This is a genomic window from Streptomyces sp. JHA26 (assembly GCF_002005565.1).
Classification (GTDB): Bacteria; Actinomycetota; Actinomycetes; order Streptomycetales; family Streptomycetaceae; genus Streptomyces.
Genome location: NZ_BDJC01000018.1, coordinates 1 through 57512 on the forward strand (window position 1 = coordinate 1; position 57512 = coordinate 57512).

General features: G+C 72.8%; 49 protein-coding genes (1 of these 49 running past the window's edge). 18 read left to right on the forward strand and 31 right to left on the reverse strand.

The features are described 5' to 3' along the window. Positions 1-240: 240 nt before the first annotated feature. Positions 241-1248 (reverse strand): stage II sporulation protein M, encoded by a 1008-nt coding sequence (locus JHAT_RS13640; protein ID WP_077798408.1) that lies wholly within the window; start codon positions 1246-1248, stop codon positions 241-243. Between the two features lie 124 nt (positions 1249-1372). On the opposite strand from JHAT_RS13640, the gene JHAT_RS13645 reads away from it, so the two are divergent. Next, a complete protein-coding gene (locus JHAT_RS13645; protein ID WP_077798411.1) occupies positions 1373-2302 on the forward strand; it encodes an RDD family protein in 930 nt (309 codons plus the stop codon). 54 nt (positions 2303-2356) lie between these two features. Here the strand turns inward: JHAT_RS13645 and JHAT_RS13650 are convergent, their stop codons facing one another. From JHAT_RS13650 to JHAT_RS13690, 9 genes are all read right to left on the reverse strand, one after another. After that, positions 2357-2995 carry a hypothetical protein gene (locus JHAT_RS13650; protein WP_077798413.1) on the reverse strand — a complete coding sequence of 213 codons (639 nt, stop codon included), beginning with the start codon at positions 2993-2995 and terminating at the stop codon, positions 2357-2359. Positions 2996-3105: 110 nt separating this feature from the next. Then, positions 3106-4563, reverse strand: a complete 1458-nt coding sequence (gene ahcY, locus JHAT_RS13655) for an adenosylhomocysteinase (RefSeq protein ID WP_077798414.1) — start codon at positions 4561-4563, stop codon at positions 3106-3108. Positions 4564-4894: 331 nt separating this feature from the next. Continuing rightward, positions 4895-5869 (reverse strand): cation diffusion facilitator family transporter, encoded by a 975-nt coding sequence (locus JHAT_RS13660; RefSeq protein WP_077798415.1) that lies wholly within the window; start codon positions 5867-5869, stop codon positions 4895-4897. 147 nt (positions 5870-6016) lie between these two features. Next, positions 6017-7168, reverse strand: a complete 1152-nt coding sequence (gene manA / locus JHAT_RS13665) for a mannose-6-phosphate isomerase, class I (protein WP_077798416.1) — start codon at positions 7166-7168, stop codon at positions 6017-6019. A 59-nt stretch (positions 7169-7227) separates the two neighbouring features. Continuing rightward, a complete protein-coding gene (locus JHAT_RS13670; RefSeq protein WP_077798417.1) occupies positions 7228-8355 on the reverse strand; it encodes an SIS domain-containing protein in 1128 nt (375 codons plus the stop codon). Positions 8356-8416: 61 nt separating this feature from the next. Then, positions 8417-8587 carry a Trm112 family protein gene (locus JHAT_RS13675; protein ID WP_077798419.1) on the reverse strand — a complete coding sequence of 57 codons (171 nt, stop codon included), beginning with the start codon at positions 8585-8587 and terminating at the stop codon, positions 8417-8419. A 176-nt stretch (positions 8588-8763) separates the two neighbouring features. Further along, entirely contained in the window at positions 8764-10128 is a 1365-nt protein-coding gene (locus JHAT_RS13680) for a phosphomannomutase/phosphoglucomutase (protein WP_077798422.1), read from the reverse strand. Between the two features lie 60 nt (positions 10129-10188). After that, positions 10189-11805: an L-lactate permease gene (locus JHAT_RS13685; protein WP_077798499.1), complete on the reverse strand. Its 1617-nt coding sequence runs from the start codon at positions 11803-11805 to the stop codon at positions 10189-10191. A gap of 157 nt (positions 11806-11962) precedes the next feature. Next, entirely contained in the window at positions 11963-12337 is a 375-nt protein-coding gene (locus tag JHAT_RS13690; protein ID WP_216353433.1) for a DUF3499 domain-containing protein, read from the reverse strand. A 343-nt stretch (positions 12338-12680) separates the two neighbouring features. Between JHAT_RS13690 and JHAT_RS13695 the strand changes: the two genes are divergently transcribed. Further along, entirely contained in the window at positions 12681-13133 is a 453-nt protein-coding gene (locus JHAT_RS13695; RefSeq protein WP_107481921.1) for a metallopeptidase family protein, read from the forward strand. 67 nt (positions 13134-13200) lie between these two features. Here the strand turns inward: JHAT_RS13695 and JHAT_RS13700 are convergent, their stop codons facing one another. The 3 genes from JHAT_RS13700 to JHAT_RS13710 all read right to left on the reverse strand — a co-directional run bounded on the left by JHAT_RS13700 (position 13201) and on the right by JHAT_RS13710 (position 19017). After that, positions 13201-14694 carry a DUF5719 family protein gene (locus JHAT_RS13700; protein ID WP_077798425.1) on the reverse strand — a complete coding sequence of 498 codons (1494 nt, stop codon included), beginning with the start codon at positions 14692-14694 and terminating at the stop codon, positions 13201-13203. Further along, positions 14691-18440, reverse strand: coding sequence for a glycosyltransferase family 2 protein (locus JHAT_RS13705; protein ID WP_077798426.1), 3750 nt, complete (start codon positions 18438-18440; stop codon positions 14691-14693). Before JHAT_RS13705 ends, JHAT_RS13700 begins: the two co-directional genes overlap by 4 nt. 313 nt (positions 18441-18753) lie before the next feature. Then, positions 18754-19017, reverse strand: coding sequence for a WhiB family transcriptional regulator (locus tag JHAT_RS13710; protein ID WP_003975777.1), 264 nt, complete (start codon positions 19015-19017; stop codon positions 18754-18756). Positions 19018-19728: 711 nt separating this feature from the next. Here JHAT_RS13710 and JHAT_RS13720 point away from each other — a divergent pair. From JHAT_RS13720 to JHAT_RS13735, 4 genes are all read left to right on the forward strand, one after another. After that, the gene (locus tag JHAT_RS13720; protein WP_077798427.1) at positions 19729-20244 is read left to right on the forward strand and encodes a cysteine dioxygenase family protein; all 516 of its coding nucleotides are present in this window, start codon (positions 19729-19731) and stop codon (positions 20242-20244) included. A gap of 102 nt (positions 20245-20346) precedes the next feature. Continuing rightward, positions 20347-21306 carry a 2-phospho-L-lactate transferase gene (cofD, locus tag JHAT_RS13725; protein WP_077798429.1) on the forward strand — a complete coding sequence of 320 codons (960 nt, stop codon included), beginning with the start codon at positions 20347-20349 and terminating at the stop codon, positions 21304-21306. After that, a complete protein-coding gene (locus tag JHAT_RS13730) occupies positions 21303-22610 on the forward strand; it encodes a coenzyme F420-0:L-glutamate ligase (protein WP_077798430.1) in 1308 nt (435 codons plus the stop codon). Before cofD ends, JHAT_RS13730 begins: the two co-directional genes overlap by 4 nt. An 81-nt stretch (positions 22611-22691) precedes the next feature. Beyond that, a complete protein-coding gene (locus JHAT_RS13735) occupies positions 22692-23696 on the forward strand; it encodes a DNA-3-methyladenine glycosylase (RefSeq protein WP_077798431.1) in 1005 nt (334 codons plus the stop codon). A gap of 148 nt (positions 23697-23844) precedes the next feature. On the opposite strand, the gene JHAT_RS13740 is transcribed toward JHAT_RS13735, so the two are convergent. Continuing rightward, positions 23845-24930, reverse strand: a complete 1086-nt coding sequence (locus JHAT_RS13740) for an NDP-sugar synthase (RefSeq protein ID WP_077798432.1) — start codon at positions 24928-24930, stop codon at positions 23845-23847. A gap of 104 nt (positions 24931-25034) precedes the next feature. After that, positions 25035-26507: an N-acetylmuramoyl-L-alanine amidase gene (locus JHAT_RS13745; protein ID WP_077798433.1), complete on the reverse strand. Its 1473-nt coding sequence runs from the start codon at positions 26505-26507 to the stop codon at positions 25035-25037. Between the two features lie 138 nt (positions 26508-26645). Here JHAT_RS13745 and JHAT_RS13750 point away from each other — a divergent pair, with 138 nt between their 5' ends. The 4 genes from JHAT_RS13750 to JHAT_RS13765 all read left to right on the forward strand — a co-directional run bounded on the left by JHAT_RS13750 (position 26646) and on the right by JHAT_RS13765 (position 32563). Next, positions 26646-27410 carry a TIGR03089 family protein gene (locus JHAT_RS13750; RefSeq protein WP_077798434.1) on the forward strand — a complete coding sequence of 255 codons (765 nt, stop codon included), beginning with the start codon at positions 26646-26648 and terminating at the stop codon, positions 27408-27410. A 183-nt stretch (positions 27411-27593) separates the two neighbouring features. Next, positions 27594-28811 carry an LCP family protein gene (locus JHAT_RS13755; RefSeq protein ID WP_077798435.1) on the forward strand — a complete coding sequence of 406 codons (1218 nt, stop codon included), beginning with the start codon at positions 27594-27596 and terminating at the stop codon, positions 28809-28811. Between the two features lie 253 nt (positions 28812-29064). Continuing rightward, on the forward strand, positions 29065-30825 hold the full coding sequence (locus JHAT_RS13760; RefSeq protein WP_077798436.1) for an LCP family protein: 1761 nt from the start codon (positions 29065-29067) through the stop codon (positions 30823-30825). A 91-nt stretch (positions 30826-30916) separates the two neighbouring features. Then, positions 30917-32563 (forward strand): LCP family protein, encoded by a 1647-nt coding sequence (locus tag JHAT_RS13765; RefSeq protein WP_253195487.1) that lies wholly within the window; start codon positions 30917-30919, stop codon positions 32561-32563. Between the two features lie 43 nt (positions 32564-32606). Here the strand turns inward: JHAT_RS13765 and JHAT_RS13770 are convergent, their stop codons facing one another. Beyond that, complete coding sequence (locus JHAT_RS13770; protein WP_077798437.1) at positions 32607-33644, reverse strand: glycosyltransferase family 2 protein; 1038 nt, start codon at positions 33642-33644, stop codon at positions 32607-32609. Between the two features lie 273 nt (positions 33645-33917). Between JHAT_RS13770 and JHAT_RS13775 the strand changes: the two genes are divergently transcribed. Then, the gene (locus JHAT_RS13775; protein ID WP_171990887.1) at positions 33918-35294 is read left to right on the forward strand and encodes an LCP family protein; all 1377 of its coding nucleotides are present in this window, start codon (positions 33918-33920) and stop codon (positions 35292-35294) included. Positions 35295-35306: 12 nt separating this feature from the next. Here JHAT_RS13775 and JHAT_RS13780 read toward each other — a convergent pair whose 3' ends face one another. After that, positions 35307-36593, reverse strand: a complete 1287-nt coding sequence (locus JHAT_RS13780) for an LCP family protein (protein ID WP_171990882.1) — start codon at positions 36591-36593, stop codon at positions 35307-35309. A 118-nt stretch (positions 36594-36711) separates the two neighbouring features. Here JHAT_RS13780 and JHAT_RS13785 point away from each other — a divergent pair, with 118 nt between their 5' ends. Next, positions 36712-37278 carry an acyl-CoA thioesterase gene (locus JHAT_RS13785; protein ID WP_171990883.1) on the forward strand — a complete coding sequence of 189 codons (567 nt, stop codon included), beginning with the start codon at positions 36712-36714 and terminating at the stop codon, positions 37276-37278. A 66-nt stretch (positions 37279-37344) separates the two neighbouring features. On the opposite strand, the gene JHAT_RS13790 is transcribed toward JHAT_RS13785, so the two are convergent. Beyond that, on the reverse strand, positions 37345-38502 hold the full coding sequence (locus JHAT_RS13790) for an acyl-CoA dehydrogenase (protein ID WP_077798441.1): 1158 nt from the start codon (positions 38500-38502) through the stop codon (positions 37345-37347). Positions 38503-38683: 181 nt separating this feature from the next. Between JHAT_RS13790 and JHAT_RS13795 the strand changes: the two genes are divergently transcribed. Then, positions 38684-40027 (forward strand): UDP-glucose/GDP-mannose dehydrogenase family protein, encoded by a 1344-nt coding sequence (locus JHAT_RS13795; protein ID WP_077798442.1) that lies wholly within the window; start codon positions 38684-38686, stop codon positions 40025-40027. Positions 40028-40136: 109 nt separating this feature from the next. On the opposite strand, the gene JHAT_RS13800 is transcribed toward JHAT_RS13795, so the two are convergent. Continuing rightward, positions 40137-40643, reverse strand: coding sequence for a CGNR zinc finger domain-containing protein (locus JHAT_RS13800; protein ID WP_077798443.1), 507 nt, complete (start codon positions 40641-40643; stop codon positions 40137-40139). A 92-nt stretch (positions 40644-40735) separates the two neighbouring features. Here JHAT_RS13800 and JHAT_RS13805 point away from each other — a divergent pair, with 92 nt between their 5' ends. Together JHAT_RS13805 and JHAT_RS13810 are read left to right on the forward strand one after the other, a co-directional pair. Next, the gene (locus JHAT_RS13805; protein WP_077798444.1) at positions 40736-41107 is read left to right on the forward strand and encodes a VOC family protein; all 372 of its coding nucleotides are present in this window, start codon (positions 40736-40738) and stop codon (positions 41105-41107) included. A gap of 28 nt (positions 41108-41135) precedes the next feature. After that, positions 41136-41528, forward strand: coding sequence for a VOC family protein (locus JHAT_RS13810; protein ID WP_077798445.1), 393 nt, complete (start codon positions 41136-41138; stop codon positions 41526-41528). A gap of 35 nt (positions 41529-41563) precedes the next feature. Here the strand turns inward: JHAT_RS13810 and JHAT_RS13815 are convergent, their stop codons facing one another. From JHAT_RS13815 to JHAT_RS13830, 4 genes are all read right to left on the reverse strand, one after another. After that, complete coding sequence (locus tag JHAT_RS13815; RefSeq protein ID WP_077798446.1) at positions 41564-42694, reverse strand: dipeptidase; 1131 nt, start codon at positions 42692-42694, stop codon at positions 41564-41566. 177 nt (positions 42695-42871) lie between these two features. Further along, positions 42872-44050, reverse strand: a complete 1179-nt coding sequence (locus JHAT_RS13820) for a dipeptidase (RefSeq protein WP_077798447.1) — start codon at positions 44048-44050, stop codon at positions 42872-42874. Between the two features lie 5 nt (positions 44051-44055). Next, positions 44056-44580, reverse strand: a complete 525-nt coding sequence (purE, locus tag JHAT_RS13825; protein ID WP_077798448.1) for a 5-(carboxyamino)imidazole ribonucleotide mutase — start codon at positions 44578-44580, stop codon at positions 44056-44058. After that, entirely contained in the window at positions 44577-45719 is a 1143-nt protein-coding gene (locus tag JHAT_RS13830) for a 5-(carboxyamino)imidazole ribonucleotide synthase (protein WP_077798449.1), read from the reverse strand. The genes purE and JHAT_RS13830 overlap by 4 nt, the downstream gene beginning before the upstream one ends. Before the next feature lie 165 nt (positions 45720-45884). Between JHAT_RS13830 and JHAT_RS13835 the strand changes: the two genes are divergently transcribed. Then, positions 45885-46466 (forward strand): GtrA family protein, encoded by a 582-nt coding sequence (locus tag JHAT_RS13835; protein WP_077798450.1) that lies wholly within the window; start codon positions 45885-45887, stop codon positions 46464-46466. Positions 46467-46496: 30 nt separating this feature from the next. Here JHAT_RS13835 and draK read toward each other — a convergent pair whose 3' ends face one another. Together draK and JHAT_RS13845 are read right to left on the reverse strand one after the other, a co-directional pair. Further along, complete coding sequence (draK, locus tag JHAT_RS13840; RefSeq protein WP_077798451.1) at positions 46497-47768, reverse strand: two-component system sensor histidine kinase DraK; 1272 nt, start codon at positions 47766-47768, stop codon at positions 46497-46499. Positions 47769-47803: 35 nt separating this feature from the next. Next, complete coding sequence (locus JHAT_RS13845; RefSeq protein ID WP_077798502.1) at positions 47804-48481, reverse strand: response regulator transcription factor; 678 nt, start codon at positions 48479-48481, stop codon at positions 47804-47806. Between the two features lie 548 nt (positions 48482-49029). Here JHAT_RS13845 and JHAT_RS13850 point away from each other — a divergent pair. Beyond that, on the forward strand, positions 49030-50526 hold the full coding sequence (locus JHAT_RS13850; protein ID WP_077798452.1) for an MFS transporter: 1497 nt from the start codon (positions 49030-49032) through the stop codon (positions 50524-50526). A gap of 490 nt (positions 50527-51016) precedes the next feature. On the opposite strand, the gene JHAT_RS13855 is transcribed toward JHAT_RS13850, so the two are convergent. Continuing rightward, a complete protein-coding gene (locus JHAT_RS13855; protein ID WP_077798453.1) occupies positions 51017-51583 on the reverse strand; it encodes an ATP-binding protein in 567 nt (188 codons plus the stop codon). 176 nt (positions 51584-51759) lie between these two features. Then, positions 51760-52137 (reverse strand): STAS domain-containing protein, encoded by a 378-nt coding sequence (locus JHAT_RS13860; protein ID WP_077798454.1) that lies wholly within the window; start codon positions 52135-52137, stop codon positions 51760-51762. A 239-nt stretch (positions 52138-52376) separates the two neighbouring features. Here JHAT_RS13860 and JHAT_RS13865 point away from each other — a divergent pair, with 239 nt between their 5' ends. Continuing rightward, a complete protein-coding gene (locus JHAT_RS13865) occupies positions 52377-53303 on the forward strand; it encodes an RNA polymerase sigma factor SigF (protein WP_171990884.1) in 927 nt (308 codons plus the stop codon). A 246-nt stretch (positions 53304-53549) separates the two neighbouring features. On the opposite strand, the gene hutI is transcribed toward JHAT_RS13865, so the two are convergent. The 4 genes in view from hutI to hutU are tightly spaced (at most 38 nt apart) and all read right to left on the reverse strand, a layout consistent with a single transcriptional unit that may run on beyond the window. After that, a complete protein-coding gene (gene hutI, locus JHAT_RS13870; protein ID WP_077798455.1) occupies positions 53550-54725 on the reverse strand; it encodes an imidazolonepropionase in 1176 nt (391 codons plus the stop codon). 38 nt (positions 54726-54763) lie between these two features. Then, positions 54764-56113: a formimidoylglutamate deiminase gene (locus JHAT_RS13875; RefSeq protein ID WP_077798456.1), complete on the reverse strand. Its 1350-nt coding sequence runs from the start codon at positions 56111-56113 to the stop codon at positions 54764-54766. Beyond that, positions 56110-57327 (reverse strand): allantoate amidohydrolase, encoded by a 1218-nt coding sequence (locus JHAT_RS13880; RefSeq protein ID WP_077798457.1) that lies wholly within the window; start codon positions 57325-57327, stop codon positions 56110-56112. Before JHAT_RS13880 ends, JHAT_RS13875 begins: the two co-directional genes overlap by 4 nt. Beyond that, positions 57324-57512 carry the 3' end of a urocanate hydratase gene (gene hutU, locus JHAT_RS13885; protein ID WP_077798458.1) on the reverse strand. 1485 nt of this gene lie beyond the right edge of the window, so the window shows 189 of its 1674 coding nt (coding positions 1486-1674); its start codon lies beyond the right edge, outside the window — the gene reads right to left on this strand; it ends in the stop codon at positions 57324-57326. The genes JHAT_RS13880 and hutU overlap by 4 nt, the downstream gene beginning before the upstream one ends.

A 57512-nucleotide genomic window follows, 5' to 3' on the forward strand; every position in this document is an offset into this window, starting at 1 on the left:
GATTCCGACTTTATCAGAAGTTCCGAGCCGGTCTGACCGGCCATTCATTTCCGATTCATCGGGAGGACGGCTTCTCCGAATACGGTGATTCAGGAGAGGGCCTAGTAGATGTTCACTGTTGTCCTGTGGGGTGAACCCACCTCCAGGCAACTGTTTGAATCTACCTCCCCGCTCGCTCCGTGTCAACGGCTCTTGCGGGAACGAAGAGGACACTAGCAGCTCCACGGGGGCCGATGCACATCAGGCGGCCGTCGGCACGGCGGCGCTGCGCTCGGCCGCGTCGACGTCTCCCGTGTCGCCGGCGCGTACGGCGCGGCCGCCCAGTACGTAGACGTAGGCCAGGAAGGCCAGCTCGGCCACCACGCCGATGGTGATGCGGGCCCAGGTGGGCAGGCCGGACGGGGTGACGAAGCCTTCGATGGCACCGGAGACGAACAGGACCAGGGCGAGGCCCACGGCCATCCCGATGGCGGCGCGGCCCTCTTCGGCGAGTGCGGTGCGCCGGGTGCGCGGACCCGGATCGATGAGGGTCCAGCCGAGCCGCAGGCCTGTGCCCGCGGCCACGAAGACGGCGGTCAGTTCCAGCAGACCGTGGGGCAGGACCAGGCCGAGGAAGGTGTCGAGGCGGCCGGCCGACGACATCAGACCGAACCCGATGCCGAGGTTCAGCATGTTCTGGAACAGGATCCAGATGACCGGCAGGCCCAGGAAGACACCCAGGATCAGGCAGAGCGCCGCGGCCCAGGCGTTGTTCGTCCAGACCTGCGCGGCGAAGGACGCCGCGGGGTGGCTGGAGTAGTACGTCTCGTACTGGCCGCCGGGGCGGGTGAGCTCGCGCAGTTCGCCGGGGGCCGCGATGGTGGACTGCACCTCGGGGTGCGAGCCGATCCACCAGCCCAGGAGTGCCGCCACGGCGGTCGATACGAGTGCGGTGGGGACCCACCAGTGGCGGGCCCGGTAGACGGCGGCCGGGAACTGCCGGGACAGGAAGCGCGTGACGTCGCGCCAGGAGGCTCGGCGGGTGCCCGTCACGGCACTGCGCGCGCGTGCCACCAGTTGGCTGAGCCGTCCGGTCAGTTGCGGGTCGGGCGCGCTCGACCGGACGAGGGAGAGGTGGGTGGCCGCGCGCTGGTAGAGGGCGACGAGTTCGTCGGTCTCGGCACCGGTGAGCCGACGCCGGCGCCGGAGCAGGGCGTCGAGGCGGTCCCACTCCGCCCGGTGGGCGGAGACGAAGACGTCGAGGTCCATCGGTGTGCCTGCTCCTCGGCTATCGTCGGCGGCTCGTCGTGGATCAGCTTGTCGTACTGCGGCGCGGTGCGTCCTCAGCTTGGCAGACTGGCGGGGACGGGGGGTCAGGGAAAGGGCGGCGAACGTGAGCGAGCTGGTGACGGGCGAGGCGGTGGCGCTGGAGCTGCGTCCCGCGAAGCTGCCCAGCAGGGCTCTGGCCGTCCTGCTCGATCTGACGGTGGCCGTGGTCGCCTACGTGGTGTGCACCGTCGTTCTGATCATGTCGACCGCGTCCTTGGACGTGGCGGCCCAGACGGCGCTGTCCCTCGCCGTTTTCGTCCTGGTACTGGTGGGCGGGCCGATCGCGGTGGAGACGCTCAGTCACGGGCGGTCGCTGGGGAAGATGGCGTGCGGGCTGCGGGTGGTGCGGGACGACGGTGGGCCGATCCGGTTCCGGCACGCGCTGGTGCGGGGCTTGATCGGGGTGGTCGAGATCCTGCTGACGCTCGGGGTGGTGGCCTGTGTCGCCTCTCTGGTCTCGGCCCGGGGCCGACGCGTCGGTGACGTGTTCGCGGGGACCCTCGTCGTGCGGGAGCGGGTGCCGGTCGCGCCGGCGGGTTTTCTGCCGCCGCCTCCGCCGTGGCTGGCGGGGCGCTTCTCGGAGCTCGATCTGTCCGCGGTGCCCGACGGTCTGTGGCTCGCCGTCCGTCAGTACCTCGGACGGATGGGGCAGCTGGATCCTCAGGTCGGCTGGGCCATGGCGGACCGGCTCGCGTCCGACGTCGCGGCCCGTACGGGTGCTCCGGCGCCGCAGGGCGTGCCGCCGGCCGCGTACCTGGCGGCGGTGCTGCAGGAACGGCAGGCCCGGGAGGCCCGGCGGGCCTTCGGCGGCGGTGCGTCCCAGGGCGTGGCTCCGGCCGCGACGCCGGCCGCGTCCGTGCCGTCGGCGCCGCCGGGGACGTATCCGCCGCCGGTTTCCCCGGTGGCTCCTCCGGCGGTGGATCCGCGGGGTTCCCGGCCGCCGGTGGTGCCGCGGGACGAGCGGCCCGCCACCGGGTTCGTGCCGCCGGCGTAGCGGTCGCCGGCGTAGCGGTCGCCGCCGTCGCGTCCCGCTGAGCGCGTCACGGCGTCAGCCGTCGGCGCCCGGTTCCGTCGGTGGGAACACGGACGGCGGTGACTCCAGGTCCTCCAGCTCGATGCCGGGGGCCGCGAGTACGACGTCGCCGGCGATGTGCACGGGGTGCTGTTCGCCCGTGTCCAGGGCTGTGACCTGGTATTCGTCCACGACGAGGGGGCCGTTGTCAGTGGCGTGTGTTTCTCTTTCGACCAAGGCCCAGGACTGGTCCACGGTGCGGGGGGCGAGGACCGGGTCCGTGAGGGCGACGAGGCGTACGCGGGTGGCCGGTGCGGAGGGGGTGAGGCGCAGGAGTCGGGTGGTGGCGACGAGGAAGGCCGGGGACGTGCCGGTGAAGGCGTGGGCGCGCGCATTGCCTTCGGTGGCGTGGACTCCGGTGGGGTCGGTGCGGACCCAGGTGACGCCGTCGATGGCCGCGCCGCGCACCTGCCAGTCGGCGGCGTGGAGTTCGAGGCGGATGGGGCGGCCGAGCTCGTCGAGGGCGAGGTCGACGGAGCCGAGGTGGTCTCCGGCGGGCGCGGTCAGCCGGGAGACGTAGCGCCAGCCGGAGGGGCCGAGGGCGCATTGGAAGTGTTCTTCCGCGAGGGGGGTGTGATCGTGCGGATCGTGGAGCGAATAACGGCCGCGGGGCATGGGTGTCCTGGGTGGTGACGGGCTGGTCCGGCCGCTGATGCGGTCGTGGCGCCAAAGGGGCAGGCCCCCGGCACGGGGGTGCGGGGGCCTGCCTCGGAGGAGCCGGTGACTCAGTAGCGGTAGTGGTCCGACTTGTACGGGCCCTCGACCTTGACGCCGATGTACTCGGCCTGCTCCGGGCGGAGCGTGGTCAGCTTGACGCCGAGGGCGTCGAGGTGGAGGCGGGCGACCTTCTCGTCCAGGTGCTTGGGCAGCACGTAGACGTCGGTCGGGTACGCGTCGGGCTTGGTGAACAGCTCGATCTGGGCCAGGGTCTGGTCCGCGAACGAGTTGGACATCACGAACGAGGGGTGGCCGGTGGCGTTGCCCAGGTTCAGCAGGCGGCCCTCGGACAGCACGATGATCACCTTGCCGTCGGGGAAGGTCCACGTGTGGACCTGCGGCTTGACCTCGTCCTTGACGATGCCGGGGATCCGGGCCAGACCGGCCATGTCGATCTCGTTGTCGAAGTGGCCGATGTTCCCGACGATGGCCTGGTGCTTCATCCTGGCCATGTCCGAGGCCATGATGATGTCCTTGTTGCCGGTCGTGGTGACGAAGATGTCGGCGGTCTCGACGACCTCGTCCAGCGTCGTCACCTGGTAGCCGTCCATCGCCGCCTGCAGGGCGCAGATCGGGTCGATCTCGGTGATGATCACGCGGGCGCCCTGGCCGCGCAGGGACTCCGCGCAGCCCTTGCCCACGTCGCCGTAGCCGCACACGACCGCGGTCTTGCCGCCGATCAGGGTGTCGGTGGCCCGGTTGATGCCGTCGATCAGCGAGTGGCGGCAGCCGTACTTGTTGTCGAACTTCGACTTCGTCACCGCGTCGTTGACGTTGATCGCCGGGAACAGCAGGGTGCCGTCGCGGTGCATCTCGTACAGGCGGTGGACGCCGGTGGTGGTCTCCTCGGTCACGCCGCGGATCTCGGACGCCAGCTGGGTCCACTTCTGCGGGCTCTCGCTCACCGTGCGGGTGAGGAGCTCGAGGATGACGCGGTGCTCGTCGGACTCGGCGGTGTCGGGCGAGGGGACCTTGCCGTCCTTCTCGTACTCGACGCCCTTGTGGACGAGGAGGGTGGCGTCACCGCCGTCGTCCAGGATCATGTTCGGGCCGCCGGTGGGGGTGTTCGGCCAGGTCAGCGCCTGCTCCGTGCACCACCAGTACTCCTCCAGGGTCTCGCCCTTCCAGGCGAAGACGGGGACGCCCTGCGGGTTGTCGGGCGTGCCGTTCGGGCCGACGGCGATGGCGGCGGCCGCGTGGTCCTGGGTGGAGAAGATGTTGCAGGAGGCCCAGCGGACCTCGGCGCCCAGGGCGACGAGGGTCTCGATGAGCACGGCGGTCTGCACGGTCATGTGCAGGGAGCCGGTGATGCGGGCGCCGGCGAGCGGCTGGGCCTCGGCGTACTCCTTGCGGATCGCCATCAGGCCCGGCATCTCGTGCTCGGCGAGGGTGATCTCCTTGCGGCCGAACTCGGCCAGGGAGAGGTCGGCGACCTTGAAGTCCTGTCGCTTGTCGACAGTCGTCATTACGGGCTGCTCCTCGGGTTGGATCGAGGTGGTTACGGCTGACCTGCGCGGCGGCGGACACAGGGGTGCCCCGAAGAGGACACAGGCATGCCCGCGTACGCGCAGCGCAGTCCGTCGGAGGCCCTCTCTCCCTCGGCCGGTCCGTTCCGGGACCGCCCGACCGCCATCAGCAGCGACGTCTGGCTCCGTCCCAAGCTACACCGCTGGGCTCTTTGTCCCCAGTCCGCCTCCGGGGTCTTCCGGTGGCTTCCGGCCGTCGCGCGGGTGCGTGAAGCGCGGCCGGGGCCCGCCGAGAGGTTCGGCGGGCCCCGGTCGGGCGGAGCGTGGGGCGTCAGTGGTGGCCGGTGGCCGGGCCGCCCGGGGTGGCTTCGCGGTCGGGGCCCTTGGCGGCCTCGGCCGCGCTGTAGATGTCCGGTTCGAGGTAGATGACGCGGGCGATCGGGACGGCCTCGCGGATGCGGGCCTCGGCGGCGTCGATGGCGGCGGCGACCTCGGCGGCCGTCTCGTCGTGCCGGACGGCGATCTTGGCGGCGACGAGGAGTTCCTCGGGGCCGAGGTGGAGGGTGCGCATGTGGATGATGCGGGTGACGGTGTCGCCGTCGACGGTGGCCGCCTCGATCTTCTGCACGGCCTCGGGGCCCGCGGACTCGCCGAGCAGCAGGGACTTGGTCTCGGCGGCCAGGACGAGGGCGATCAGGATGAGCAGGACGCCGATGCACAGGGTGCCGACGCCGTCCCAGACGCCGTCGCCGGTGAGCAGGGCGAGGCCGACGCCGCCGAGGGCGAGGACCAGGCCGATGAGGGCACCGAAGTCCTCGAGGAGGACGACCGGCAGTTCGGGGGCCTTGGCGCGGCGGATGAACTCCGTCCAGGACTGCTTGCCGCGCAGCGTGTTGGACTCCTTGATGGCGGTGCGGAAGGAGAAGCCCTCGGCGATGATCGCGAAGACGAGGACGCCGACCGGCCAGTACCAGTGCTCCAGCTCGTGCGGGTGCTTGATCTTCTCGTAGCCCTCGTAGAGGGCGAACATGCCGCCGACCGAGAAGAGCACGATGGAGACGAGGAAGGCGTAGATGTAGCGTTCGCGGCCGTAGCCGAAGGGGTGCTGCGAAGTGGCCTCGCGCTGGGCCTTCTTGCCGCCGACCAGAAGCAGGGCCTGGTTGCCCGAGTCCGCGAGCGAGTGCACCGCTTCGGCGAGCATCGACGACGAGCCGCTGAAGAGGAACGCCACGAACTTCGATGCCGCGATCGCGAGGTTGGCGCCGAGTGCCGCCACGATCGCCTTGGTACCGCCTGACGCGCTCATGTGTCGCGTTGTCCCTTCGCCTTCGCCTGCGTGTGTACGCCGCCGGGGAGGGGCTGGGCCGGTACCGGCTTTGCCCGTCCTTTGCGGTGGGTCATTGTTGCAGCCCGGCCGGGCGCCGGTGCGCCTGACCGGGTTGCCGCATTCCCGTCAGACACGCACGGTGGCACGGAAGAGCGTGCCGCTTCCGGACACTTCGGCCTTTTCGCCCGCCGGGACGAAGACGGACCGGCCGGAGGTCAGGTCGTGCTCGCCCGCCCGTACGGAGCCCGCCGTGCAGAGCAGGATCTGCGGGGCGGGGAGGGTGAGGTCGTGGGGTGCGGTGCCCTCGGGCAGGACGTAGCGGGAGAGGCGGAACTCGTCGATGGGGGTGTCGTAGACCTCTTCGCCGTCGGGGGACGCCTCCGGGCGCAGGATGCCCGGGTCGCCGGGTTCGAAGCGGACGATGCGCAGGAGCTCGGGGACGTCGACGTGCTTGGGGGTCAGGCCGCAGCGCAGGACGTTGTCGGAGTTGGCCATGATCTCGACGCCGAGGCCGTTCAGGTAGGCGTGCGGGATGCCGGCGCCGAGGTACAGGGCCTCGCCGGGCTGGAGCCGGACGTGGTTGAGGAGCAGGGCGGCGAGGACGCCGGGGTCGCCCGGGTAGTGGTGGGCGATGCCGGCGTAGGGCGCGTAGGGGCCGCCGAGGTGTTCGCAGGCGGCCGCGGTCTCGGCGACCGTGCGGGACATCTCCTCGGGGTCGGCGGTGAGGATCGCGGTGAGGACCTCGCGCAGGGCGGCGTCCTCGGGGTGGGCGCGCAGCAGGTCGACGTAGGGCTTGAGGGAGGCGACGCCGAGGCCGTCGAGGAGGTCGGCGGTGTCGGTGGGGGCGCGGAAGCCGCACAGGCCGTCGAACTCGGTGAGGGCGCAGATCAGTTCGGGCTTGTGGTTGGCGTCCTTGTAGTTGCGGTGCGGGGCGTCCAGGGGGACGCCGCGGCGTTCCTCGTCCTCGTAACCGTCCTGGGCCTGTGTCAGATCGGGGTGGACCTGGAGGGAGAGCGGGGCGCCCGCGGCGAGGAGCTTGAGGAGGAACGGCAGGCGCGGGCCGAACCGGGCGACGGAGGCGGGGCCCAGTTCCTTCTCCGGGTCGGCGGCGACGACGTCGGCGAGGGTGCCCCGGCCGGTGCGGGAGGGGGCGCCGGGGTGGGCTCCCATCCACATCTCCGCCTGCGGTTCGCCGGTCGGTTCGGTACCGAGCAGGGCCGGGATCGCGGTGGTGGAACCCCAGGCGTAGGGGCGGACGGTGTTGTCGAGGCGGTCCATGGGCTCTCTCTGCCGGGGTGTGCGGTGCTTGTCCTGGTGCGTGCCGTGCGGGTACGAGATCAGACGCCGGAGGCGAGGGCCAGGTAAACGGCGGCGAAATCCGTGATGGCGATCAGTTCCGCGAGGGTCTCCAGTGCGCCGCCCGCCTCCGGCTCGAGTTCGCTGATCGGCGTGTCGTGGCCGAGGGCCAGGTCGCGGGCGGCGGGGGCGGCGGTGAGGCCGCCGCCGGGGCGGTCGCGCAGCAGCACCACGCGCGCGTGCAGGGCGGGCGTCTCGTCGACGCGGTCGCGGAAGAAGTCGTCGGGGTCCGCGGCGGCGGCGAGGCGGCCGGCGAGCAGGGCGCCGTGCGCCGCGAGCGCCTCGGGCAGTTCGGCGACGACCGCGGGGGTGCCGGAGAGTTCGGCGAGCGCGGCGGCGAAGCGGCGGCCCGCCGGTCCGGCGGAGGTGCCCTCGGTCCAGACGACGGGCAGGGAGTCGGCCAGCTCGGCCGCCAGGGTCTTGGCGGGGTTGCTGTACGTCACGATGGCGGGCCCGCAGCGTTCGGCGACCTGGTCGAGGCGGTCGGCGACCTTCTCGAGGGCCTCGGGCGGCGCTTCCAGCAGACCGGTGCGGTCCAGCAGCGCGAGCAGCGGGGTGAGCAGCGCCCACAGGACGCCGGGGGCGGCGCCGGCGAGGGGCTCGTCGTGGTCGTAGGGGGCGGTCGCCATCGGGATGAACAGGCCGTGGGAGCCGTTCACCGACTCGCTCAGCGGGGAGCGGTCGGGGGCCACGGCGACGACGGTGCAGCCGCGGCGGTAGGCCTGCTCGGCGAGGAGGGAGAGGCCCGGTTCGGTGCCGTCGGGGGTGGCGATGAGCAGGAGGTCCACGGAGCCGGCCCAGCCGGGCAGTTCCCAGCGCAGGGCGCCCGCGGCGGCCGCCACGCCGGTGGGGGCGAGGCGGGTGACGGGGCTGCCGGCGCCGGCCAGGGTGCCGAGGAGGTCGGCGGCCTGGGTGGGGGCGGCTCCGGGTCCGGCGATGAGGACGGCGCGGGGGCGGCCGTCCGGTTCGAGGTCGCCGACGCCGGCCTCGGCGGCGAGCCGGGCGGCGGTGCGTACGCGGGCACCGGCCTCGGCGGCGCCGCGGAGCAGGCCGCGGCGGTCGGCCTCGGCGAGGCCGTCGGGGGCGTCGAGGAGCGATTCGTCGAGCATGGCGGCAGTCTCCGATCGCCGGGGCGTTCGTTCGGTCGCGGGCGCGGCGCCTGGCCGGCGGTTACTCGGGGCGACGGGCCTCGTCGACGAGGAGGACGGGGATGCCGTCGCGGACCGGGTACGCCAGGCCGCAGTCCTGACCGGTGCAGACCAGCTCCGCGTCCCGCTCCTCGAGGGGGGCGTGGCAGGCCGGGCAGGCGAGGATCTCCAGGAGACCGGCTTCGAGCGGCATGGGGGTTCCCTTCGGGGACGGTGGGGCTTGTGTGGATGTGCTGGTCAGGGTACCGCCGGTGGGGGCCGGGTGAAGGGGCTCAGCCCCTGGCACCCCTTCCAGGGGGCTCCGCCCCCGGCCCCCGGTCCGTGCCCGCCCGCCGCCCGACGCGGTCGGCCGGAAGGCGGGCCGTCCCGTCAGGAACGGATGATCGCCAGGGCCTCGTCGCGGACCTTCGTCATCGTCGCCTCGTCGCGCGCCTCCGCGTTCAGGCGCAGCAGCGGCTCCGTGTTGGACGGGCGGACGTTGAACCACCAGTCGGCCGCGGTGACGGTCAGGCCGTCGAGTTCGTCGAGGGTGACGCCGTCGCGGCCCTCGTACGCGGCGCGGATCGCGGCGAGGCGGGCCGCCTGGTCGGCGACGGTGGAGTTGATCTCGCCGGAGCCGGCGTAGCGGTCGTACCGGGCGACGAGGGCGGTCAGCGGGCCGTCCTGCCCGCCGAGGGCGGCGAGGACGTGGAGGGCGGCCAGCATGCCCGTGTCGGCGTTCCAGAAGTCGCGGAAGTAGTAGTGCGCGGAGTGCTCACCGCCGAAGAGGGCGCCGGTCCTGGCCATCTCGGCCTTGATGAAGGAGTGGCCCACGCGCGTGCGCTGCGGGGTGCCGCCGTTCTCCTTCACGACCTCCGGGACGGACCAGGAGGTGATCAGGTTGTGGATGACCGTGCCCTTGCCGCCGTTGCGGGCGAGTTCGCGGGCGGCCACGAGGGCGGTGACCGCGGACGGGGAGACCGGGTCGCCGTTCTGGTCGACGACGAAGCAGCGGTCGGCGTCGCCGTCGAAGGCGAGGCCGAGGTCGGCGCCCTCCTCGCGGACGCGCTTCTGGAGGTCGACGAGGTTGGCCGGGTCGAGCGGGTTGGCCTCGTGGTTGGGGAAGGTGCCGTCCAGCTCGAAGTACATCGGCACCAGGTCGAGGGGCAGGCCGGCGAAGACCGTGGGGACGGTGTGGCCGCCCATGCCGTTGCCCGCGTCGACGACGACCTTGAGGGGCCGGATGGTGCTGAGGTCGACCAGGGAGCGCAGGTGGGCCGCGTAGTCGGTGAGCGTGTCGCGCCGGGTGACCGTGCCCGGGCGGGCGGCCGGCTCCGGGGCGCCGGTGTCGCTCCAGCGCTCCACGAGGGCGCGGATCTCCGCGAGGCCCGTGTCCTGGCCGACGGGCGCGGCGCCGGCGCGGCACAGCTTGATGCCGTTGTACCGGGCGGGGTTGTGCGAGGCCGTGAACATGGCGCCCGGCAGGTCCAGCGCGCCGGAGGCGTAGTACAGCTGGTCGGTGGAGCACAGGCCGATCTCGGTGACGTCGGCGCCGCGGGCGGCCGCCCCGCGCGCGAAGGCGCCGGACAGGCCCGGCGAGGAGGGCCTCATGTCGTGGCCGACCACGATGGCGTCCGCGCCGGTCAGCTCGACGAAGGCCGCGCCGAACAGCTCGGCCAGCGACTCGTCCCACTGGTCCGGGACCACACCGCGTACGTCGTACGCCTTCACGATCTGCGACAGATCAGCAGCCACGGCCAACCTTCCTGAAAGTCCTGTCGGAGCCCACAAACTACCCGTAGGCCCCGACAAGGGTCAGGGCAGCATCCAGCCCAGGACCGGCGTGGACTGTCCGACCACGATCAGGCACATGACCAGCAGCAGGCCGAGGCTCCACGGCAGCACCTTGCGCAGCAGGTCGCCCTCGCGGCCGGCGAGGCCGACGGCGGCGCAGGCGATGGTGAGGTTCTGCGGGGAGATCATCTTGCCGAGGACGCCGCCGGAGCTGTTGGCGGCGGCGAGCAGCTCGGGCGACAGGCCGGACTCCCGGGCGGCGGTGACCTGGAGGGCGCCGAAGAGGGCGTTGGCGGAGGTGTCGGAGCCGGAGACGGCGACGCCGAACCAGCCGAGCACCGGGGAGAGGAAGGCGAGCCCGGCGCCGGCCGCGGCGACGAAGTGGCCGATGGTGGCGGCCTGCCCGGAGAGGTTCATGACGTAGGCGAGGGCGAGGACCGAGGTGACGGTGAGGATCGCGTACCGCAGCTCGTGCACGGTCGCGAGCCACTCCTTGACCGCCACGCGCGCGTGGACGCCGAGGACGACGGCCGTGGCCAGTCCGGCGAACAGCACGAGGGTGCCGCCGGTGGAGACGATCGGCCAGGAGAAGACGTTGCCGCCGACGGGCCTGCCCTGCGGGTCGGCCACGTCCAGGAACGGCCAGTCGTACGTCTGGGTCGCCCCGGCCAGCCAGTCCTTGACCGCCGGGATCTGTGCCACGGAGAAGACGGCGACGATCAGCGCGTACGGGGCGTAGGCCCGCAGCACCTCCCGGCGGGGGTCGTCCTCGTCGAGTTCCTCGCTGCGGGCGCCGGCCGGTACGGACGCCCGGACGGGCTCGGCGGCGGGCCTGCGGGAGTGCGGTACGGCGACCAGGGCGCCGGCGCCGATCAGGGCGGCGGCGATGTCGGCGAGCTGGGCGGAGACGAAGTTGGAGGCGACGAACTGGGCGAGGGCGAAGGCGACCCCGCAGGCCAGCGCGGGGATCCAGGTCTCGCGCAGTCCGCGCCGCCCGTCCACCAGGGCGACCAGCAGCAGCGGCACGACGAGGGCCAGCAGGGGTGTCTGGCGGCCCACCACGGAGGCGACGTCGTCCAGCGGCAGCCCGGTGACCTGGGCCAGTGTGACCACGGGGGTGCCCATCGCGCCGAAGGCGACCGGTGCGGTGTTGGCGACCAGGGACACGACCGCCGCGCGCACGGGGTCGAAGCCGAGGGCGACGAGCATGACCGAGCAGATCGCGACGGGCGCCCCGAACCCGGCGAGGGCCTCCAGCAGGGCGCCGAAGCAGAAGGCGACGACGAGGGCCTGGATGCGCGGGTCGTCGGAGAGCCGGCCGAAGGAGCGGCGCAGGATGTCGAAGTGGCGGGTGCGGACGGTCATCCGGTAGACCCACAGGGCGTTGACGACGATCCACAGGATGGGGAAGAGCCCGAACACGGCGCCCTGCGCGGCGCTGGAGACCGTCTGGTCCAGGGGCATGCCGTAGGCGAGCCGGGCGACGAGGACGGCCGCCAGGAGGCCGATGAGGCCCGCCAGGTGCGCTTTCATGCGGACGCCGCCGAGCAGGACGAGGACGATCACCAGCGGCAGGGCCGCCACGAGGGCGGACAGGCCGAGGGAGTCGGCGAGGGGTTCGAGTTCCTGGACGTACACGGGCACCTCCCCGGATTCCGCCATGCGAAAGCGTTTTCTCGTGGCTTCCGGAATGGTCGTGTCCGCGACAAGGCGACGTCAATGGGCGTGCGGGAAAAGGATGTGCGGGAGTGAGCACCGGGGACCGTCGCACCCGGCGGGCGGGGGCGGACGGGGTTCAGTTGTCCGGCGAGCGCAGGACGCGCAGGTGGCCGCGGCGCGCGACCTCCATCGGGTCGGCCGATCGTGCCCCGCCGCCGGCTCCCGCCGCACGCTCCTGGGGGCGGGCGGCCTCGCGCACCGCGTTGGCGAGCGCTTCCAGGTCGTCGCCGCTGGGACGGGCCGGGGCCGAACCGTCGAGGAGCCGGACGACCTCCCAGCCGCGCGGGGCGGTGAGGCGCTCGGAGTGCTCGGCGCACAGGTCGTAGCAGTGGGGTTCGGCGTAGGTGGCGAGCGGGCCGAGGACCGCGGTCGAGTCGGCGTAGACGTACGTCAGCGTCGCGACGGCGGGACGGCCGCAGGCGGTGCGCGAACAGCGACGTACAGGGCTCACGATGTTGGACGGTACCGCACTCTTGAGCGGGCCGCGACGATCCCCCGCCAGGTCGTACCGTCGTGTCGCGATATGAGACGAGTCACGGCCACCTCCGGACGCACCCCTCTGACCTGCGGCGACGCCGTTTTTCGGCGTGTCGGTCAGACATGAGGGCGGTCATAAGCTGATACAAACAGCGACATTTGCCATGAGATCCACGGTCACGGAGAGATATGGAATCGAGTCCTGTCTTGGCCTGAACGGTCGTCCGACGGCACGCGCTCCGGAGTGTCGTGGCGGCGCCCGGCGTGTCGTGCGGGGTCCGGCGTGCGGAGGCGGCGGGGACTACCCTTCACCAGTGATGGACACCCCCCTGACACCCCGTGAGGCCGGCCGCCCGGGGCCCCGCCGCCGTGATCGCCACGGCCGGGGCATGCGCGGCCCGATCGCACCGCCGCAGGTACCGCTCGCCGCCAGCCGCGCCGACCTGTTCGCGGACCTGGTGCAGGACTCCGTCGAGCGCCTGGAGCGGCGGTGGCCGCAGCTCGCCGACATCGACTTCCACGTCCTCGAGGTGCCGCGGCTGGACGGGGCCGGGCAGACCTGGAACGACGAGGCGGTGCCGCTGGGCGGCACGGTGCCCGCGCGGGACGGCCGGCGGGGGCGGGTGGTCGTCTACCGGCGGCCCGTCGAGATCCGCGCGAAGGGACGGGACGAGCGGGCGGCGCTGGTGCACGAGGTGGTCGTCGAGCAGGTCGCGGAGCTGCTCGGGCTCACGCCGGAGACGGTGGATCCGCGGTACGGGGAGGACTGAGGGGCGGCCCGGGGCCGGTCCGGGGCCGGTCCGGCGGGACCGGCCGGGGGCCTGGTCGGGGGGCCTGTCACCTCTGCAGCACCGACAGGTCCTCCTCCGCCTCCGGGACCGCCACCGTCCCCCGGTCGTCCGGGAGGGTCTGCACCGTGAAGGCCGCCGCGTCGTCGTCCTCGGCCTCCGGCTGCGTCAGCGTGCGGGCCGCGTACACGGGGCCGCCGGACAGGGACTCGACCGTCAGCGCGTAGGTGCCCTTCAGGCCCGCCGGGACGGGCAGCTGCACGTCCTGGGTGGTGCCGCCCTTGACCGTGTACGTCCGGGACGCCGTCGTACCGCCCTCGCTGCCGGCCGACGCCGTGACCTTCACCTGCGCGGTCTTCCCGGGGGCGGTCAGGGACAGGGTGGTGCCCTTGGCGCGGTTGTCCGCCGAGGTCGCGCGTGCCCCGACCGGGCCGGAGGCCGGGATGAAGGCCGTCTCCTGCGCCGTTCCCTTGCCCCGCACCACCCGCAGCGCGGCCACCACCGGCACGGACCGGCTCGTCGGCGTCAGCACCAGCGACCCCGCCTCGCCGCGCGTGACCTCGCCGAGGTCGACGCCCGTCGTCATGCCCGCCTTGACGCGCACCGTCTCGTGCCCGGCGGGCGTGAGCAGCCCGGTCGGTGACGCGAGCTGCACCTTCAGGTCGGCGTCGGTGTCACCGGGCGTGAACAGCACCAGGCGCACGGCCGTGGCGTCCTTGGGGATGCCCGGCAGCACCAGGCTGCCCGCCGGGTCCGTGGCCGCGGCCAGCCAGTCGCCGCCGGTCTTGTCGCCCAGGGCCTCCACCGCGGCACCGACCCGACCGCTGCGCACGCCGACGTGCACGGTGAGGTCGGCCTCCCGCGCGTCGCTGAGCGTGGACAACAGGATCGACTCGCTGCCGTGGGCGGGCACCGTGATGCCCTCGCTCACCGACGACTTCACGGCGCCGTCCTTGCCGTAGAGCTCGATGTCGACGACGGCCGCCGAGTCGTCGGGGTTGGTCAGGTGCACGTAGTCGGTGCGGTCGGCCGTCGTGGCGGCGCCGGGGAACCAGAACTGCGTGTCCGGCGCGGTGCAGGTGACGCCCAGCAGTCCGCGGCCCGTGCCGGCGGCGACCTCCGTGGTCTGCTGCACCGTCCAGCCGGGGGCGTAACTCCCCTCCGCCGTACCGACGAACGCGGGCGTGTCGGCGCCGGTGGTCCTCGCGGTGACCGGGGTGCCGGGGGCCGCGGGCCGGACGACGGGCTTGCCGGCCTTCCCGCCGCCCTTCTCGCCCGGCTCCTCGGGCGCGGCGGCGAGTTGGGCCTTGCCCTTGCCGTCGGTGCCCTTGGTGACGGGCGTGAACGACGTGTACGACGTCTCGGCCAGGTCGGAGGTGCTGGGCGCCGGGCACAGCAGGCTGGTCCGTTCCACGGGCAGCCGCGCGGCCGTCGCTCCGGCGGGGTCCGCGCCGGAGGCGTCCGGAGTGGACAGCGCCGCGAATCCGGTGACGGCGGCGAGCGCGGTGACACCGGCGATCAGGGACAGGGTGGTGCGGTTCACTGCTGGCTCCCGTCGGGACGCTCACTGCCCGTGCCGTGGGGCCGGTGGGCCTGGGAAGGGTCGTACGGCGCGTCGTAGCCGCCCTGGCCGTACGCCTGGTCGTACGCGGGGTCGTAGGCCTGGCCGTACGCGGGGTCGTAACCGGCGGCCGGGGCCGGGTCGCCGTAGGCGTACGGGGCGTACTGGCCGCCCTGGCCGTCCGGGGCGTCCTGGTAGGCGTCCGCCGGGTACGGCTGCTGCCCGTAGGCGGCCGGGTCGTACTGCTGGGCGTCCGGGTACTGCTCGTCGCCGTACGTGCCGTAGGAGTCGTACCCGGCGTCCGGGTGCCCGGACGGGTCCCAGGCGCCGGGCGCCTGCTGCGGGACCGTCGCCGGGGGCTCCTGCGGCGGGGCGGGGTCCGCGGCGGGGTCCGGCGTCCCGGCCTCCGCCCCGGCGCCGGCCGTGGTCTCCGCCACGGCCTCCGCCTCGGCCTGGGCCCGCAGCCGGCGTGCCCGGCGTCCCTCGCCGGCGACCGCCTGGGCGGGGACGACCGGCTCGTCGGGCAGGTCGTCGTCGACGTCGCGGCGCCGGCCGGGCAGGGCGAGGACCACCAGGACGACGGCGAGCAGGCCCTGGGCCCACAGCCAGGCGGTGTGGGTGAACGGGTCGTCGTAGGTGACGTCCAGCCTGCCGCCGGAGGCGGGGAGTTCGAAGCCCTGTGCCCAGCCGTCGACCGTGGTGCGGGTGAGCGGCTTGCCGTCGAGGGTGGCCGTCCAGCCGTCGGCGGCGGTGTCGGCGAGGCGCAGGACGCGGCCCTCGGCGCCGGACGGGATCTTCGTGTGGATCTCCACGGGCCCGGCGGCGACCGGCTGCGGCTCGCCCGTGGCGGTGCCGCGGCCGGAGACGATGGTCGCGCGCGCGACGTCCCGGTCGACCTGCCACAGCCCGCTGCCGTCCTGCTGGCTGAGCCGCCTCAGCCCCGGCGTGGCGTCCAGGACGCGGACGACGTCGTGGGGCGCCCCCTTGTGCACGAGGACGTAGCGCACGGCGAAGTCGCCGAGCTGACCCGCCTGGTCGGCGCCGGAGCCGGCCACCAGGTTGGCGACGACCTTGTCGAGCCTGCTGTTCCCCCCGTCGGCGGCCAGTTCGCCGTCACCGAGGCGGATCCCGGCCCCGCGGACCAGCAGGTAGCTCACGTGGGCGGCGGAGTCGCTGTCGAGGACGAGGGTGCGGGCCTGGTCGCGGGTGACGCTGTCCTCGGCGACGAACGCGGGGACCTGCACCGGGTCGCGTCGCTCCAGGGGCCCGTCGGCGCCGCCGGTCATCCAGCCGACGGCGGCGACCAGCGGGCCGACGGCCGAGGCGAGGGCGATGAGCGCGGCGACCGGCTGACGCCAGCCGAAGCTCTGCTCGGCGACGCGGAAGCGTGCGCCGTCGGCCCCCAGGACGGCGGCGGACAGCAGGGCGAGGCCGTAGACGAGGGTGGCGGGGCCCGCCCAGGCGGAACGGTTCGACAGGACCGCGAGGACGAGGGCGACCAGCGCGACGGCCCAGGCCGCCCGGATCGCGCCCTGCCGCTCGGAGCGCAGCAGGGCGGCCAGCGCGGCCAGCACGATGCCGATGAGGACCAGCCCGCCGACCGTGCCGGGGCCGCCGGGGCTGGCGCCGAGCAGGTCGAGCGCGGAGGCGGCCGAGGAGCCGTACTCCAGGCCGGCCTCGTCGAAGAAGTCGAGGGGGAACAGCGACAGCGACCAGGGCGCGAGCAGCAGCAGGGGCGTGCCGAGCTGGGCGATCAGGCGCAGCCCGTACGCCGTGATGTCGCCGCGGCGCAGGACCAGGACGCCGACGCCGAGCAGCAGCGCGAGGGGCCACACGACGGGGGTGAAGGCGGTGGTGATCGTCAGCAGCAGCGCGTACGCCCAGGTGGCGCGCCAGCTGCCGCGCGCGCCGGACCGCCCGGCCAGGCCGGCGGCCGCGACGGCCGCGCGCGCGGCGAGCGGGAGCAGCACGGCGAGGACGGCGGTGCCGATGCGGCCGCCGGCGAGCGCGCCGGTGGCGGCGGGCAGGAAGGCGTAGGCGACGGCCGCCCACGCGCGCAGCAGCCGGGAGGGCACGAGCGGGCGGGAGGCGAAGTAGGCGGTGACACCGGCGAGGGGCACCGAGCAGACCAGCAGCAGGGTGACGGCCAGGCCGGTGGAGCCGAGCAGGACGGAGGCGAGCGTGGCGACGATCGCCAGGTAGGGCGGCGCGGAGGCGGTGCCACCGGTGCCCACGGTGTGCCAGGCGTCCACGTACCGCGACCACAGCTCGCCGGCGCCGGCCGGGGCGGGCAGCAGCGCGCCGCCCGCCAGCGCGCCGCCGCCGAGGAGGGCGCGGCAGGCGACCAGGGAGACGAGCATCAGCACCAGGAAGAGCACCGGGCCGGGTTTGCGGGCGATGCGCTTGAGGCGGGCGAACTGCTCGATCTCGAGGAAGTCGGCGTCGTCGCCGCCCGGTCCGGACTCGATGGCACCGCCGTGCCGCCCGGCGCCCGCGGCCGCCTCGGCGTCGGAGCTGCCGGCGAAACTGCCCGCGATCTGTTCGACGGTGACGCGGACGGTCGCGCCGGGGGGCGGGAACAGGGGGCGCAGTTCGTCCTTCGCGACCTGCGGGCGTCCGCGTTCGCGCCGTCCGGCGATGATGCGCTCGGGCCGCAGCAGGACGCTCAGCAGGCCCCGGATCTCGTCCAGCGCTTGGCCGGGGACCTTGCCGACGAGGTAGGCGAGGGTCCGCAGCAGGGTGCCGACCACGAGCCGCAGCAGCACCCAGGGCAGGGCGGCGGTGCGGACGTTGACGAGGAGGGTGTGGACGGCGCCGGCCTTGTCCACCTTGTGCGGGGATGCGGTGGTGCGCCCCGCGCAGTCGACGGCGCGGCGTTCGCGGGAGGCCGCCTCGGCGTGGCGTACGACCGCCTCCGGGGCGACCAGGACGCGCAGTCCGGCGGCGTGCGCGCGCCAGCACAGGTCGACGTCGTCGCGCATCAGGGGCAGCCGGCGGTCGAACCCGCCGAGCCGCTCGAAGACGTCACGCCGGATCAGCATGCCCGCGGTGGACACCGACAGGACGGGACGGACGTGGTCGTGCTGGCCCTGGTCCTGTTCACGGCGGTCCAGACCGGTCCAGCGGCGGCCGGAGTTGGCGATGGAGACGCCGACCTCCAGCAGCTGCCGGCGGTCGTACCAGCCGCGGAGTTTGGGGCCGACGACGGCGACGTCCTCGCGGCCGAGTTCGTACTCGTTGTCCACGACGCGCAGCAGCTGCGCCAGGGCGTCGGGTGCGGGGGCGCAGTCGTCGTGCAGCAGCCACAGCCACTGCACCGGTTCCCCGTGCGGGAGTTCGGGCAGGTCGTAGGCGTCGTCGCGCCAGGTGCGCGTGACGGGGTCCCAGCCACTGGGCCGCCGCAGGTACGCCAGGTCCTCGGGGGTGAGGAGCGGTGCGATGCGCGCGGCCTCCGCGACGGCCTGGCCGAAGCCGGTGCGCCGGGCGAGGTGCAGCACGCGGTCGTCCCCGAGGGCCTCGGTGACCAGCCGGGCGGAGTCGTCGGCGCTGCCGGTGTCGGCGGCCACGGCGTACTGGACGGGGCGCTCCTGGCCGAGCAACCCGGCGAGCGCGTCGGGCAGCCAGCGGGCCCCGTCGTGGGAGACGAGGACGGCGGTCACCACGTGGCGCGGGAACTCAGGTGCGGCAGCGAGGTCTTGCTGGGCTGCCGTGTGGCTGTGCACGGACATCGAGGTACGGGCCCCGGTTCGATGGACTGCGGTGGACACCCGTGCCTGTGGGGAACGGCGGGGCGTCTCGGACGAGCGCCCACACTATCGGCAGATCGAACGGGGCGGCGCGGAGCGCCTCGTCGGGGGGGGCGGTGGCCGGGGGCGGCCGGGCACGACGGCCCACCGCTGTGGACGGCCCGACCTCGAGGGGCCGTTCACGGCCGTCGGGCACGTACGGGGTGCGCTGTCCGTCGGGCGGCGGGCCGGGCGCCGGAGCGGACGACGGGGGGACGGCGGCCTTCTTCAGGCGGCGTCCCTCAGGCGGCCTTCCTCAGACGGCGGCCTTCTTCAGACGGCGGCGTTCCCGCTCGGACAGGCCGCCCCAGATGCCGAAGCGCTCGTCGTTGGCAAGGGCGTACTCGAGGCACTCGGAGCGGACCTCGCACGCGAGGCAGACCTTCTTGGCCTCCCGGGTGGAGCCGCCCTTCTCGGGGAAGAAGGACTCGGGGTCGGTCTGGGCGCACAGTGCGCGCTCCTGCCAGCCGAGCTCCTCGTCCGCGTCGTCGACCAGCAGTTGCTGCACCAGCTCGGTCATGTGCGCCCCTCGTCCGTCTTTCGCATCCCCGTGATCCAGCCGTTATCGATTCCGGCTGAACGACACGAGTGAAATTACAAGTGTGCTGCTCCGGGCGAGTCAAGCCGAGATCTGCTATTGGGCCCCTTATTCACTCTGCAGAACCAAGGCTGAGCAGAAAGTGTTCAAATCGCCATAAACCTTGACATGCCGACGAGGCCACAGGAGCCCTCGGTCCCGCACGGAACCCGTACAGGGGAGGACGCCCCGGCGTTCGATCTCGTTCCGACACACGCACCGAAGCGAACCGGATCACATTCGGATCACGGAATCGCAACGGAGGTCGCGTGCCCGGTCTGTGCCGCATGTGTCCCGGAAGCCGCCTGGGCAAACCTTTCCTCTGCGAGATGGACCGGATGGGGTGAAACACGTCCCACATCACGGGTACCGAGTTGACAGTGCCGGTGTGAGCCGCTGTCCTGGTGGGCATGCTCGCGAATTCGGCACTCGCCCCGACCCGCACCGCCGGGTCCCACGGTGCTGCCCACGTTCGCTGTAGCTGTTGTCGCCGTTCCAGCTGTTGAGCCGACCGCGCTCCGGCTGACCCGGGTCCACCCGACCCGGCCGTGTGAGGCCACGTCCCACGCCCGACCAGGGCGTTCTCCGTGTCCCGTTTCTTCCCCCCGCGCCCCCCGCACCCCCGCACTCTTCCGCCGAGGAACCACCGCACCCATGAACAGCGACAGCGACCTCCAGATCGCCGGCGACATCCTCGAAGTCCCGCACCTCCTCCAGGCACCGCGCGAGCACCCGGCCACCGTCGCCGAGTTCGCCGGACTGGTCCGCTCCCTCGCCGAGGACCGCTCCCAGTGGGAGCACCTCGTCCGCTACGACGCGACGACGCGCTGGTACCACCGGCTGCGCACCGGTCCCGGTTACGAGGTCTGGCTGCTGTCCTGGCTGCCGGGACAGGGCAGCGGACGCCACGACCACGGCCCCTCCTCCGGCGTGTGGACGGTCCTCGACGGCACCCTGACCGAGCACACGCGGCGCGGCACGCGCGTACTGGGCGCGGGGACGCAGAAGGTGTTCGCGCCGGGGTACGCGCACGAGGTGGTCAACGACACGCTGGAGCCGGCGGTCAGCCTGCACGTCTACTACCCGGGCCTCACCGAGATGCCCATGCACTCCGCCCGGTGCTCGGCCGCCGCGCCCCACGACGCCGGCGCCGCGACCGGAGCGCGGTGACGACCGGCTGACGCGGTGTCGTGCCCGCCTGCGAGACCGTCCCGCCCGTCACCCGGCCACCATCCCTCAACGAGTCGGCCCGACGGCTGACACACTGGTCCAATGCGCATTGTGGTTCTGGCAGGCGGCATCGGTGGTGCCCGGTTCCTGCGTGGTCTGAAGCGGGCCGCGCCGGACGCGGACATCACGGTCATCGGCAACACCGGCGACGACATCCACCTCTTCGGGCTGAAGGTCTGCCCGGACCTCGACACGGTGATGTACACGCTCGGCGACGGCATCAACGAGGAGCAGGGCTGGGGGCGGGCCGACGAGACCTTCCACCTCAAGGAGGAGCTCGCGGCCTACGGCGTCGGGCCGGAGTGGTTCGGCCTGGGCGACCGGGACTTCGCCACGCACATCGTGCGGACGCAGATGATCTCCGCCGGGTATCCGCTCAGCGCGGTGACCGAGGCGCTGTGCGACCGCTGGAAGCCCGGCGTGCGTCTCCTCCCCATGACCGACGACCGCGTGGAGACCCACGTGGCCGTCGAGCTGGACGGCGAGCGCAAGGCCGTCCACTTCCAGGAGTACTGGGTACGGCTGCGGGCCTCGGTCCCCGCCGAGGCGGTCGTGCCGGTCGGCGCCGAGCAGGCGAAGCCGGCGCCCGGCGTCCTGGAGGCCATCGCCGAGGCGGACGTGATCCTCTTCCCGCCCTCCAACCCGGTCGTCTCGATCGGCACGATCCTCGCCGTGCCCGGCATCCGGGAGGCGATCGCCGACGCCGGGGTGCCGGTGGTCGGCCTCTCCCCGATCGTCGGGGACGCGCCCGTGCGCGGGATGGCCGACAAGGTCCTCGCGGCGGTCGGCGTGGAGTCCACGGCCGCGGCGGTCGCCGAGCACTACGGCTCGGGGCTGCTGGACGGCTGGCTGGTCGACACGGTCGACGCGGACGCCGTGACGCGGGTCAAGGCGGCCGGCGTCCTCTGCCGCGCCGTGCCGCTGATGATGACCGACGTCGACGCGGCGGCCCGGATGGCCCACGAGGCGCTGGCGCTGGCGGAGGAGGTGCGTCAGGCGTGAGCGACGGTGCTCCCGGCTACCGGGTCCGGGCGGTCCCCGGCCTGCCGGAGGTGCAGCCGGGCGACGACCTGGCCAAGCTGATCGCGGCGGCCGACCCCGGTCTCGCCGACGGGGACGTGCTCCTCGTCACTTCGAAGATCGTGTCCAAGGCGGAGGGCCGCGTCGTCCGGGCCACCGACCGGGAGGCCGCGATCGACGCCGAGACCGTGCGGGTGGTGGCCCGGCGCGGGACACTGCGCATCGTCGAGAACCGTCAGGGCCTGGTCATGGCGGCGGCCGGCGTCGACGCCTCCAACACCCCGTCCGGGACGGTGCTGCTGCTGCCCGAGGACCCGGACGCCTCCGCGCGGGCCATCCGCGAGGGCCTGCGGGACGCCCTGGGCGTCGACGTCGGCGTGGTCGTCACCGACACGTTCGGGCGCCCCTGGCGGGCCGGCCTCACCGACGTGGCGATCGGCGCCGCGGGCGTGCGGGTCCTCGACGACCTGCGCGGCGGCACGGACGCGCACGGCAACCCGCTCGGCGCCACCGTCGTCGCCACCGCCGACGAGCTCGCCGCCGCGGGCGACCTGGTCAAGGGCAAGGCCGCCGGGCTGCCCGTCGCCGTCGTGAGCGGGCTGCCCCAGGTCGTGACCGGGGACCACGGCGAGGGGGCGCGGGCCATGGTGCGCGGCGCGCGCGACGACATGTTCCGGCTCGGCACGTCCGAGGCGGTGCGCCAGGCGGTCACCCAGCGGCGCACGGTGCGGGCCTTCACGGACGAGCCGGTCGACCCCGGCGCCGTGCGCCGGGCGGTGGCCGCGGCGGTCACGGCGCCGGCGCCGCACCACACGACGCCGTGGCGGTTCGTGCTGCTGGAGTCCGCCGAGTCCCGCACCCGGCTGCTGGACGCGATGCGGGACGCCTGGATCGCCGACCTGAGGCGGGACGGCAAGAGCGAGGAGTCCATCGCCAAGCGGGTGCGGCGCGGGGACGTGCTGCGCAACGCGCCGTACCTCGTCGTGCCCTGCCTGGTCATGGACGGCTCGCACGCCTACGGCGACGCGCGGCGCGACGGGGCCGAGCGGGAGATGTTCGTGGTCGCCACCGGCGCGGGCGTGCAGAACCTCCTCGTCGCCCTCGCCGGGGAGCGGCTGGGCTCGGCGTGGGTGTCCTCCACGATGTTCTGCCGGGACGTCGTACGGGAGGTGCTGGGGCTGCCGCGGGACTGGGACCCGATGGGTGCCGTCGCGGTCGGTCATCCCGCCGAGGAGCCGCGGCCGCGGGCGGAGCGGGACGCGGAGGCGTTCATCGAGGTGCGGTGACGCGTTCCGGCGACGCCCTACCCTCATAGGGGCCTCTCGTTCCGCAGGGGCCTGCCCGTCTTCCGTCCCAGGGGCCTCACCGTGGCAGGACGCTTCGCCCCCCGGCCCACGCGTACGACAGTGCGCGGCGGGGAGACCGGCGTGCCCGCGGGGAGAACGCCGGCGCCCCGGCAGGCCGTCGCGCCCGGGAGGGTACGGGTGTGGGTGCCGGACGGGCCGCTGGATCTGGGGCTGGTCCTCGGACCGCTGCGTCGCGGGCCGGGCGACCCGACCTTCCGGACGACGCCGGACGGCTCGGTGTGGCGGACCGGCCTCACCCCCGCCGGGCCGGGCACCCTGCGGGTCCTCGCGCGCGGCGGTGAGGTGCGGGGCGAGGCCTGGGGGCCGGGTGCGGAGTGGCTGCTGGAGCAGTTGCCGCGGTTGCTGGGCGCCGACGACGACCCGTCCGCGTTCGTGCCCCGGCACCGGCTGCTGGCCCACACCGCGCACCGGCGGCCGGGGCTGCGGCTGACGCGGACCGGGCTGGTGCTGGAGTCGCTGATCCCGTCGATCCTGGAACAGAAGGTCACGACGCTGGAGGCGTACCGGGCGTGGCGGCTGCTCGTGCGGAAGTACGGCGAACCGGCGCCGGGGCCCGCGCGGATGCACGTGATGCCGGCGCCGCGGACGTGGGCGCTGATCCCCTCCTGGGAGTGGCACCGGGCCGGGGTGGACGACAAGCGGGCCTCGACGATCCTGCGGGCCGTGCGGGTCGCCGCGCGGCTGGAGGAGGCGGCCGGGATGGAACCGGCGGCGGCGCGGGCGCGGCTGGAGGTCGTGCCCGGGATCGGGCCGTGGACCTCGGCGGAGACCGTGCAGCGCAGTCACGGGGCGCCGGACGCGGTGACGGTGGGGGACCTGCACCTGCCGGGGATCGTGGGATTCGCGCTGGGCGGTGACCGGGACGCGGACGACGCGGTGATGCTGCGGCTGCTGGAGCCGTATGCCGGGCAGCGGCACCGGGCGGCCCGGCTGGTGCTGCTGAGTGGGCGGGTGCCGGACAGGCGGGCGCCGCGGATGGCTCCGCGGCGGATCGAGCGGCTCTGACGGGCGGTGCCCCCGGGCACGTCGGCAGGTGCCCGGCGCCGGTACGGGGCGGGTCGCGCGGGCCCGGCGTCGCGGGGTGCCTCCCCGTCCGTTCCGGCACGGGGAGGCACGCCTGCCCGCAGTCACGCGGGCGGCGGGCCGGTCGCGGCTACGACGCGTCCGAGGAGAAGCGCAGTGAGGCCGGGGGTATGCGGGCGTCGCACCAGACGCGGACGCCCGAGCGGAGTTCGTTGTCGGCGCCGACGACCGCGCCGTCGCCGATGACCGTGTCCGTGAGGACCGAGCGGGTGCCGACGCGGGCGCGGCTGCCGATGAGGGAGTCGGTGATGACGGCGCCCGGTTCGATGACCGCGCCGGGGAGGATCGTGCTGCCGAAGACACGCGCCCCCTCCGCGACGAAGGCGCCCTCGCCCACCACCGTGCCGCCGGTCAGCTTGGCGTCGGGCGCGACGGTGGCCGTGGGCAGGATCAGACGGTCGCCGCAGCGGCCCGGTACCGCCGGGGACGGGGCGCGGCCGAGGACCAGGTCCGCCGAGCCGCGCACGAAGGCCGCCGGGGTGCCGAGGTCCAGCCAGTACGTGGAGTCGACCATGCCCTGCAGGTGCGCTCCGGTGGCGAGGAGTTCCGGGAAGGTCTCCCGTTCGACCGAGACCGGGCGGCCCGCCGGGATGGTGTCGATGACCGAGCGGCGGAAGACGTACGCCCCCGCGTTGATCTGGTCGGTGACGATCTCCTCCGGCGTCTGCGGCTTCTCCAGGAACGCCAGGACCCGGCCCGAGCCGTCCGTGGGGACCAGCCCGTACGCCCTCGGGTCCGTCACCTTCGTCAGGTGCAGGGAGACGTCCGCGCCCGTCGTCTCGTGGGTGCGCACCAGCGCGCGGATGTCCAGGCCCGTCAGGATGTCGCCGTTGAAGACGAGCACCGGCTCGTCGGGGCCCGAGTGCAGCCGCGACGCCACGTTGCGGATCGCGCCGCCGGTGCCGAGCGGTTCCTCCTCCGTGACGTACTCGAGGTGGAGGCCCAGGGACGAGCCGTCTCCGAAGTACGGCTCGAAGACCTCCGCCAGGTAGCTCGTCGCGAGGACGATGTGCTCGACGCCCGCCGCCTTCGCCCGCGCCAACTGATGGGTGAGGAACGGCACCCCGGCCGCCCTCACCATGGGCTTCGGGGTGTGCACCGTGAGCGGGCGCAGCCGCGTGCCCTTACCGCCGACCAGGAGGATCGCTTCTGTCACCTGTCGTCTCTGCTTCCTGCCGGGACCGGCCGAAGTGTGTTTCGGCCGGCCAGTGTATGCAGACCGTTCCATGGCGCCGGCGATGGCCGTACGGTGGTGCGCCCTCAGCGGCCCTGGTACTTCGCCGCCGAGGAACGGGCCGTACCGAGCTTGCCGTAGAGCTGCTTGCCGGGGCAGCTCGTGGCGAAGCCGTCGCGGTGCCCCGAGATGACGTTCAGTCGTACGTTCTTGCCCTTCCGGTAGAGGTTGCCACCGCCGGACTTCAGGTATGTCTTGCCGCGCGGGTTCATGCCGTAGAGACCGAGCTTCCACGCGGTGAGCCGGGCGACGGCCTTGACCGCGGCGGACGACGGCTTCTTCGAGCTGTAGGTGCCGAGAACCGCGATTCCCATGCTGTGGGAGTTGAACCCCATGGTGTGGGCACCCAGGACCGGTTTCGCCACTCCCCCGGCCCGGCCCTCGTAGATCTTTCCGCACTTGTCGACGAGGAAGTTGTAGCCGATGTCCCGCCACCCCATGCTCTTGACGTGGTAGCGGTAGATACCGCGAATGACTGACGGGGCCTGCGAGCAGCGGTAGTTGTTGCCGGTGGCCGAGTGGTGCACGAAGGCGGCCTTGACCTTCTTCGTGTACACGAACTTCTTCTCGCGCAGCTTCTCGTCCGCACCCCAGCCGCGGCGCGTGGTGATGCTCGGGCGCGGACCGACGTACGGCTTGGCCTTCTGCTGCTCCGTCAGGGTGCCGAGGGCGAGGAGCTCCCCCTCGGTCTGGGCCCGGCTCAGGGCCGGGATCTCGGTGGCGCCGAGGGGCGCGAGGCCGGCGTTGGCGGCGGAGGCGTCGAGTCCCTCGACGGTCGCGAAGACCTCGCCGGCCTCGGCGGACCCGAGGGCTTCGCCGGCCTCGGCCGGCTCGACGTTCCCGGCGGGTTCGGCGACCCCGGCGGTCAGGGCGGTGGTGCGGGAGTCCTCGGCGGGGGCCGGCTCGTCCGCGGGGGGTTGCGGCAGGGCGGCGTCGCCGGGATCGACGAGTTCGAGGCGCAGGCCGGTGGGGAGCGGGGACACGACGGGGGCGGCACCGTCGGCACCGTCCTCGTGCGCCGCGCGCACCCGCACCTCCACGCCGTCCGACTCGCCCACCCACAGCGGTGCGGTGGCGCCGCGCACGCGACCCGACGCCCCTTCGGCGGTACCCGGGTCGGCGGCGTGGTCGGCGGTGTGCGTCTCGAGGTCCTGCCAGTCGGACCAGGTGCCGGTGGCGGTGGCGCGGGTGCGGACCTGGACGCGGCCGTGCAGTTCGGTGGCCGGGTCGTCCCAGACGACGCCCACCAGGGAGAAACGCCGGGTGTCCCGGCGGGGGACGCCCTGTTCGACGGTGCCGGGGGCGGTGGAGGCGCGGTCGCCCGCGAGGGGCGCGAGCGGTAGCGACTGGGTGCTGCCGGGGACGTGGGCACCGGCCGGTGCCGAGGCCGGTGCCGCTCCTCCGGTGGTCGCCGTCGCCGCCGTGGGCGCGGCGGTGAGCGGGAGGGCCAGTGCGGCCGCGCAGGTGACGCCTATGGAGGAAGTGAGGAATCCATGCATGCCCCTGATCCTGGACACGGTCGGACAAACCTGTCCATGCGGGATGTGACGGTCCGTAGGGTTTTTCGCCCGATCCGGTGGTGGTGAAGTGCCCCGTCCGCCCGGACCGCGCCGCCGGGCCCGCGTACGCTTGCGCGGGTGAACGCGACCGACCGCACCCCTGCCGACCTGCTGAGTTCCGCGCTCGCCGCGGACCCGGGACGCCCCCTGGTGACCTTCTACGACGACGCCACCGGCGAACGCGTCGAACTCTCCGTGGCCACCTTCGCCAATTGGGTGGCCAAGACCGCCAATCTGCTCCAGGACGAGCTGTCCGTCGAACCCGGTGACCGGGTCGCGCTGCTGCTGCCCGCGCACTGGCAGACGGCGGTGTGGCTGCTGGCGTGCGCGTCGGTGGGTGTCGTCGCCGACGTGGCCGGCGACCCGGCGGCGGCGGACGTGGTGGTGAGCGGGCCGGAGCCGGAGTCGCTGGAGGCGGCGCGGGCGTGCTCGGGGCCGCGGATCGCGCTGGCGCTGCGACCGCTCGGGGGCCGGTTCGCGCCGACCGCGCCGGAGGGCTTCGCCGACTACGCGGTGGAGGTGCCGGGGCAGGGGGACCGGTTCGTGCCGTACGCGCCGGTGGACCCGGAGGCGCCGGCGCTGATCGTGGCCGGGCGGGAGTTCAGCGGGGCGGAGGTCGTGGAGCGGGCCCGGGCGGAGGCGTCGGGGCTGGGGCTCACGGGGCCGGGGGGACGGATCCTGTCGGGGCTGCCGTACGACACGTGGAAGGGGCTGAACGCCGGGCTGTACGGGCCGTTGGCGTCGGGCGGGTCGGTGGTGCTGTGCCGGCACCTGGAGCAGGCGTCCGAGGACACCGTCGCCGAGCGCGTCGAGAGCGAACGGGTGACGGCGACGGCCCGCTGAACCCCGCTTCCGGGTGCGACCGGGCGGGGGCCGGGGCGCTCGCGCGACGCGGCGCCGCGAGGTGCCGCCGCGCCCCCGCCACGTCACCCGTCCAGCCCGGCCCACCCCGCGGCCGGACCTCGCGCGCGGCATCGTCGTAGGGGCAGGACGGCACGCCCGTACGCCGTGAGAGGTGGAGCAGACGTGAGCGACGCCGCAGGGACGCCCCCCGCGGGGCCCGGTGTGACCGGGGCCGGGGCGTCCGCGTCGGGGAGGGGGCTCGTACGGCGGCGGCGCAGGCGGTGGGTGCGGGCCGGCGCCCTCGCGGCCGGCGCCCTCGTCCTGGCCGCCGCGGGAGCCGGCTGGGTGGTGTACGCCGAGCTGGACGGGAACATCACCGCCGACGGCGAGGCCGCGCGGGAGCTCGCCCGCTACGAGGAGGAGCGGCCGACGTCCCTGGTGAAGGACGCGCAGAACCTGCTGCTGATCGGCTCCGACTCGCGCGCCGGCGACGGCAACCGCGCGTACGGGCGCGACCCCGGCACCGAACGGTCGGACACGACCATCCTGCTGCACCTGGCGGCCGGCCGGCACAGCGCGACCGCGGTGTCCCTGCCCCGCGACCTGATGGTCGACGTCCCCGGCTGTCTCGGGCGGGACGGCACCCGCACCGAGCCGACGTCGACGATGCTCAACTACGCGTTCGAGAAGGGTGGTTCGGCCTGCGCGATCCGGACCGTGGAGAAGCTCACGGGGATTCGGATCGACCACCACGTGGTGGTCGACTTCAGCGGCTTCAAGAAGATGGTCGACGCGGTGGACGGCGTCGAGATCTGCCTCACCGAGCCGATCCACGACAAGGCCGCCCGACTGCGGCTGCCGGCGGGGCGGGTGAAGCTGAACGGGGAGCAGGCCCTCGGTTACGTGCGCGCCCGCAAGTCCCTCGGCGACGGCAGCGACACCGACCGCATGGACCGCCAGCAGCGCTTTCTCGGCGCGCTCGTCGACAAGGTGCGCGGCAACGGCGTCCTGCTGAACCCGGTGAAGCTGGACCCGGTGCTGGACGCGGCCACGTCCTCGCTCACCACCGACCCGTCCCTGGCAAGTCTGCGTGGCTTGTACGCATTCGTACGAGGCCTGCGCGACATCCCCACCGAACGCGTGCAGTTCCTCACGGTCCCGCGGGAGCCGTACGCCCGCGACGCCGATCGCGACCAGCTCGCCGAACCGGCCGCGCGGGAGCTGTTCGCCCGCCTCCGCACGGACCGGCCGGTCACGGTCGCCCGGGAGACGCCGCGGGATCCCGCCGCCCGGGGCGGTGCGGGCGAGGAGCCGTCCGATCGCGCGGAGCCCGGCGGAACGGGCCCTTCCCCCGCGCCCACGTTCCGCGGAAACACCGCCGCCGAACACGCCTGCGGGTAAAGGCACCCCCAAACCGACACGCCGGAACGAACGCGTGTCCAAGGAAATGGGTGGTATTGCCCGCTTGTAGGGACGTGGAATTTGTCACCGTCGTCGCCCCGCGTCGAACTGGGCGGATAGTGTGAGCGCTTCCGGTGCCCCCGGCTCAGAGGTCCGACCGGTCCTGGGTCCGGGATCGTGCACTGCTTGTACGAGACCCGGGCGCCTTTGAGGGGAAGGCGCCGCGTGGCCCCGACGGAGGATTCGGACAACCGTGGACGCGCAAGGCCGTGGGCGGGCGGACAACATCGACCCCGCAGACCAGTGGGTGTTCAATCCGAACACCGGTGAATACGAACTGCGACTGGATGATTCCGCACCGCAACAGTCGATCGTACCGGAACCGCGCAGAGCCGCCGGCCAGGGCGAGGACGCGGTCCGCTCCCACACCGGCGCGCCCGAGGCGCCCGAGGCGCCCGAGGCGCCCGGCCGCGACGTGCCGGGGCCGCGCCGGCGTCGCACGGCACCCGAGGAGCCGGCACCGGGACGGCGCGGACGTCGCCCGGCGAAGAAGGGCGGCAAGGCCAAGAAGGGCGGCAAGGCCAAGAAGATCGTGATGTGGACCGGCGGCACCATGGCGCTGGTCCTGGTCGCCGTCGGCACGGCCGGCTACCTCTACCTCAAGCACCTCGAGGGCAACGTCGAGACGACGGACGTCGGCACCGCGGGCGCGAGCAGCTTCCGCAAGGACGAGGCCTTCAACATCCTGCTGATCGGCACGGACAAGCGCACCGGCGAGGGCAACGAGAGCTACGGCGACAAGGAGAACACCACCGGGCACGCCGACACCACGCTGCTGCTGCACGTCGCCAAGGACCGCTCGAACGCGACCGTGCTGAGCATCCCGCGGGACATGATCGTGGACATCCCGGACTGCGACACCAAGCAGGAGGACGGCTCCTTCAAGACGATCCCCGGCATCCACGACCGGTTCGGCTACAGCCTGGGCGTCGGCGGCCGTGACGCCGGCTGCACCATGCGTACCGTCCACGAGCTGACCGGCGTCAAGCCGGACCACTTCATGATGGCCGACTTCAACGCCATCAAGACCCTGACCACGGCGGTGGGCGGCGTCGACGTGTGCGTCGAGAAACCGGTGGACGACGAGAAGTCCGGCCTGAAACTGCCCGCGGGTCCCTCCACGATCCAGGGCGAGCAGGCGCTGGCGTTCGTGCGGACCCGGCACGCCTGGGGCAACGAGGGCGACCTGGACCGCATCAAGGTGCAGCAGCAGTTCCTGGCCTCGCTGATGCGCCAGATGTCCTCGGGCGACACCCTCACGAGCCCGACGAAGCTGGTGAAGCTGGCGGAGGCGGCCACCAACGCGCTCACCGTGGACAAGGCCATCGGCAACGTCGGCACGCTCAAGGACGTCGCCCTCGAGCTGAAGAAGGTGCCGATGAAGAACATCTCCTTCCTCACGGTCCCGGTGAAGGACAACCCGGACGAGGAAGTCCACGTGACCGTCGTCGTGGACGAGAACCAGGCGCCGCCGATCTTCGAGGCCATCAAGGGCGACGTCTCCTTCACGGACGTCAAGCAGAAGCAGCAGAAGGAGAAGGCGGCCGTCGCGGCCCGCCTGAAGGGCACCAAGGCCCCGGCCTCCGACGTGCGGGTGCAGGTGCTCAACGGCGGTGCGGCCGACGGCTCCGCGCAGAAGACGCTCAACTGGCTCCAGCTGGAGAAGGGCGTCAGCAAGTCGGAGAACGGCGGCAACGCGCCCGCCGAACTGCCGAAGACCACCCTCGAGTACGCGCCCGAGCAGGCGGACCAGGCCCGCGCCCTCGCCTCGATCATGGGTCTGTCCGGCGCGGCGATGAAGCCGGGCAAGAGCGTGACCAACTCCCAGGGGCAGCCGACGATGACCCTGACCCTGGGCAAGGACTTCAAGGGGGCGGGGATCCCGCTGACGGGCCCGGCGAAGATCGACGTGAAGGACAAGACCACAGCCGACAAGGTGCAGTGCGCCAGCTGAGGTTCACAACGCCACCGAACGGGCCTGTCGTGCGTCTTACCTGACGAACGGCAAGCCCGTTCGACGGTGTAGGGGTGGGGAGGACGAAGACGTGACGCGGAACAGCGTGCAGGAAGAGAGCGCGGGACCGGGGGCGGGGACCGTCGCGGCGGTACGGGGTACCGGTGAGCGGGACGGTGCCGGCACCGCCTCCGCGGACACGGCGGGGTCGCACCGACGCGGCAGACGCCGGCCTGCGCGCAAGCACCGGGTGCTGAGGTGGTCCGCGACGACGCTCGCGGTGCTCATAGTGGGCACGGCGGGCGCCGGCTACCTGTACTACCAGCACCTGAACGGCAACATAGAGAAGGGCGAGCGCAGCAGCGGCGACTCGAAGGCGCACAAGACCGAGCCGAACGCCGCCGGGCAGACACCCCTGAACATCCTGCTGATCGGCTCCGACAGCCGCGCCTCCGACGCGAACGTGGCCCTGGGCGGCGGCAAGAACCACCGCGACAACCCGCCGCTGGGCGACGTGCAGATGCTGATCCACCTGTCCGCGGACCGGGAGAGCGCGTCGGTGGTCAGCATCCCGCGCGACACCCGGGTGGACATCCCCAAGTGCACGGACCCGGACACCGGCGAGACCTACCCGGCGACCAACACGATCATCAACGAGTCCCTGGGACGCGGCGGCGCCGGCTGCACCCTGGCCACCTGGGAGAACCTCACCGGCGTCTACATCGACCACTGGATGACCATCGACTTCGCGGGCGTGGTGCGGATGGCGGACGCCGTCGGCGGCGTCGAGGTCTGCGTGAACCAGAACGTGCGGGACGTCCCGACCCCCCAGGTGCCCGGCGGTTCGGGCCTGGAGCTGACGGCCGGCCCGCACAAGGTGAAGGGCGAGCAGGCGCTGCAGTGGCTGCGCACCCGGCACGCCTGGGGCAGCGACCTGATGCGGGCCCGGGCGCAGCACATGTACATGAACTCGATGATCCGCACGCTGAAGGAGCAGAACGTCTTCACCGACACCGGTCGGCTGATGGACCTGGCCGAAGCGGCCACCAAGTCCCTGGCGGTCTCGGAGGAGATCGGCACGCCCAAGAAGCTGTACGACCTCGGGATGCAGCTGAAGACGGTGCCGCCGGACCACATCACCATGATGACGTTGCCCACCGTCGAGGACTTCAAGGACAGGAACCACCGGCTGCCGGACGGCGAGAACGCCGAGAAGACATGGGCGATGCTCCGCGACGACATCCCCTTCGACAAGAACAGCGCGAGCAAGCCGTCCGGCAAGAAGCCCACGGAGAAGGTGTCCACCGACCCGGCCGCCCCCGACGACGAGATCGGCGTACTGGTGCAGAACGCCACCCGCTCCGAGTCGCTCGGCGTGGTCAACGGCCGGGCGAGCGCCGTCTCCCAGGCACTGGTGGAGCAGGGCTTCGCCCGCGCGGCGGCCGACACCTCGGGCTCGTACACCGAGGAGCGGACCGTGGTGCGCTACCCCAGCGCCGAACTGGAGGGCGACGCCCAGCGGGTCGCCACGTCACTCGGGATCCCGCTGAGCTCGGTGAAGAGGTCGGCCGACGTCTCCGGTGTCACCGTGGTGGTGGGCGGCGACTGGCGCGAGGGCACGACGTACCCGAAGCAGCCGAAGCCCAAGGCCGGCGACCTGCCGGAGAACTCGGACGCGCTCAACGGCGAGAAGGACAGCGGCAAGTGCATGGACGTGTACGAGCCGTACCGCTGGTAGCCACGAGGCCGTCGCCCCCGACCCCGGCTGCCGCAGCCGTCGGTCAGTGTGAGCCGGCGTCCGCCCGCACCGCCGGGCGCCGGCTCGCGATCACCTTCCTGGCCAGCGACTTCGGGCTGGTCAGGAAGCCCCACCCCCAGGACATGTGCATGGTGGCGAGGGCGACCGGGATCTGCAGCCGCGCCTTCGGGGACAACCCCCGGCCCGCGGGGAGCGAGCCCGCGACGATGGCCGCGAGATAGCCGCCCGGGACGACCAGGCCCCACGGCGTGACGAGAGCGCCCACCACGACACCGGCCGCGATCGCGCACACGGCGGTCGGCGGGGCGAGATAGCGCAGGTTGATCGACCCGGAGTGGTACCGGGCCACGACGTGCCGCCACCGCCCGTAGTCCTTGTACTGCTTGGCCAGCGCCTTCACACTCGGCCGCGGCCGGTACGACACCTTCAGCTCGGGCGAGAACCAGATCAGGCCACCGGCCTCACGGATGCGGAAGTTCAGCTCCCAGTCCTGGGCGCGTATGAACTCCTCGTTGTACCCGCCCTGCCGCTCCAGCGCCTCGCGGCGGAACACCCCCAGGTACACCGTCTCGGCGGGCCCCGCCTGGCCGCCCGTGTGGAAGGCCGCGTTGCCCACGCCGATCTTCGACGTCATCGCGGCGGCGACGGCGTCCTCCCACGCGTTCTCGCCCTCGGCGTGCATGATGCCGCCCACGTTCTGCGCACCGGTCTCCTCCAGCAGCCGTACGGCCGTGGCGATGTAGTTCGGCGACAGCATGCCGTGGCCGTCGACGCGCACGACGACGGGATGGCGCGAGGCCTTGATCGCGGCGTTCAGCGCGGCGGGCGTACGACCGGTCGGGTTCGGCACCGTGTGGACGCGGGGGTCCTCGGCGACGAGTTCGGCGGCGATCTCGTCCGTGCGGTCCGTGGACGGACCGAGGGCGATCACGACCTCCATCTCGCCGGCGTACTCCTGGGCGAGGATGGCGCGGACGGCGCCGCGCAGGTGCCGCTCCTCGTTGAGGACGGGCATGATCACGGAAACGGCGGGCAGCCGCACGTCGGACTTGGCGTTCATCGGTGCTCACGTTACCGCGAACGGGGGACACGGGTGCGCGCCGCGGGGGTCGCAGCCCCGGGCAGCAGATCGTATGGGCCTACGGTGCTCACGGATCCCCCGTCCGGCCCCAGGTCCCGCCCCCGCGGAGGTGTCACCTTGCCCACGCCGCCCCGCTCCCCCAGGCTCCCGGCCTCGCCCCCACACGGCGGCCCCCCGCCGCAGCGCACCCGTCCGCGGCCCTCCCGCCGCCCCGCGGGACCCGCCGTGCGGAGGAAGAGGCCGCGCTGGGCCATGCGGGCGGTGACCGCGCTGTCGGTGGTGGTGCTCGCCTCCGCCGGGATCGGGCACGCGGTGCTCTCGGGCCTGGGCGCCGACATCGCCCGCGTCGACGCCTTCAAGGACATGAAGAACCGCCCGCGGGACGGCGCCGGCATGAACGTCCTGCTGGTCGGCACCGACGGCCGCGACCGCATCAGCGAGGAGGAACGGCGCGCGTACCGGCTCGGCGGCGCCCCCTGCCACTGCACCGACACGATCATGATCGTGCACATCTCGGAGGACCGGGAACGGGCGAGCGTGGTCAGCCTGCCGCGCGACTCGTACGCCGTGACGCCCGACCACACCGACCGCACGACCGGCGAACACCACCGGGGACACCCGGTCAAACTGAACGCGGCCTACGCCGAGGGCGGCCCCCAGCTGACCATCCGCACCGTCGAGAGCATGACCCACGTGAAGATCGACCACTACCTGGAGGTCGACTTCACCAGCTTCATGAAGACCGTCGACGTCCTCGGCGGCGTGCGGATCTGCACCGTCCAACCGCTCAAGGACACCTACACCGGGCTCGACCTGCCGGCCGGCACCCACGACCTGACCGGCGGACAGGCCCTCCAGTACGTCCGCGCCCGCCACCTCGACGGGGCCTCGGACCTGAGCCGGATGAAACGCCAGCAGCGCTTCCTGGCCGCGCTGATCGACCGGGCGACCTCCTCCGGGATCCTGCTGAACCCGCTCAAGTTCCGCGACGTCACCCAGGCGGTGCTCGGCTCGGTACGGGCCGACAAGGGCTTCGGCACCGACGAACTGATCGCCCTCGGCCGGGCGATGCGGAACTTCTCGCCCTCCTCGTCCGAGTTCACCACCGTGCCGATCGAGCGGATGGGCTACGCCGTCGAGGGCGTCGGCTCGACCCTCAAGTGGGACCCCGCCGAATCGAAACGGATCTTCGACGCCCTGCGCGAGGACGAACCGCTGGCCCCGCACGGCACCGAGCCCGAGGGCCCCGCGCCGGTACGGGTGCCGGTCGACCCGAAGCAGATCCGCGTCCAGGTGGAGAACGGCACGCGCACCCCCGGACTCGGCAGACGCGTGGACGACGCCCTGGCCGCGACCGGCTTCCTCACCACCCGGGCACCGGTGAACGCCGCCGACCGCGCGGTCGCACGGACCGTGGTCGCCTTCGACCCCCGCTGGGACAACTCGGCGAAGTCGCTGGCCGCCGCCCTGCCCGGCAGCGAACTCAGGCCGGTCCCGGGACAGGGGCCCACCCTGAAGGTGATCGTGGGCTCCGACTTCCGGCAGGTGGCGAAGGTGACGCCGGCGGACCCGCCGCAGGAGGCGGGCACGGTCGTGCGCGGCGACGAGGTGGTGTGCGGGAAACGGTGACCGGCCCCGGCCTCAGTCACCGGAGACGGTGACCTTGTCGTCGTTCCTCAACTGCTCCACCAGCTTCTTCACCTTGGCGTCGTCCCACTTGAGGTTCCCGCCGACGCTGCCCGACACCGGCATGTTCATCGACGTGCCGTCCCCGCCGCTGACGCTCTTCATCGCCCAGAACATGCCCGCCAGGTCGAACAGGCCCATGTCCTTGTCGACGATGAGGGAGTCCAGGCCCGCACCCATGGTCGGGTACAGCTTGAACGGGTTCAGCACGGTCGACGGGGTGGCCACCTGGCTCGCCAGGGCCGACAGGAACTTCTGCTGGTTCTTGGTGCGGTCCAGGTCGGAACCGGGCAGCGCGTACCGGGTGCGGACGAAGGCCAGGGCCTCCTCGCCGTTCAGGGTCTGCTCGCCCTTCTTGAAGTCGGCACCGGACTTCTTGTCCTTGATGTCCTGCGGGATGTCGATCTCGACGCCGCCGACCGCGTCCACGATGTTGGCGAAGCCGGCGAAGCCGATCTCCACGTAGTGGTCGATGTGCAGCCCGGTGTTGAACTCGATGGTGCGCACCAGCAGCTCGGGGCCGTCCTCCGCGTACGCGGCGTTCAGCTTCACGTGCCGGCCCGTGCCCTCGTACTTCTTGCCGGACTCCGAGCCGACGAAGCTCGGGATCTCGACGTCCGAGTCACGGGGCAGCGAGACCAGCGTCGACCCGTTGTCCCCGGTGTGCAGGATCATCATCGAGTCGGTGCGCTTGCCCTCGGCGTTACCGGTGTGCAGGTCCTTCATCTGGTCCTTGGTCATGCCCTCACGGCTGTCGGACCCGACGATCAGGTAGTTCGTGCCCTCGCCGGTCTCGGGCCGGTCGATGACCTTGGACAGGTCGACCTCGCGGTTGAGCTTGGAGTCGGCCCAGAAGTAGGTGCCGACGGTGGTGACGACCAGCGCGGTCACCACCGTGATCGCCGTCCACTTGATCCGGCGCCGCCAGTCCGGCGCGGGGCGCGCACCGCCCGGGCCGGGCCCGGCGGGGCCGCGGCCGCCGGGGCTGCCGTAGACCTGGCCGGTGTTGTAGCCGCTGTCGTACCCGTCCTGACCGCCGTGGCCCCGGCCGTCGGCGTACGACGGCTGCTGCGGCACCCCGCCCCCGTACGGCGGGGCCGCCTGCCCCGGGCCGGGCGGCGGCACCGCGCCGCGACGGACCTGCCGCATCACGCGGGCACTCTCGGGCCGCGCGCTCGCACTGCCGCGTCCGTACCGGCCGGCGCGGTCGTCACCGGGTCGTCCCTGGGGCCAATCATTCATGCGGACCAGTGTGCAGGCCCGGACGGCACGGCTGACAGGGTCGTCGGAAAATAGGGGCGGCGCTGTTGCGAAGCTGACACAAAATACTCGGATGTCGTCCCGGCATAAGGTGGAGGCCATGACAGACCAGGCAGAACAGGCCTCGGCCGCCCCGTCGGCGACACCGGAGATACCGGGCAAGCCGACCTCGGCCTCCCGCACCACCCTCAGTCACATCATGACGCACAGCGACACCAACCTCCTGGGGACGGTGCACGGCGGCGTCATCATGAAGCTGGTCGACGACGCGGCCGGCGCCGTGGCCGGACGGCACTCCGGCGGTCCTGCCGTGACCGCGTCCATGGACGAGATGGCGTTCCTCGAGCCGGTCCGCGTCGGCGACCTCGTCCATGTGAAGGCCCAGGTCAACTGGACCGGCCGCACCTCCATGGAGGTCGGCGTCCGGGTGCTCGCCGAACGCTGGAACGAGTCCGCCCCCGCCACCCAGGTCGGCTCGGCCTACCTGGTCTTCGCCGCGGTGGACGCCGACGGCAAGCCCCGCGCGGTCCCGCCGGTCATCCCCGAGACCGAGAAGGACAAGCGCCGCTACCAGGAGGCCCAGATCCGCCGCACCCACCGCCTGGCCCGCCGCCGGGCGATCATGGAACTGCGGGAGCGCCGGATCGCGGAGGGCTTCGACGACTGAGCGCCCCGCGTACGCCGGAGGGCGCCCGGGACGTCGGTCCCGGGCGCCCTTCGCGGATGAGCGGCGTTACGGCAGGTTGCGCGCCATGACGATGCGCTGGACCTGGTTCGTGCCCTCGTAGATCTGCGTGATCTTCGCGTCGCGCATCATGCGCTCCACCGGGTAGTCACGGGTGTAGCCGTAGCCGCCGAGCAGCTGGACGGCGTCCGTGGTGACCTCCATCGCCGTGTCCGAGGCGAAGCACTTGGCGGCGGCGCCCAGGTAGGTGAGGTCGGCGTCGCCGCGCTCGGAGGCGGCGGCGGCCTGGTAGGTCAGGGCGCGGGCGGCCGAGATCTTCATGGCCATGTCGGCGAGCATGAACTGGATGCCCTGGAAGTCGGCGATCGGCTTGCCGAACTGCTTGCGCTCCCGGACGTAGCCCTTGGCGTAGTCGAGGGCGCCCTGGGCGATGCCGAGGGCCTGGGCGGCGATGGTGATGCGGGTGTGGTCCAGCGTCTTCATCGCGGTGGCGAAGCCGGTGCCCTCCTCGCCGATCATGCGGTCGGCGGGGATGCGGACGTTGTCGAGGTAGACCTCGCGGGTCGGGGAGCCCTTGATGCCGAGCTTCTTCTCCGGGGCGCCGAAGGAGACGCCCTCGTCGGACTTCTCGACGACGAAGGCGGAGATGCCCTTGGAGCGCTTGGTGGGGTCGGTGACGGCCATCACCGTGTAGTACTCGGAGACGCCGGCGTTGGTGATCCAGCGCTTGACGCCGTTGAGCACCCAGAAGTCGCCGTCGCGCACGGCCTTGGTCTTCATGCCGGCCGCGTCGGAGCCCGCGTCGGGCTCGGAGAGGCAGTAGGAGAACATGCCGTCGCCCTTGGCGAGCGGGGTCATGTACTTCTTCTTCAGCTCCTCGGAGCCGGAGAGGATCACCGGGAGCGAGCCGAGCTTGTTCACGGCGGGGATGAGGGAGGAGGACGCGCAGACGCGGGCCACCTCCTCGATGACGATGACCGTGGCGAGGGCGTCGGCGCCCGCGCCGCCGTACTCCTCGGGGACGTGCACGGCGTGCAGGTCGTTCGCGGTCAGGGCGTCGAGGGCCTCCTGCGGGAAGCGGGCCTCCTCGTCGACCGCGGCGGCGTGCGGTGCGATCTTCGCCTCGGCCAGCGCGCGGACGGCGTCGCGGAGCATGTCGTGCTCCTCGGACGGGCGGTACAGGTCGAAGTCAGCCGATCCGGCCAAGGTGTCTCACGCTCCAAAACGCTGTGATGCTGGGCACGCTAACTACCGTTAAGTAACCCAAATTTTAGAACGTCGGCCGTGTCCGTGGATAGGTGAGGTTGACGACAGCCGCCCAGGAGCTCTCCCCGGCGCCCCGGATATGCTCGGGCGCGCACCCCGGCCGTACACCCCTGGAGCACCCATGGCCCTCAAGATCACTGTGATCGGCACCGGCTACCTCGGCGCGACCCACGCGGCGGCCATGGCCGAGCTCGGTTTCGAGGTGCTGGGCCTGGACGTGGTGCCCGAGAAGATCGAGATGCTCCAGCGGGGCGAGGTCCCGATGTACGAGCCGGGTCTCGAGGAGCTGCTGCGCGCGCACGTCGCCGGGATCGAGGGGTCCAGCGGCCGGCTGCGCTTCACCACCGACTTCGCGGAGGTCGCGGCCTTCGGTGACGTGCACTTCCTGTGCGTGAACACGCCGCAGAAGCACGGTGAGTACGCCTGTGACATGTCGTACGTCGAGTCCGCGCTGGCCTCGCTCGCACCGCATCTGCGCGGTCCCGCCCTGGTGGTCGGCAAGTCGACCGTGCCCGTGGGCTCCGCCGACCGGCTGGCCGCCTACCTGGCCGAGCACGCGCCGGCGGGTGACGAGGCCGAGCTGGCCTGGAACCCGGAGTTCCTGCGGGAGGGCTTCGCCGTCCAGGACACGCTGCGGCCGGACCGGATCGTGGTCGGGGTGCGCGGCGAGCGGGCCGAGAAGCTGCTGCGCGAGGTGTACGCCACGCCGATCGCCGCGGGTTCGCCGTTCGTCGTCACCGACTTCCCGACGGCCGAGCTGGTGAAGACCGCCGCGAACTCCTTCCTGGCGACCAAGATCTCCTTCATCAACGCGATGGCGGAGGTCTGCGAGGCCGCCGACGGTGACGTCGCCAAGCTGGCGGAGGCCATCGGGTACGACGACCGGATCGGGCGGAAGTTCCTGCGGGCCGGGATCGGTTTCGGCGGCGGCTGTCTGCCGAAGGACATCCGGGCGTTCATGGCGCGCGCCGGTGAGCTGGGTGCCGACCAGGCGCTGACGTTCCTGCGCGAGATCGACTCCATCAACATGCGCCAGCGCGGCCAGATGGTCGAGCTGGCCCGGCAGACGCTGGGCGGCGGCCCGTTCCTGGGCAAGCGGGTCGCGGTGCTCGGTGCCACCTTCAAGCCCGACTCGGACGACGTGCGGGACTCGCCCGCGTTGAACGTCGCGGGGCAGATCCACCTGCAGGGCGGGCAGGTGACGGTGTACGACCCGAAGGGCATGGAGAACGCCCGGCGGCTGTTCCCGACGCTCGGTTACGCGGACTCGGCGCTGGAGGCGGTGCGGGGTGCGGACGCCGTGCTGCACCTGACGGAGTGGCGGGAGTTCCGCGAGCTGGACCCGGAGGCGCTGGGCGGGGCCGTGGCGGCGCGGGTGATCCTCGACGGACGCAACGCCCTGGACCCGGAGGTCTGGCGGCGGGCCGGCTGGACGTACCGGGCGATGGGCCGGCCGACGGCCTAGGACCGCGTGCGGGCGGGCGCCGGTTCGGCCGAGGCTCAGTCGGCCGAACCGGCGCCCGTGCGCATTCTGCCCCACCGGGCGGTGCACGGGCCGGTGGGCGTCCGGTGTCTCACGCCTCCTTGGCGCGGTACCGGCGCATCTTGGCCCGCGCTCCGCACACCTGCATCGAGCACCAGCGTCCGCGTCCGGCCGGGCTGCGGTCGTAGTACGCCCAGTGACAGTCGGGGGCCTCGCACGCCTTGAGGCGGTTCCAGGTGTCCGCGACCAGCGCTTCGGCGACGGCGGCGGCGACGCGGGCGGGCAGGGACCCGGTGTGGGCGGGGGTGAGGGCGGCGGAGCCGTCGGCCGGGTCGACCGTCACGACCAGCGGGGCTCCGGCGAGCAGCTCGCCGAGCGGGGTGACCGTGCGGTGCGGCGGGTGGCCGGCGTGTGCGAGCAGGACCGCGCGCAGGGACTCGCGCAGGTCGCGCGCGTGCGGTACCTCGTCCTCCGTCAGGCCGAAGCGTTCCCGGCCCTCCGGCGTGCCCAGCGAGTCGGCGCCCGTCTCCAGGTCCAGTGTGTTCACCAGGGCCTCGATCAGGTCGAGGCCGCCCGGTGCGGGCGATCTCCCACTCATGCTTGCGACGTTACCGCCTATGGGGGAGCATGCAGTAACCGTTACCGGTTACCCGCCTCTTGCAGGTAACCACCGGCTTCAAGGAGGAAGTCATGGCCGTAGCCGAGCTGGGCGTCGTCGTCCTGGACTGTCCCGACCCCCGTGCACTGGCCCGCTTCTACGCCGACGTGCTCGGCGGCACCGTCGAGGTCCAGAACGACGGTCAGGACGAGTGGGTCGACCTGAAGCTGCCGGGCGGCCAGGCGCTGGCCTTCCAGGCCGCCCCCGCGTACGTGCCGCCGAAGTGGCCCGGGGACGACGGCGCGCAGCAGTTCCACCTCGACCTCGTCGTGCCGGACCTGGACGCGGCCGAGAAGGCCGTGCTGGAGCTCGGCGCCCGTCCGCTGGACGCCGAGGACCGGTCCCGCTCGTTCCGCGTTTACGCCGACCCCGCCGGGCACCCGTTCTGCCTCTGTGCCTGCTGACCGCACCCATCACACCGGGAGGAACCTCATGGCACCCGTGGCACGTTTCCGTTCCGTCGTCGTCGACTGTCCCGATCCGCGTGCGCTGGCCCGCTTCTACGCGCAGGTCGCGGGCGGCACTCCTGACGAGGAGGACCCGGACTGGGTGGTGCTCCAGGTGCCGGGAGGGCCGCGGGTGTCCTTCCAGCGGGTGTCCGACCTCACCCCGCCCCGATGGCCGCGCTCCGACCGCGACGCCCAGCAGTTCCACCTCGACTTCGACGGCGGGGCGACCTGGGAGGAGATGGACGCGGCGCACGAGAGGGTACTCGCGCTGGGCGCCCGGCCGCTGGACCTGGAGGACCGGGAGAAGAAGGACTTCATGGTGTACGCCGACCCGGCGGGGCATCCGTTCTGCCTGTGCCGGATCGAGCACGCCTGACGCCGGCGGTGCTCAGCCGTTGACGCCGGCGGTGCTCAGCCGTCGAGCGCGGCGATCGTCGCGGTCGACGGCTGGCGCCGCAGCTGGGTCGCACGGGCGGTGAAGGCCGCTTCCCGTAGCACACGCTGTACGTTTCCCCAGGTCAGCAGGGCGACGTCGGCCTCGTCCCAGCCGCGGCGCAGCAGTTCGGCGACGAGGCGGGGGTAGCAGGAGGCGTCGCCGAGCTCCAGCGGGTGGGCGGCGCCGGTGTCGTAGGTGCCGGACAGGCCGACGCCGTGCGGACCGGCGACGGTGCGGACGTGGTCGAGGTGGTCGGCGACGTCCCGGACGGTCGGGCCGGTCTGCTCGGCGGCCAGCGGCACCATGCACAGCCCCCCGGCCGCGCCCAGCTCGGCGAGCAGGTCGTCGGGGAGGTTGGCCGGGTGCGGGCGCAGGGCGCGGGCGGCGGAGCGGGTGCACAGCGCGGGCGCCTTGGAGACGGCGACGGTGCGGCGGACGGTCTGCTCGCCGGCGCCGGAGAGGTCGGCGAGGACGCCGAGCCGGTTCATCTCGCGGACGACCTCCTCGCCGAACCGGGTCAGTCCGGTCTCGCTCGCCCAGGAGGTGCCGGTCAGCGTGAGCACCCGCAGGCCGAGGGCGTGCAGGGAGCGCAGGATGCCGAGGCTGTCGCCGAGCGCGGCGGCTCCGGCGGGGCCGGGCAGCACGGCGACGCGGCCGCAGTTGCGGGCGTCGATGGTCTGTCCGGCGTCGTACGCCAGCCGCAGGCCCTCGGGGTGGGCGCGGACGACCGTCTTGACCAGGTCGAGCTGCTCCAGGGTGGCGCCGACGGCCCGGTCGCCGTCGATGCCCTCGGGCAGGTGCAGCGACCAGAACAGGGCGCCGACGTGTCCTTCGCGCAGCCGGGGCACGTCGGTGTGGACGCCGCTCTCGCCGAGCTCCAGGTCGTACCAGGGCAGGTGCCTGAGCGCCCGGGGCAGCCCGCAGCAGCCGTCGGCGACGGGGTGGGCGGCCAGTACGGCGCGGGCCCGGGTCAGCGGCTCGTCGTCGGGGTCGGAGACGGGCGCGTAGGGCTGGGGCGGGAGGATCTCGTCGGGCAGCGGCACGGGCAGGTCGTCGAGCTCGCCGGCCTCGGTTCCGGTGTGCAGGTCGTCCTGGAGGTCTGCCATGGCGGGCTCCGTACGGTCGTCGTGCGTTACGGCCAACCGTCACACGGAGCAGGCGGGGCTTCCTGGTGGGCGGTGCGTTCGGGGGTACGGCGCCCGGGGCCTCGTGCACGGGGGCGGGACGTACGGGGGCGGGGCGACCGGATGCACCGGCCGCCCCGCCCTCGAGGAGGAGCCGGCTCAGCCGTCCAGGTCCTCCAGGGTCGCGTGGGACGGGCCCCGGGTCGCCTGGATGCCGCGGGCCACGTCCTCGGCGGCGCCCAGTACCCGGACCGCGTTCTTCCAGGTCAGCTTGGTCAGGTCGGCCCGGGACCAGCCGCGGTCGAGCAGCTCGGCGATCAGGTTCGGGTAGCCCGCGACGTCGTCGAGGCCGGCCGGGGTGAAGGGCGTGCCGTCGTAGTCGCCGCCGATGCCGAGGTGGTCGACGCCGGCGACCTCGCGCATGTGGTCGAGGTGGTCGGCGACCGTGGACACCGTGGCGACCGGGCGCGGGGTGCGCTCCTCGAAGGCGCGGTGGACCTTCATCGCCTCCGGGCTCGTGTCCAGGTGGTGGAAGCCGTGCGCGCGCATGTTCTCGTCGGCCTCGGCCGTCCAGTCCACGGCGGCCTGGAGCACGAACTTCGGCACGAACGTCACCATCGCCATGCCGCCGTTGGCGGGCAGCCGCTCCAGCACGTCGTCCGGGATGTTGCGCGGGTGGTCGCAGACGGCCCGGGCGGAGGAGTGCGAGAAGATCACCGGCGCGGCGGAGGTGTCCAGCGCGTCCCGCATCGTCGTCGCCGCGACGTGCGAGAGGTCGACCAGCATGCCCTCGCGGTTCATCTCGCGGACGACCTCGCGGCCGAAGGCCGACAGGCCGCCGACGCCGGGCTCGTCGGTCGCCGAGTCCGCCCACGCCACGTTGTCGTTGTGCGTGAGGGTCATGTAGCGCACGCCGAGCGCGTACAGCCCGCGCAGGGTGGCGAGGGAGTTGTCGATGGAGTGGCCGCCCTCGGCGCCCATCAGGGACGCGATGCGGCCCTCCGCGCGGGCCGCCTCCATGTCGGCGGCGGTCAGCGCGGCGCGCAGCTCCTTCGGGTGGCGGGCGATCAGCCGCCGTACGCAGTCGATCTGCTCCAGCGTCGCCGTCACCGCGCCCGGCAGGTCCGAGCGGACGTACACCGACCAGTACTGCGCGCCGACGCCGCCGGCCCGCAGCCGGGCGAGGTCGGTGTGCAGGTGGGCGGACTGGTCGTCGGCGATGTCACGGGCGTCGAGGTCGTAGGCGACCTGCTCGCGCAGCGCCCAGGGCAGGTCGTTGTGCCCGTCGACGACGGGGAACTCGCGCAGCAGCTCCCGGGCCTTCTCCTGCGAGGTCATCCGCGTCACTTCCCGAAGCCGAAGCCGGACGTCGAGCTCGCGACCTTGTTGCGCAGCCGCTTGCCCTTCTCGGTGGCCTGGTCGTTGAGGTCCTGCTGGAACTCGCGCATCCGGGCGAGGAGGTCCTCGTCGTGGGCGGCGAGCATGCGGGCGGCCAGCAGACCGGCGTTGCGGGCACCGCCGACGGAGACGGTGGCGACGGGGACGCCGGCCGGCATCTGCACGATGGACAGGAGGCTGTCCATGCCGTCCAGGTACTTCAGCGGCACCGGCACGCCGATGACCGGCAGCGGGGTGACCGAGGCGAGCATGCCGGGCAGGTGGGCGGCGCCGCCCGCGCCCGCGATGATCGCCTTCAGCCCGCGGCCGGCGGCCTGCTCGCCGTAGGCGATCATCTCGTGCGGCATGCGGTGCGCGGAGACGACGTCGACCTCGTAGGCGACCTCGAACTCGTCGAGGGCCTTGGCGGCGGCCTCCATGACGGGCCAGTCGCTGTCCGACCCCATGACGATGCCAACAACAGGGCTCATTCGGTGATGGTGCCTCTCAGGTAGCCGGCTGCGTGACGGGCGCGCTCCAGCACGTCGTCCAGGTCGTCGCCGTAGGTGTTGACGTGTCCGACCTTGCGGCCGGGCTTCACGTCCTTGCCGTACATGTGGATCTTCAGCTGGGGGTCGCGGGCCATGCAGTGCAGGTACGCGGAGTACATGTCCGGGTAGTCACCGCCGAGGACGTTGACCATGACCGTCCACGGTGCGCGCGGGCGCGGGTCGCCCAGCGGCAGGTCGAGGACGGCGCGGACGTGGTTGGCGAACTGCGAGGTGATCGCGCCGTCCATCGTCCAGTGGCCGGAGTTGTGCGGGCGCATCGCGAGTTCGTTGACCAGGATGCGGCCGTCGCGGGTCTGGAACAGCTCGACGGCGAGGTGGCCGACGACGCCGAGTTCCTTGGCGATGCTGAGGGCCATCTCCTCGGCCCGCAGTGCCAGGTCCCGCTCCAGGCCGGGGGCGGGGGCGATCACCGTGTCGCACACGCCGTCGACCTGCCGGGACTCGACGACCGGGTACGCCACCGCCTGGCCGTGCGGGGAGCGGACGACGTCGGCGGCCAGCTCGCGGACGAAGTCGACCTTCTCCTCCGCCAGCACGGGCACGCCGGCGCGGAAGGGCTCGGCGGCCTCCTCGACGGAGTCGACGACCCACACGCCCTTGCCGTCGTAGCCGCCGCGGACCGTCTTGAGGACGACCGGGAAGCCTCCCCCGTCCTCGGCCGCGAAGGCGGCCACGTCGGCCGGATCGCTCACGATCCGGTGCCGCGGACAGGGCACGCCGATCTCGACCAGCTTTGCGCGCATCACCCCCTTGTCCTGAGCGTGGACCAGCGCGTCGGGCCCGGGGCGCACGGGGATGCCGTCCGCCTCGAGAGCCCGCAGATGCTCGGTCGGTACGTGTTCGTGATCGAAAGTGATCACGTCGCAGCCCCTCGCGAACGCGCGCAGCGTGTCGAGGTCGCGATAGTCGCCGATGACGACATCGCTGACGACCTGCGCAGCGGAATCCTGAGGGGTGTCACTGAGAAGCTTGAACCTGATGCCCAACGGGATGCCCGCCTCGTGTGTCATACGAGCGAGCTGCCCCCCGCCGACCATGCCGACTACCGGGAACGTCACACCCCTAGCGTATCGGCCGCGCGGGGCCCACCGGTTTACCGGCCGTTTCCCCGCCGTCCCCCGGCCCCGTTCCCGTGCGGTACCGGCGCCCGCGGGAAGATCGCGTGCCCCGGTGGTTAGCATGGCTGGATCGACGCCAACCGACGGACGGGGGCCTGCACGACCATGGGACATGGTTCCTCGGGTGCCCATACGGCTCCCCCGGCGCCCCCCGCACCCCGGGACGGCGTGCGGCAGCGGCTCGACCGGCTGGTCCGCGAGGCGCTGAAGTTCGGCGCGGTGGGCGGCGCGGGAGTGCTGGTCAACCTTCTCGTCTTCAACCTGGTCCGGCACGTGACCGACCTCCAGGTGGTGCGGGCGAGCATCGTCGCCACCGTCGTCGCGATCGTCTTCAACTACCTGGGCTTCCGCTACTTCACCTACCGGGACCGCGACAAGGGCGGCCGCACCCGTGAGATGACGCTGTTCCTGCTGTTCAGCGCGGTCGGCCTGGTGATCGAGAACGGCGTGCTCTACACCGCGACGTACGGCTTCGGCTGGGACAGCCCGCTGCAGAGCAACGTCTTCAAGTTCCTCGGCATCGGCCTCGGCACGCTGTTCCGCTTCTGGTCGTACCGCAGCTGGGTCTTCCGCACGATGCCCGCGCCCCGGCCTGAGACGCGGCGGGACCCCCTCGGGGAACCCGGCCGCCCGGCGGCGGTACGCGAGGCCGACAGCGCCCCCGCGGCCTACCGCCGGCACGGCTAGGGTCTGTCGACGTCCTGTCGACGACGGGCCCTAGCGCACCGTCGCCCCCTCGTCCGGCGACGACTTCTTCGGCGGTGTCCGGGACAGGAACAGGCCGAAGACGGGGGGCCTGGACTGGAGCAGCTCCAGGCGGCCGCCGTCCGCCTCGGCCAGGTCCCGGGCGACGGCCAGGCCGATGCCCGTCGAGTTCCGTCCGCTGATCGTGCGCTCGAAGATCCGCGCCCCCAGGTCGGCCGGGACGCCCGGCCCCTCGTCGGTGACCTCGACGACCGCCTGGTTGCCCGTGACCCGGGTCCGCAGGGCCACCGTGCCGCCGCCGTGCATCAGGGAGTTCTCGATCAGCGCGGCCAGCACCTGCGCCACCGCGCCCGGCGTGCCCACGGCCGTCAGGTGCCGCTTGCCCGAGCTGACGATGGCCCGCCCCTCGCTGCGGTAGGCGGGGCGCCACTCGGCGATCTGCTGCTGGATGACGTCGTCCAGCTCGAAGGTCACGGCGGAGCCGCTGCGCGGGTCGCGGGAGTTCGTCAGCAGCCGGTCCACGACGTCCGTCAGCCGCTCCACCTGTGACAGCGCGATCGTCGCCTCCTCCTTCACCGTCTCCGGCTCGTCGGTGAGGGTGATCTCCTCCAGTCGCATGGACAGCGCCGTCAGCGGCGTGCGCAGCTGGTGGGAGGCGTCGGCGGCCAGGCGGCGTTCGGCGGTGAGCATCCGGGCGATGCGCTCGGCGGAGGCGTCCAGCACGTCCGCGACGCGGTCCAGCTCGGGGACGCCGTAGCGCTTGTGCCGGGGGCGCGGGTCGCCGGAGCCGAGGCGTTCGGCGGTCTCGGCGAGGTCGGTCAGCGGGGAGGCGAGGCGGTTGGCCTGGCGGATCGCCAGCAGCACCGCGGCGATCACCGCGAGCAGCGCCACCAGGCCGATGATCAGCAGGGTCCGGCCGACCTCCCGGGTCACCGAGGAGCGCGGTTCCTCCACGAGGACCGTCTCACCCTCCTCGCCGGTGGCCCTGCCGCGGATGACGTCGCCCTCCGGCTTGCCGCCGACCTCGATGACCGGCTCGCCGGGGATGCGGATCACGGCGTACCGGGCGTCCGCGACCTGCTCGCGCAGGAAGCTCGCGTCGACGGAACCGGTGCCGAGCAGCCGGCTGTCCACGATGCTGGCCAGCCGCACCGCCTCCAGGTCCACGCGCTCCTGGGCGGCGGTGCTGATCGTCCGGGCCTCGACGATCACGAGGGAGACGCCGAAGACGGCGATCACGACGAGCACCACGGCGAGCGTGGACTGGATCAGTCGGCGGCGCATGTTCCCCTACGTACCCGCGTGCGGCCCCGGGGGGCTCAGTTCTTCTCGAAACGGAAGCCCACGCCGCGCACGGTGGCGATGTAGCGGGGGTTGGCCGCGTCGTCGCCCAGCTTCTTGCGCAGCCAGGAGATGTGCATGTCGAGGGTCTTCGTCGACGACCACCAGGTGGTGTCCCAGACCTCGCGCATCAGCTGGTCGCGGGTGACGACCCGGCCGGCGTCGCGCACCAGGACCCGCAGCAGGTCGAACTCCTTGGCGGTGAGCTGGAGCTCCTCGTCGCCCATCCAGGCGCGGTGCGACTCGACGTCGATGCGCACGCCGTGCGTGGCGGGCGGCTGCTGGGGCTCGGCGGCACCGCGCCGCAGCAGGGCACGGACCCGGGCGAGCAGCTCGGCCAGTCGGAAGGGCTTGGTGACGTAGTCGTCCGCTCCGGCGTCCAGGCCGACGACGGTGTCCACCTCGTCGGCGCGGGCGGTCAGGATCAGGATCGGCACGGCGTGCCCTTCGGAACGCAGCCGGCGGGCGACCTCCAGTCCGTCCATGCCGGGCAGCCCGAGGTCCAGCACCACCAGGTCGATGCCGCCCTGCATCCCGGCGTCGAGTGCGGTGGGTCCGTCCTCACGCACCTCGACCTCGTACCCTTCCCGGCGCAGTGCGCGGGCCAGTGGCTCCGAGATGGACGCGTCGTCCTCGGCGAGCAGTACACGGGTCATGAGCTGATGGTAGTCCGCTCGGAGCAGCGTCCGGGGCGTGATCGGCGCGGGGGCCTCCTCCCTCCGGACACGCCGGACGAACGCCGCGCCCGCGTGCGGGGCGGGCCGTTCGACGTGCGCCGACGCCCCGGGCGCGCACCTGCGTCTGTGGGATGCCATCCTGGGATGGACCTTCGAAAGACCGTCCGCGGTTCCGTCGACACCTGTGATCCGCGTCTCAAGTCCTTCCATACCGGGCGGTGTCCTGCCGTATGGTGAATCAGCGCCTGTAGCACCCAGAGGACCTTTGGCGACAGTTCGACGCTGAAGGTCTCTTTCGCGTGCGGGCCGGTCCACGGCCGGCCTTGAAAGGAATGACCTGTGGCCGGGCCTCATCGCGTGCAGAGAAGCGCGCGGAGGCGTGGATCCCGGTGGTCGCCGTCCATCGTTCCGTGATCCGGGGCGAACCCCTCAGGCGTGGGGTCGGACGGGCGAGGCCGCCGGTGCCGGCTGCCCCCCCACCGGGCGCGCATCGCCTCATGAGCGCGTCCCGACAGCAAGGAACGACCATGGCGTCCAGCCTGACGAAGGACTCGGTCCGCCCGGGCACCCCCGGTTCCGAGAAGACCTTCTTCGGCCACCCCCGCGGACTGGCCACTCTCTTCATGACCGAGATGTGGGAGCGTTTCTCCTACTACGGCATGAGGGCTCTGCTCCCGCTGTACCTCGTCGCTCCCGGTGGTCTCGGCCTCAGCGCCGGCACCGCGACCGCGATCTACTCGGTGTACCTGTCGCTGGTGTACCTGCTCACGATGCCGGGCGGCTGGTTCGGCGACCGCGTCTGGGGTCCCCGCAAGACCGTCGCCATCGCCGGCGGCGTGATCATGCTCGGTCACCTCACGCTGGCGCTGCCCTCCTCGGGCACGTTCTACGCGGGGCTCGGTCTGGTCGCCATCGGCTCGGGTCTGCTGAAGGCCAACATCTCGACGATGGTCGGCCAGCTCTACGACGGTCCGGACGACCCGCGCCGCGACGGTGGCTTCACCGTCTTCTACATGGGCATCAACCTCGGTGCCTTCGTGGCGCCGCTGACCATCGGCACCATCGGTGAGAGCGTCAACTGGCACCTGGGCTTCGCGCTCGCCGCGGTCGGCATGGCGATCGGTGTGGTCCAGTTCCTGATCGGCAGCCGCCACCTCGACCCGCACTCCAGCGTCGTCCCGAAGCCGCTGTCGGTGGAGGAGAAGACCTCGACGCTGCGCAAGGCCGCGTTCTGGGCCGCGATCGCCGTCGTGTTCTACGCGATCGTCGGCTTCTCCGGCCACTACACGCTGAACTGGATCCTGGTCCCGCTGACCCTGCTCGGCGTGATCATCCCGATCCTGGTGCTGACCCGCATCAAGCGCGACAAGTCGCTGGACCGGGCCGAGCAGTCGAAGATGTCGGCGTACATCTGGTTCTTCGTCGCCGCGGCCGTGTTCTGGATGATCTACGACCAGGGCGGCTCGACGCTGTCGATCTTCGCCGACTCCTCCGCCGAGAACAGCGTCCTCGGCTGGGAGTTCCCGGTCTCCTGGTACCAGTCGGTCAACCCGGTCATCATCATGGCCCTGGCCCCGGTCTTCGCCTCCCTGTGGCTGGCGCTGGCCCGCCGCGGCAAGGAGCCGAGCACGATCGTGAAGTTCTCGTTCGGCCTGGTCCTGGTCGGCGCGTCCTTCTTCCTCTTCCTGGCCCCGCTGGCGATCGCGGACGGCGGCCACAAGGCGGCCGCGCTGTGGCTGGTGGCGATCTACTTCGTCCAGACCTGCGGTGAGCTGCTGCTCTCGCCGGTCGGCCTCTCGGTGACCACGAAGATGGCGCCGGTGAAGTACGCCTCCCAGATGATGGGCGTCTGGTTCCTGGCCGTCACCGCCGGTGACGCCACGACCGGTCTGCTCTCCATCGCCGGGGTCGACCTGAACAAGACGGGCATCGTCGCCCTGGAGGCCACGCTCGCCGTGGTCGCCGGTGTCGCGGTGTGGATGTACCGCAAGCGCGTCAAGGAGCTCATGGGCGACGTCCGCTGAGTCCTGCCGGTCGGACCTTGCTTCCGGAGGGCCACCGCATCCGTGGGGATGCGGTGGCCCTCCGGGCGTTCGGGGGTGTCGGCTCCTGGGCGGGCGTCGTCGTCGACCGCGGGGTCGGTGGCACCTCCTCCCCCGGTGCCCGAACGCCCGCTCCGGGAGGCGCCCTCGGGGGCGGCACGGGCGGGCGGCGGGGAGGCGTCCCGACGGCACCGGATGACGCGGGCCCGGGGCGGGCCACCGGGGCGCGGGTCGTCGTGGTGCGGGCCGTCGTGGTGCGGGCCGTCGTGGCGGCCTCGGGGGACGGGGGCTCGGGAGGACGCCCGGAAGCCCGGCACATGGCGAACGGCGCCCTGTGGCGGTCCGCCGTCGGCCGAGCCGGGCAGTGGCGGCCCGGAGACGTGCGGGCCGACTCGGACGGCGCCCCGGAGACGCGGACAGGCCGAACCGGACCGCAGCCCGAAGACGGACGCACGGCCGGGCGGTGGGCGTGCTACGCCGGCGCGCCCAGTTCCGCCCACACGCGCTTGCCCGCGACCCCCGGCGTCCGTACGACGCCCCAGTCCAGGCACAGCCGCTGCACGATGAACATGCCGTGGCCGCCGGGGCGGCCCGCGCGGTGCGGGGTGCGGGGTGCTGGCTGGCCCGCGCCGCGGTCGGAGACCTCCAGCCGGATCACCTTCTTGTCGCAGGTGATCGACAGCTCGTCCGGTCCCTCGGCGTGCAGGCACGCGTTGGTGACCAGCTCGGAGACGACGAGCAGCACGTCCTCCGCGGCGGCGCGCTGGTCGGCGGTGGCGGAGGGCAGCCAGCCCCACGCGTACAACGCCTGGCGGGTGAAGTCGCGGGCGAGCGGGACGACACCGCTCTGGTCGTCGAAGCTCAGCCTGCGGACCTGGGGGCCGGTCACGGCCGCGGAAGCGGGCACACCGGTCCCAGGAGCGGACGCGCCGCCTCCCGTGGGCCCGCCGGCCTCGGCCACGTCCTCCTCGGACGCGCCGGAAGCGCCGCTGGGCTCCGGACCGCGGTCGCCCGGCGAGTAGGGCCGGGTGGTGCTCATCAGCGCTTCACCTCACCGATTCACCAGTTCACGTTTCAAAGTCGTACACAGTCACAGTCAGGAGTCTCCTGCCCGACCGGACCGGCGGAACACCCCTGTATTCGCCACGGAACACGGGCGGGGAGAACGCCGGCCCCGGAGGCCGCACGAGACCCGCCGCGCCCGACGGCGACGGCTCAGCCGGATTCGTCCGACAGGGCCGCCTCAAGCGTGTCATGGAGGGTGAAGACCGCTTCGGCCCCCGTGATCTCGAACACGCGCGCCACCACCGGCCGCATGGCCACGAGATGGACGCCACCCCCCGCGGCCTCCGCCTTCAACCGTGCGCCGAGCAGGACGTTGAGTCCCGTGGAGTCGCAGAACTCCAGGCGCGCACAGTCGACGACGAGCCGGTTGAACCCCTTGGCGAGGCACTCCTCCAGCGGCTCACGCAACAGATCGGCGGTGTGGTGATCCAGCTCACCCGCCGGGGTCACGACGGCACTGGGGCCTTCTTCGCGCACCTCGACCAGAAGCCGGCCCGACTGTGCGCTGCCGACCGTCCCGCGGTCCATGCCGTCTCTCTCCCGACGTCGTGACTGCCTGCTGACGCACTCGAACACTACGCCTTCCGGCGGCACTCCGTCACCCGAACAACTACACGCAAACGGACATACCCACACAGAACACACTTGCGGTGGGCTCGGTAAACCCGGTAGGGCTAGAGGAACACGTACCCGACACGGCCGGCTTTGGAGGCGCCGCACACCGCACAGTGCACGCAATCGGCTTCGGCAGCCGTATGCCGAGAACGATGGAGGACATCATGTCACCCCGGCTCGACGGATCGCGTACCCAGGAGGCGACGTCGACACTCCCTCCGGAACATCTGGATCCCATCGCGCATCATGACGCCGCCGTCGACCACGACGGCACACTCGCTGGGCTTCCGGACATCCCCGCTTACGACGAGGTGACTCCGGCAGACGCCCGAGCCCTGTCCAAGACCCTCTTCGTGCGGCTGGAATCGCTGGAGGAAGGCACGCACGAGCACGCCTACGTGCGCAACACGCTCGTCGAGCTCAACCTCGCGCTGGTCAAGTTCGCCGCCTCCCGCTTCCGCTCCCGCAGCGAGCCCATGGAGGACATCGTCCAGGTCGGCACCATCGGCCTGATCAAGGCGATCGACCGCTTCGAGATGTCGCGCGGTGTCGAGTTCCCCACCTTCGCGATGCCGACCATCATCGGCGAGATCAAGCGCTTCTTCCGCGACACCTCGTGGTCCGTGCGCGTCCCGCGCCGGCTGCAGGAGCTGCGACTCGACCTGGCCAAGGCCGGTGACGAGCTGGCCCAGCGCCTCGACCGCGCCCCGACCGTGTCCGAACTGGCCGAGCACCTCGGCCTGTCCAGGGACGAGGTCGTCGAGGGCATGGCCGCCTCCAACGCCTACACCGCCTCCTCGCTGGACGCCCAGCCGGAGGAGGACGACGCGGAGGGCGCGCTCGCCGACCGCATCGGCTACGAGGACCACGGGCTCGAGGGCATCGAGTACGTCGAGTCGCTCAAGCCGCTGATCGCCGAACTCCCGCCCCGGGACCGGAAGATCCTGTCCCTGCGCTTCGTGGCGGGCATGACCCAGTCGGAGATCGGCGAGGAGCTCGGCATCTCCCAGATGCACGTGTCCCGGCTGCTGTCGCGGACGCTGGTACGCCTGCGCAAGGGGCTCACGGTCGAGGACTGATCCTCACCGCGTGACGCTTGTCCTCCAGGGGGACGGTCCGGGCCGGGCCGTCCCCCTCCGGGTTCCGCACGCCCGGCGAACGGCGGGCGCCCGCCGTCACCCGCGGCAACCTCCCCTCTCCCGGGCCCCGTTCCCCGCCACGGGCGCCCACGGACCGGTCGGCACGTCAGGACCGGTGCCGTGGCGGCGCGGTGCGCGAGGGGGCGGACGGACGACTCGGGGCGACGGGACCGGCGGACGTCGGCGTCACACCACGCGTACGCCGCGCCGCCACACCGCGTCGACCAGCGGCACGCCGGGCCGGTAGGCCAGGTGGACGTGGCTCGGGGCGTCCAGGAGCGTCAGGTCGGCGTACGCGCCGGGGGCGATGCGGCCGACGTCGTCGCGGCGCAGGGCCGCCGCCCCGCCCGCGGTGGCCGACCAGACGGCCTCGTCCGGCGTCATCCCCATGTCGCGCACGGCGAGCGCGATGCAGAAGGGGACGGAGGACGTGAAGGACGAGCCGGGGTTGCAGTCGGTGGAGAGGGCGACCGTGGCGCCGGCGTCGAGGAGACGGCGGGCGTCGGGCCACTGGGCGCGGGTGGAGAACTCGGCGCCGGGCAGCAGGGTGGCGACCGTGCGGCTGTTCGCGAGGGCGTCCACGTCGGCGTCGGTGAGGTGGGTGCAGTGGTCGGCGCTGGCGGCGTCGAGTTCCACGGCCAGCTGGACGCCGGGGCCGTAGGAGAGCTGGTTGGCGTGGATGCGCGGGTGCAGACCCCTGGCCTGACCCGCGGTGAGGATCGCGCGGGCCTGGTCGCCGTCGAAGGCGCCCTTCTCGCAGAACACGTCGATCCAGCGGGCGTGCGGGGCGCAGGCGTCGAGCATCTCGCCGGTGACCAGGGCGACGTAGGCGGCGGGGTCGTCGGCGAGTTCGGGCGCGACGACGTGGGCGCCGAGGAAGGTGACCTCGTCGGTGTGGCGGGCGGCGATCCGCAGGGCGCGGGACTCGTCGGCGGTGGTCAGGCCGTAGCCGGACTTGGTCTCGAAGGTCGTGGTGCCCTGCCGCAGGGCCTCCGCGAGGTAGCGGGTGAGCCCCGCCTCCAGTTCCTCGTCGCTCGCGGCGCGGGTGGCGGCGACGGTGGTGCGGATGCCGCCGGCGCTGTAGGGGCGGCCGGACATGCGGGCGTTGAACTCCTCGGTGCGGTCGCCCGCGAAGAGCAGGTGGGAGTGGGAGTCGACGAAGCCCGGCAGGACCGCCCGGCCGCCGGCGTCGACCCGGTTGTCAGTGGCGGGTGCTTTGCTTGATCCACCGGTCCACACGACGCGGTCGCCCTCGATGACGACGGCCGCGTCCCGGACCAGACCGAGCGGGGAGTGGTCGCCGAGGGAGGGGTCGTTGGTGACGAGTGCGGCGATGTTGGTGATGACGGTGCTGCTGCTCATGGTGTCCGTGACGTCCTCGTGGGGGCGGGGTCGGATGGTCAGGCGCGCAGGGCTTCGACGGCCCGCGCGAGGGCCTCGGGCACATCGGGGACGAGGGTGTGCGCCCCGTCGCGGACGACGTGCCGCCCGCCCACGACCGTGTGCCGTACGTCCGCTGCCGTCGCCGCGAATACGGCCGTCTCGGCGCCGAGCCGGGGCAGTGGCCCCGCTGTTCTGACCGAGTCCAGCGCGATCGTCGTGAGGTCGGCGCGGGCGCCGGCCTCGATGCGGCCGGTGTCGTCCCAGCCGAGCGCGGCGTGGCCGTCGGCGGTGGCGGCGCGCAGCAGGGCGGCGGCGGTCCAGTGACCGCGGGTGCGGGTGCGCAGCCGCTCGTTCAGCTCCATGGCGCGCGCCTCCTCCAGCAGGTCGACGACGGCGTGGCTGTCGGAGCCGAGGGAGAGGGGGGAGCCGGCGGCCTGGAGCGCGGCGGCGGGGCCGATGCCGTCGGCGAGGTCGCGTTCGGTGGTCGGGCACATGCAGGTGCCGGTGCGGCTGCCGCCGAGCAGGGCGATGTCCTCGTCGGTGAGGTGGGTGTTGTGGACGCCGGTGGTGCGGGGGCCGAGCACGCCGTGGTCGGCGAGGAGGCGGGTCGGGGTGCAGCCGTGGGCCTGGCGGCAGGCGTCGTTCTCGGCGGTCTGCTCGGACAGGTGCACGTGCAGCGGGGCCCGCCGTTCCTCGGCCCAGTGCGCCACGGTCGCCAACTGCTCGGCGGGCACGGCCCGTACGGAGTGGATCGCCGCTCCGATCCGTACGTGATCCCGTTCCTTGAGAACTGAACAGCGTTCCGCCCAGGCCTGGGCCGTGCCGTCGGAGAAGCGGAGCTGGTGGGTGTTCGGGGGCTCGCCGAAGCCGGAGGACAGGTAGCAGGTGTCGAGGAGGGTGATGCGGACGCCGGCCTGGGCGGCTGCCTCGATCAGGGCCTCGCCCATGGCGTTGGGGTCGGCGTAGGGGGTGCCGCCGGGGGCGTGGTGGACGTAGTGGAACTCGCCGACGGTGGTGATGCCGGCCAGGGCCATCTCGGCGTACACCGCACGGGCGAGGTCGAGGTAGGCCTCGGGGGTCAGCCGGTCGGCGACGGAGTACATGACCTCGCGCCAGGTCCAGAAGGTCCCGGAGCCGACCTGGACGGTGCCGCGCAGGGCGCGGTGGAAGGCGTGCGAGTGGGCGTTGGCCAGTCCCGGCAGGGTCAGCCCGCGCAGGATCTCGGCGCCCGGGGGCGGAGCGGGGACGTCCGTACGGACGGCGGCGATGCGGCCGTCGCTCACGTCCACGGCGACGCCCGGCTCGACGTGGGTGCCGAGCCAGGCGTGCTCCAGCCAGTACGTGCGGGTCCGTTCGGGGGAGGTCACGTGCGGGCCAGCCCTTCCAGTACGTCGGCGAGTGCGGTCACCCCGGCCGTGCAGTCGTCCTCGGCGGCGTACTCGGCCGGGGAGTGCGAGACGCCGGTGGGGTTGCGTACGAACAGCATGGCGGTCGGGACGCGTCCGGAGAGGATGCCGGCGTCGTGTCCGGCGCCGGTGCCGAGGACGGGGACCTTCAGGTCCGTGTCGGTGCCCAGGATGCGGGCGAGTTCGTCGCGCAGGGCGTGGTCGAACTCGATGACGGGCGTGAAGGACTCGCGGACGACGTCGAGGTCGACGCCGTGGGCGGCGGCGTACTCGCGGGCGGCCTTCTCGATGCCGGTGACCACGGTGTCCAGGCTCGCCTGGTCGGCGGCGCGGGAGTCGAGCCAGCCGCGGACGAGGGAGGGGATGGCGTTGACGCCGTTCGGCTCGACGGCGATCTTGCCGAAGGTGGCGACGGCACCGGCGAGTTCGGCCTCGCGGCGGGCGGCGAGGACGGTCTCGGCGTAGGACAGCATGGGGTCGCGGCGGTCGGCGAGGCGGGTGGTGCCGGCGTGGTTGGCCTCGCCGCGGAAGTCGAACCGCCAGCGTCCGTGCGGCCAGATGGCGGACGCGATGCCGATCCGGTCGCCGGACAGGTCGAGGGCGCGGCCCTGCTCGACGTGGAGTTCGACGAAGGCGCCGATGCGGTCGAGCCGTTCGGGGTCGGGGCCGAGGGCGTCCGGGTCGTATCCGGCGGCCTCCATGGCCCGCGGCAGGGTGATGCCGTCGGCGTCGGTCAGGCGGTGGGCCTGTTCGACGGTGAGCGCCCCGGAGGTGAGCCGGGAGCCGACGCAGGCGAGGCCGAAGCGGGCGCCCTCCTCGTCGCCGAAGTTGACGATGCCCAGCGGCCGGGTGATCCGCGCTCCCCTGCGGCGCAGTTCGTCCAGGGCCGCGAAGGCGGAGACCACCCCGAGGGGTCCGTCGAAGGCGCCGCCGTCGGGGACGGAGTCCAGGTGGGAGCCGGTGACGACGGCGTCCCCGGCGGACGGGTCGCCGAGCCAGGCCCACTGGTTGCCGTTGCGGTCGACCTCGTGGGTCAGGCCGCGGTCCTCGGCCTGCTGCCGGAACCAGGCCCGGCAGTCGGCGTCGGCGCCGGTCCAGGCGAAGCGGCGGTAGCCGCCGGAGGCGGAGCTGCGGCCGACCGGCAGCAGCTCCGCCCACATGCTGTGGAAGCTCACGCGCCGCCGCCCTCGTCGCCTTCGCGCATCGGCACCCGCACGCCCCGCTGTTCGGCGACCGACTCGGCGATGTCGTACCCGGCGTCGACGTGCCGGATGACGCCCATGCCGGGGTCGTTGGTGAGGACGCGGCGGATCTTCTCGCCGGCCAGGGCGGTGCCGTCGGCGACCGTGACCTGCCCGGC

Coding starts and splice junctions, on each gene's coding strand:
- JHAT_RS13795 (WP_077798442.1), top strand. CDS start 38,684: ATGGCCCTCAAGATCACTGTGATCGGCACCGGCTACCTCGGCGCGACC.
- JHAT_RS13720 (WP_077798427.1), top strand. CDS start 19,729: ATGAACAGCGACAGCGACCTCCAGATCGCCGGCGACATCCTCGAAGTC.
- JHAT_RS13705 (WP_077798426.1), bottom strand. CDS start 18,440: ATGTCCGTGCACAGCCACACGGCAGCCCAGCAAGACCTCGCTGCCGCA.
- JHAT_RS13780 (WP_171990882.1), bottom strand. CDS start 36,593: ATGAATGATTGGCCCCAGGGACGACCCGGTGACGACCGCGCCGGCCGG.
- JHAT_RS13670 (WP_077798417.1), bottom strand. CDS start 8,355: ATGCTCGACGAATCGCTCCTCGACGCCCCCGACGGCCTCGCCGAGGCC.
- hutI (WP_077798455.1), bottom strand. CDS start 54,725: ATGAGCAGCAGCACCGTCATCACCAACATCGCCGCACTCGTCACCAAC.
- JHAT_RS13845 (WP_077798502.1), bottom strand. CDS start 48,481: ATGACCCGTGTACTGCTCGCCGAGGACGACGCGTCCATCTCGGAGCCA.
- JHAT_RS13695 (WP_107481921.1), top strand. CDS start 12,681: ATGGACACCCCCCTGACACCCCGTGAGGCCGGCCGCCCGGGGCCCCGC.
- JHAT_RS13865 (WP_171990884.1), top strand. CDS start 52,377: ATGGAGGACATCATGTCACCCCGGCTCGACGGATCGCGTACCCAGGAG.
- JHAT_RS13770 (WP_077798437.1), bottom strand. CDS start 33,644: ATGAACGCCAAGTCCGACGTGCGGCTGCCCGCCGTTTCCGTGATCATG.
- purE (WP_077798448.1), bottom strand. CDS start 44,580: ATGAGCCCTGTTGTTGGCATCGTCATGGGGTCGGACAGCGACTGGCCC.
- JHAT_RS13860 (WP_077798454.1), bottom strand. CDS start 52,137: ATGGACCGCGGGACGGTCGGCAGCGCACAGTCGGGCCGGCTTCTGGTC.
- JHAT_RS13835 (WP_077798450.1), top strand. CDS start 45,885: ATGGGACATGGTTCCTCGGGTGCCCATACGGCTCCCCCGGCGCCCCCC.
- JHAT_RS13785 (WP_171990883.1), top strand. CDS start 36,712: ATGACAGACCAGGCAGAACAGGCCTCGGCCGCCCCGTCGGCGACACCG.
- JHAT_RS13815 (WP_077798446.1), bottom strand. CDS start 42,694: ATGGCAGACCTCCAGGACGACCTGCACACCGGAACCGAGGCCGGCGAG.
- JHAT_RS13775 (WP_171990887.1), top strand. CDS start 33,918: ATGCGGGCGGTGACCGCGCTGTCGGTGGTGGTGCTCGCCTCCGCCGGG.
- JHAT_RS13820 (WP_077798447.1), bottom strand. CDS start 44,050: ATGACCTCGCAGGAGAAGGCCCGGGAGCTGCTGCGCGAGTTCCCCGTC.
- JHAT_RS13855 (WP_077798453.1), bottom strand. CDS start 51,583: ATGAGCACCACCCGGCCCTACTCGCCGGGCGACCGCGGTCCGGAGCCC.
- JHAT_RS13675 (WP_077798419.1), bottom strand. CDS start 8,587: ATGCCGCTCGAAGCCGGTCTCCTGGAGATCCTCGCCTGCCCGGCCTGC.
- JHAT_RS13660 (WP_077798415.1), bottom strand. CDS start 5,869: ATGAGCGCGTCAGGCGGTACCAAGGCGATCGTGGCGGCACTCGGCGCC.
- JHAT_RS13710 (WP_003975777.1), bottom strand. CDS start 19,017: ATGACCGAGCTGGTGCAGCAACTGCTGGTCGACGACGCGGACGAGGAG.
- JHAT_RS13805 (WP_077798444.1), top strand. CDS start 40,736: ATGGCCGTAGCCGAGCTGGGCGTCGTCGTCCTGGACTGTCCCGACCCC.
- JHAT_RS13640 (WP_077798408.1), bottom strand. CDS start 1,248: ATGGACCTCGACGTCTTCGTCTCCGCCCACCGGGCGGAGTGGGACCGC.
- JHAT_RS13810 (WP_077798445.1), top strand. CDS start 41,136: ATGGCACCCGTGGCACGTTTCCGTTCCGTCGTCGTCGACTGTCCCGAT.
- ahcY (WP_077798414.1), bottom strand. CDS start 4,563: ATGACGACTGTCGACAAGCGACAGGACTTCAAGGTCGCCGACCTCTCC.
- manA (WP_077798416.1), bottom strand. CDS start 7,168: ATGGACCGCCTCGACAACACCGTCCGCCCCTACGCCTGGGGTTCCACC.
- cofD (WP_077798429.1), top strand. CDS start 20,347: ATGCGCATTGTGGTTCTGGCAGGCGGCATCGGTGGTGCCCGGTTCCTG.
- JHAT_RS13850 (WP_077798452.1), top strand. CDS start 49,030: ATGGCGTCCAGCCTGACGAAGGACTCGGTCCGCCCGGGCACCCCCGGT.
- JHAT_RS13650 (WP_077798413.1), bottom strand. CDS start 2,995: ATGCCCCGCGGCCGTTATTCGCTCCACGATCCGCACGATCACACCCCC.
- JHAT_RS13800 (WP_077798443.1), bottom strand. CDS start 40,643: ATGAGTGGGAGATCGCCCGCACCGGGCGGCCTCGACCTGATCGAGGCC.
- JHAT_RS13745 (WP_077798433.1), bottom strand. CDS start 26,507: ATGCATGGATTCCTCACTTCCTCCATAGGCGTCACCTGCGCGGCCGCA.
- draK (WP_077798451.1), bottom strand. CDS start 47,768: ATGCGCCGCCGACTGATCCAGTCCACGCTCGCCGTGGTGCTCGTCGTG.